Origin of the sequence: Streptomyces sp. NPDC026659 (assembly GCF_040638245.1) — a bacterium.
Lineage (GTDB): Bacteria > Actinomycetota > Actinomycetes > Streptomycetales > Streptomycetaceae > Streptomyces.
Map to the genome: position 1 here is coordinate 1 of NZ_JBEZXY010000017.1, position 52100 is coordinate 52100.

The following is a 52100-nucleotide window of genomic DNA, read 5'->3' on the forward strand; positions in this document are numbered from 1 at the left end:
ATTCCGAACCCGGAAGCTAAGCCTCACAGCGCCGATGGTACTGCAGGGGGGACCCTGTGGGAGAGTAGGACGCCGCCGAACAAATTTTAGGGAAAACCCCCGCACCGATTGGTGCGGGGGTTTTCTGCGTTCCGGACCCTTTTCAGCCCCCCCTTTTTTTCAGAAAGCGACGTCCGCCGTTTCCACGACGCCGGCCTCGCGGCCCGGCGCGCGGTGGAATTTCCAGTAGAGGTTGGTGTGGTCGACGACCTTGTCCGGGGTGGGTGCGCCGTACTGGCTGAGGTCCTCGGTGGTGTGGGCGTCGGCGACCAGGGTGGCGTCGTAGCCTCGGGTGATCGCGCCGTGCAGTGTCGAGCGGATGCAGATGTCCGTCTGGGCGCCGGCGACGACGATGCGGCCCACCTGGCGGTCCGCGAGGACGGATTCCAGGTCGGTGTCCTCGAAGGAGTCCGGGTAGTTCTTGTGGACCAGCGGTTCGTCGTCATGGCGCTTCAGCTCGGGGACGTACTGCCACGGGCCGCTGTCTCGCGGAAGGCCCTCGTCCGAGTGCTGGATCCAGATCACGGGCACGGCGGCTGTACGGGCCCTGTCGATCAGGGCGTTGATGTTCGCGATCACATGGTCGCGGTCGTGGGCGTCCGCCATCACGCCGTTCTGCACGTCGATGACGAGCAGCGCGGTGTGCGGCCGGTCGGAGAGTGTGGTCATGCGGGCACCCTAGAGCGGGGCACTGACAACACGGGGGCTCGTTACGGAAATCCGCTGGGAGCGGCCGGGGCGTCGGCACTAGCGTGAAGTGCATGAACTCTGTGGATGTTGCTGGATATGTGGTCCGGGGGATACGCGCCGACGAATGGGAGCGGGTGAAGGAGCTGCGGCTCGTCGCGCTGCGCGATCCGGCCGCCCCGCTCGCCTTTCTGGAGACGTACGAGAAGGCTGCCGCCGAGGAGGACGGCTTCTGGCGCAACCGGGCGGCGATGGCGGGTGAAGGGGCCACCACGGCACGGCAGTTCGTCGCCGAGGCGGCCGACGGGTCCTGGGTCGGGTCGGTGACCGTGCTCATGGAGCAGCCGGACAGTGTGGACTGGTCGGGGCAGCCGGTCGAGCGGCGGCAGGGGCATGTGGTCGGGGTGTTCGTGCAGGACGGGCACCGGGGCCACGGGCTGATCCAGGCGCTGCTGGCCGCCGCGGCGGCGTGGACGTGGGAGCAGAAGGCCGAGCGCGTGCGGCTGTGGGTCCACGAGGACAACGTGCGGGCCCAGGCGGCGTACAAGCGGGCGGGGTTCGTGCCCACCGGGCTGGTCGTGCCGTTCCCGACGGACGAGACCGCGAGCGAGCTGGAGTTCGCCCTAGACCGTTAGCTCCTCGTGCGGCCAGCGGGCCCTCGCCTGTTCGCGGGAGCGGAGCAGGGCCCGGGTGTCGAGACCCTGGGCGATGCCGGTGGCCAGGAGGGCGGGGAGCTGGGGGACGGGGGCGACGGCCGCCACGTCCTCGAGGACCAGGGTGAGTGGTGGGTCGAGCCGACCGGAGGATGACCGTTCGGCCATGCGCCGGCCGTGCTCGACCACGCTGGAGACGAGGGCCGTCAGCAGGGGCATCGCGCCCGGGCTGGTCCGGGGGTCCTCGATGGTTTCACCGACCACATAGAGCGTGCCCCCTTCGTGGACGAAGGAATCCAGGGCGAGCGTGTCGGTTCGGTGAGGGGTGCAGGACTCGCGGACGTTGACCGTGGTGAGCGCGGAGAGCGCACGGCCGGTCAGTTCCTGGGCGATGTCCCGGCGTTCGGGGTGCGCGGTGAGCGCGGCCTCCAGTTCGCCCGCGGCGCCGGGCGCGGCCCTGGGGTGGGTGCGCAGGACGCGTACCGCGTCCTGGATCTGGGTTCCCTGGGCCCACCGGTGGACGTGGCGGACCGTGCGGCCGTCCAGCGCGGCGGCGTGCAGGCAGCTGCGCAGCAGGGTGACGGCGGTGTCCGCGACGGCCTGGTCGATCTTCGCCGAGGGGCGTACGGGGGCCAGGAGGGCCGTCGCGCGTTCCAGTGCCGTCGCCTTGTCCTCGCAGCCCGCCGTGGGGGACCAGTGGAGGCGGGCCGGGGTGTCGCAGCGGTGGGTGGGGTCGTAGAGGAGCGTCGGGCCGAGCTTGGCGCGGGCGTCCTTGGTGTCCGCCCACAGCGCCGGGTCGGAGGTGACGACCACGGCGGCTCCGGGGGCGTCCTGGAGGGCCTGGAGGGCGGCTGTGTGGCGTTCCTGGGGGCTGCCGTAGAAGACGGGGCTCAGGGGTGGGAGTGGGGCCGTGGGAGGCGCCACGGGGGCTTCCGGGAGCGGCGGGGCGGGCTGCGGGGGCTCCGGGCGCGGTACGGGGACCGGGGCGGGCGCGGGGATCTCGTGGGCCGGGGTGGCCGTCTCGTATGTCCGGGCGGGGACCTCGTGTGTCGGCGGGGTGGGTGCGGTGGGTGTCTCGGTGGTCCTTCGTGTTCTTCCCGCGCGCCAGCGGGCGAAGGTGCCGAGTACGAAGACCGCGAGGACGAACAGGATCATCAGCTGGCCGATGAACAGGCCCCAGAACAGCCCCCAGCCGGGGAGCCGGTCCGGCGGGGTGCCGGGCCAGGCGCCCGCGATGTCGTGGGGGTCGCCGATGAGGTGGCGCATGGCGAGCGGGGTGCGGGTGAAGGCGAGCGGGTCGGGCCAGGCTCCCCTGGAGAAGAGGGCGCCGAGTCCCGTCGCCGTCCACACCAGCAGGGTCATGCCGAGGAGGAAGGCGAGCAGGCCCAGGAGCAGGCCGTCGGGGACGCCGCCCCGGGCCTGTGACCCCGCGTCCCGGCCGCCTCGGTCGTCCGCTCTCACGCGTGCTCCCTCGCCCTTTTCGCCGACGCCGTCGTCGGTGGTCTACGCGACCGTCGACTCGGAGTCTCCCAGGTGCTGTTCCACGAAGGCGGCCGCCCGTCGCTCGGCCTCCAGTTCGGCGGCGAACAGCGCGTCCTCGGGCGAGAGGTCGCTGGACGATTCGGTCATCGCGCGGTCGGTGAAGACCAGGGGGCGTTCGGTCTCGGTGATCAGGTGTTTGACCACCTGGACGTTGCCGTTGACGTCCCAGACGGCGATGCCGGGGGTGAGCGTCGGGATGATCTCGACGGCCCAGCGGGGCAGTCCGATGACCCGCCCGGTGGCCCGTGCCTCGTCGGCCTTCTGGGCGTAGATCGTCCGGGTGGAGGCCATCTTGAGGATCGCGGCGGCCTCCTTGGCGGCGGCGCCGTCGACCACGTCGGAGAGGTGGTGGACGACCGCGACGAAGGAGAGGCCGAGGCGGCGGCCGAACTTCAGCAGCCGCTGGAACAGCTGGGCCACGAACGGGCTGTTGATGATGTGCCAGGCCTCTTCGACCAGGAAGATGCGCTTCTTGCGGTCGGGCCTGATCCAGGTGTGCTCCAGCCACACGCCGACGATCGCCATGAGGATCGGCATGGCGATGGAGTTGCGGTCGATGTGGGAGAGGTCGAAGACGATCAGCGGGGCGTCCAGGTCGATGCCGACCGTGGTCGGGCCGTCGAACATGCCCCGCAGGTCGCCGTCCACCAGGCGGTCGATGACCAGGGCGACGTCCAGGCCCCAGGCGCGTACGTCGTCCAGGGCGACGTTCATCGCCTCGGCCGACTCCGGCTCGGGGTGCCGCAGCTGTTCGACGATGTCGGTGAGGACGGGCTGGCGGTCGACGATGGTCTCGTTGACGTAGGAGTGGGCGACCTTGAGGGCGAAGCCCGCGCGTTCGTCCAGGCCGTGGCCCATGGCGACCTCGATGATCGTGCGGAGCAGCGCGAGCTGGCCCGTGGTGGTGATCGCGGGGTCGAGCGGATTGAGGCGGATGCCGTGGTTGAGGGCGGCGGTCGGGTCGAGCCGGATGGGGGTTATCCCCAGCTCCTCCGCGATGAGGTTCCATTCGCCGACGCCGTCCTCGCCCTGGGCGTCCAGGACGACGACCTGGCGGTCCCTGAAGCGGAGCTGGCGCAGGACGTAGGTCTTCTCCAGCGCCGACTTGCCGTTGCCGGACTCGCCGAGGACGAGCCAGTGCGGGGCGGGGAGCTGCTGGCCGTAGAGCTGGAAGGGGTCGTAGATGTACCCCTTCCCGGAGTAGACCTCGCGGCCGATGATGACGCCCGAGTCACCGAGGCCGGGGGCCGCGGTGGGCAGGTAGACCGCCTGGGCCTGGCCGGTGGAGGTGCGCACCGGGAGGCGGGTGGTCTCGACCTTCCCGAACAGGAAGGACGTGAAGGCGTCGGTGACGGCGGACAGCGGATCTCGCATGGAGAGCCCCTACCTATCGGATGCCGGTGGCGAACGGGAGGGTGTTCACGAACGCGCGGTGGTGCTCGCGGTCGCACCACTCCAGCTTCAGGTACGACTTGCCCGCGGAGGCCCGGATGGTGCGCTTGTCGCGGTTGAGGGCCTCCGGGGAGCGGGCGGAGACGGTGATGTACCCGACGAGGTTGACGCCGGCCGCGCCGCTGGCGAGGTCCTCGCCGCGCTGGTCGAGGCGGTTGTGGGCGGCGATGTCGCGCGGGTCGACGGTGCGGTTCATCTTGGCGGCGCGGGATGCCTCGGCCTCGTCGTTGGTCTTCTCGGTGAGCATGCGCTCGATGGCGACCTCGGTGGGTTCGAGGTCCATGGTGACGGCGACGGTGCGGATGACGTCCGGGGTGTGGACGAGCAGCGGGGCGAGGAAGTTGACGCCGACGGGGGTCATCGGCCACTCCTTGACCCACGCGGTGGCGTGGCACCAGGGGGCGCGGGTGGAGGACTCGCGGGTCTTGGCCTGGAGGTAGGTGGGCTCCATGGCGTCGAGTTCGGCGGGCCAGGCGTTGCGCCGGGTCATGGCCTGGATGTGGTCGATGGGGTGGTCCGGGTCGTACATGGAGTGCACGAGGGAGGCCAGGCGGCTCTGGCCGAGCGGCTGGCGGACCCGGATGTCGGCCTCCTGGAGGCGCGAGCAGATGTCGGTCAGCTCGCGGGCCATGACGATGGCGAGCCCGGCGTCGCGGTCGAGCCTGCGGCCCGCCTGGGGGCGGGCGGCGCGGGCCATGGCGTGGGCCTCGGCGGCCAGTTCGCGGTTGTAGCTCATGCAGGCGACCAGATAGGCGCGGTGCTGCTCGCTGCTGGTGGAGACCATGGACTGGAGCTGGTCGTAGGACTGCTGGAGCCAGTCGGGGGAGCGGACGTCGCCGCGCAGCGCGACGTCCTTGGCGTGGGCGTCGGGGTCGGCGGGCAGCGTGCGGGCCAGCATCTGGATGCGGGTGACGAAGCCGTCGCCGTTGGCCACGTGCTTGAGGAGGGTGCCGAAGCGGTCGACGAGGGCTTCCTGGTCCTCGGAGTCGCGCAGGCCGACGCCGGGGCCCTCGATCTCGATGGCGGCGGTGACGGTCTTGCGGTCGGCGTGCAGCAGTACGGCGATCTCGTCGGGGCCGAAGGGGGCGGCGAGCCAGTTGATGCGGCCGATGCCCGGGGGCGGGCCGATCTCCACCTCGTGGCCGTCCAGGCGGGTGCCCGCCTCCATGACGGCGGAGCGGTAGACGGCGCCGCGCTTGACGGTGCGCTTGTAACTGCGGTTGATCTCGAACCACTTGTAGAAGGTGCGGCGCTTGTACGGCACGTAGACGGCGGCGAGCGCGAGCAGCGGGAAGCCGGTCAGCAGCGCGATCCGCAGGGGGAGCGCGGGGACGAGGAGGCCGCACATCATGCCGAGGAAGGCGCCCGTGACGATGAGCGCGATCTCGCCGGACTCGCGGTTGCGGCCGATGATCGCGTTCGGCCGGGCCCGGCCGATGAGATACGTACGGCGGGGCGTGACCGGATGGGACAGATGGGACTCGGTCGTCAACGCCCTTCACCTCCAGTGCGGTTGGTGCTGCTGTTGCGGGTGTCTGCGGCGTGCGGGGTGGCGGCCGGGCCGGGGGCGCGGGGCGCGGGGGTGGCCGCGCCGCCTTGTGGGGTACGGCCGCTGTGGGCGGCCACGCCGCCGCTGGCGGGGTTGGCGGGGCGGGGGGTGTTGGAGCCTGTGCCGCCCGCGTTGCTGTCGGCGCGAGTGCTGTGGGTCTTGATGCCCTGGGCGACGAGGGTGGCGGGGGAGCTGATGACGGCGGCGGCCTTGTTCTCGGCGCCCTGCATGATGCGGTTGTTGCGGGAGCCGGCGATCTCGTCGCCGAAGCCGGGGACGAAGCGGTAGATCATCGCGCTGGCGAAGATGGCGAGCAGGATGATGGCGAGGCCGGAGACGACGGCGCCGAAGGCGTCCGGGCCGTTGTCGCCGGAGAGGGCGCCGGCGAGGCCGAGCACGATGACGATGACCGGTTTGACCAGGATGACGGCGATCATGATCCCGGCCCAGCGGCGGACGTGGCCCCAGAGGTTCTTGTCGACGAGTCCGGCGTAGACGACGGTGCCGAGGAGGGCGCCGACGTAGAGCAGGGCGGCGCGGATGACGAGCTCCAGCCAGAGGACGCCTGCGGCGAGGATGCTGACCAGGGAGACGACGATCAGCATGATCGGGCCGCCGCCGATGTCGTCGCCCTTGTCGAGGGCGCCGGAGAAGGTGCCGAAGAAGGTGTCCGCCTGGTCGCCGGTGGCCTTGGCGAGGACGTCGGTGACGCCGTCGGTCGCCGAGACGACGGTGTAGAGGATCAGCGGGGTGAAGGCGGAGGCCAGCACCGTGAGCCACAGGAAGCCGACGGCCTCCGAGATGGCGGTGGTGAGGGGGACGCCGCGGACCGCCCGCTTGGCGACGGCGAGCAGCCAGAGGACCAGGGTCAGGATGGTCGACGCCGCGAACACGATCGCGTACTGCTGCAGGAACTTCTGGTTCGTGAAGTCGACGTTCGCCGTCGCCTTCACCGCGTGACTGAGCTTCTGGATGGTCCAGGAGGCGGCGTCGGCACAGCCTTTGGCGAGGGAGGAGAGGGGGTCGAGGGTGGAGGTCAGGGGGTTGTCGGGGGTGTCGGTGAGGCTCTTGTGCGGGTCGTCCAGAAGGCACCGGGACTTCGCGGGGCCCATGAGGAGATCACACTTGTGGGACGACGGCGTGGGCGACGGCTCGGCGACGGCTCGGGTCGCCAGCATGAGGAGGGCAGCCTGCACGGTGGTGACAGCGGCGGCGACCTTGAGGGCGCGGCGCGGGCTACCGGGCATAGGTGAAGCCTCCGTATTCCTGAACGGCCTTGGCCATCTGGTCGGCGCTGGACGCCTTGTCGTCGCCGGGGACGGGTGCGGGACCGTCCTCCTGTGAGAAGCTCTCGACCTTCCAGTCCCCGTCGGACCAGTTCAGACGGAGCGTCAGGGTGAACCAGTCGCTCGTGACCGGGCTGGTCGAGCGGTCGCCCGCGGTTCCGTACAGGCCCGTGCACCACACCTCGACGGTTGCCACGCTGTCGGCGTACTCGGTGGTCTTGGTGCCGATCGGCGCGGTGCGGGAGACGTAGGTCTGTCCCGCGGCCGGGTTGCCGTTGGCGTCCAGGCCGATGTCGCTCAGGAACTTCGGGTTGTACGCCTTGTCGAACTTCTGCGACAGGGAAGCCTGCTGACTCGGTACGAAGACCTGCTTGACGATCTCCGTGCGCCGCGCGGGTTTGAGGAAGTCGGCCGAGACGAGTGCCGTCGCGTAGTTCGCGCCCGCGCTCTCCGCCCCCTGTCGGCTGTGCGCGTAACCCGTGGGGATTCCCCCCGTTTTCGTGCCCACCGGATCCGTGCCGGTCGGGGACGTGGCGGAGGTGCTGGGGCGGTTGCCGGAAGGTGTGTTCTTGTCCGTCGTGGTGTTCCGGGGGGAGTCGCCACGGTTCGCGAAGGCGATCGCCGCGATCAGGAGGACGACCACGCCGACGACGGTGACCAGGCCGCGGGAGGAGTTGCGGGGGGTGCGGCGGGGGGAGTTGGTGTAGGGGTCCTCGGGCAGGCGGAGGCGGGTGCGGGCCGTGTCGGTGTAGCCGTGTTCGTCTCCGGGACTCATGCCGCGTACGCCCTCTCCGCCTCGTAGACATACGACGGTAGCCGTGCTGGTTCCCGCGCGGGCGCGGTGTGGTGACTCGACATCAGGGAAACGCAACCTCAGCCGGTGGGCACGACGGACGGATGGGACGAGGGAGGGGAGGGCGGGCGCGGGGGGAAGGGACGGGGCGTCAGACCGCCATGCCGTACACGATGGTGAACAGCGTGCCGAGGGAGCCGATGATGAAGACCCCGGTCAGGCCCGCGATGATGAGTCCCTTGCCCTGCTCCGCGCTGAAGGTGTCGCGCAGCGCGGTCGCGCCGATGCGCTGTTTCGCCGCGCCCCAGACCGCGATGCCGAGGCAGAGCAGGATGGCGACGGCCATCACCACCTCGATCATCACCTTCGCTTCGTTGCCCAGGGTGCCGAAGGGGCCCCAGTCCGGAGCGATCCCGCCGATGATGGTGTTGATGTCTCCCTTGTCGGCCGCGAAGAGCATGTAAGTCACCGCCCCTGATGGGTAGTTCCGAGAGGACCTCGCGGTGTGCAGAGGTCACGCCTCATTCTCGCCGACAACGTCGCCGTCGTATGTCGACTTGACGTCATTGACTGGCGGGTTTCGTACGAATACTTCGTACGGTCACTCTGTGTATCACGGCAGGTCACGCCGGGCAACGACGCAGGTGCGAAACCTGGGACGTGGTTTCGTCGTTGGGCTTTTCTATGGCCTGAAACGGTTTCTGACGGCCGGTCGGGTGAGACGTCGAGCCGATGTTCTCACGAGGGATCAGGTTCGGCGGGGCTTCAGGCCGTGCAGCAGCAGGTGGACGTGCTCGTCGAGGCCGGTCATCGCGTCGTCGGCGTCCAGGGCGCAGCCGGCGATGAGGGCGGCGAGGCCGTGCAGGCTCGCGGCGGCGACCAGGGTGATGCGCTCGGGGTCGCCCTGGACGATCTCGCCGCGCTCCTGGGCGTCGGTGAACAGCCGGGTCAGGGAACCGAGGGTCCGGTCGACGGCCGCCGCGAGACGGTCGGAGCCGGCGGGCTCGTGCTTGCGCGCGAACATCAGCTCCAGGAGTTCCGGGTTCTCGATCGCGAAGCCGAGGTAGGCGCGGGCGAGGGCGGTCATGCGCTGTTCGAGGGGCGCGCCGGGGTCGGCGGCGGTGGCGGCGGTCAGGGCCCGGTCCAGGCGCTCGTAGCCGTCGAGGGCGAGGGCGTCGAGGAGGGCCTGCTTGTCCTTGAAGTGGCGGCCGGGGGCCGCGTGGCTGACGCCGGTGGCGCGGGCCAGTTCGCGCAGGGAGAGGGCGGCCGCACCTTTTTCGCGCAGGGTGCGTTCGGCGTTCTCGAGCAGGGCGGCGCGCAGGTCTCCGTGGTGGTACGGGCGGGTTGTGGGGGTGCGCGGCATGGGCGCCATGGTATCCCGATGTTGACGGCGTCAGCTTTGTTGTCGGCGTCCAGTTTGTTGTCGACGCCACCATTGTTGTCGTTGACAGCATTGTTGTCGATGCCTACATTGAAGGCATGGCCGATACGAGCGAAACGGCGCGCGCGGCGCGCTCATGGAACGCGTCCCAGCTGCCCGACCAGAGCGGCCGTACGGCCGTGGTCACCGGCGCCAACAGCGGCATCGGCTTCGCCGCCGCCGACGCGCTGGCCCGGGCCGGGGCGCATGTGGTGTTCGCGGTCCGCGACCCCGCGCGGGGCGAGGCGGCCGCGGCCCGGGTGGCGGGCAGCACCGAGGTGCGCCGCCTGGACCTGGCCGACCTGGACTCGGTACGGGCCTTCGCCGACGCCTGGTCGGGTCCGCTGGACCTGCTGATCAACAACGCGGGCGTGATGATGCTCCCGGAGGGCCGGACGAAGCAGGGCTTCGAGACCCAGTTCGGCACCAACCACCTCGGGCACTTCGCCCTCACCAACCTGCTGCTCCCGCACGTCACCGACCGGGTCGTGACCGTCTCCTCCGAGCTGCACCGGGGCGGCGACGGCGTGATCGACTTCGGGAACCCGAACCTGCGCGGCCGCTACACCCCGACCCGCGCCTACGCCCAGTCCAAGCTGGCCAACCTCCTCTTCACCCTGGAACTCCAGCGCCGCCTGGCCGAGGCGGGCTCCCCGGTGCGCGCCCTCGCGGCCCACCCCGGGTACGCGGCCACCAACCTGCAGAGCCACGCCGCGAACCCGCTGATGCGGGCCTTCATGGCCATCGGCAACAAGGTCGTCGCCCAGGACGACCGGGGCGGCGCCCTGCCCACGCTCTACGCCGCCACCCAGGACCTGCCCGGCGCTTCGTACGTCGGCCCCGGCGGCCTCGGCGGGATGCGCGGCGCCCCCGCCCTGGCCGGCCGCAGCCACGCCGCCAGTGACCCGGCGGCCGCCCGCCGTCTGTGGACCCTGTCGGAGGAGCTGACGGGGGTGGGCCGGGAGCCGGTGGCCCCCGCACGGTGAGAGACGCGCTCCGCCATCCAGGCGGAGTGCAGGATTCCGGTGAGCGGTTCACAGAGAAATCTCAGAGAAGTCGCAGCGGGTTTCTCACCTCCCCGGGTAACAGTGACCTCTGATGAAGCGCAGCTCTCGCATCCCGGTCACGTCCCGGCCCGCGTTGCTCGGGGCGGTGGTGATGCTTGCCCTGACCTCGGCGTCCGTGGCCGTCGCCGACGAGGGGACGGGGCCCCTCGGGGTCACGGCCCTGGCCGGGGTGTCGGCGCGCGGGGCGCGGGTGGGGGCGTTGTTCAGGGCCGGGCGGGGCGGGCGGCTGACGGGCGGGCACTACTGCACCGCCTCCGTGGTGCACAGCGCGCACCGGGATCTGATCGTCACCGCCGCGCACTGTGTGGCCGGGGTTCCCGGAGACCTGGTGTTCGTGCCGGGGTACCGGAACGGGTGGGCGCCGTACGGGGTGTGGAAGGTCGCGGCGCGGGTGCTGCCCGAGCGGTGGGACGAGGACAGCGACGTGGCCTTCGCCCGGCTCGGTGAGCGGGGCGGGAAGCGGGTCGAGGACGTCGTCGGGGGCAACCGGTTCGTCACCGGGACGGCCACCGGGGCGACCGCCGTGACCGTGACCGGGTACCCCGACTCCCGCGAGGTGCCGATCAGCTGCACCAACAAGCCCGTCGCGCACAGCCGTACCCAACAGCGCATCGTTTGCCCGGACTTCACCAGCGGCACCAGCGGAAGCCCCTGGATCAACGGCAACGGACAGGTCGTCGGGGTGCTCGGCGGCCACGAGCGCGGGGGTTCCACCCCGGGCGTCTCCTACAGCGTCGTACTGGGGCGCGGGGCGGCCCGGCTGTACACGAGCGCGGCGACGGGCTGAGCGGAGCCGCCCGGCGCTGCGGCTCCTGCCGGGGGTTGTAAAAGCGTCATCCGCCCCGTACGCGGCATGAAATGACGCCACTTCGACAAGAAATGGCGATGAACCGCGCGTCCGTGGGGCAGGGTTGGGGCGTGCGGAAGGTATGGGTGATCGGCGGGGTTGCCGCAGGGCTCGGCATGGGCTTCGTCATGCTGCTCGTCGTCGGGGTGTACGTCATCGGCGGGAACCTCGCGAACGGGGTCGCCACCGGCGGCCGGGGGCTCGCCAAGGGGGCCGTGCCGGCCGCGTACCAGAACCTCGTGCAGCGGTGGGGCAATCTGTGCCCCGCGCTCACCCCGGCCCTGCTCGCCGCGCAGCTCTACCAGGAGAGCGGGTGGAACCCGACCGTCGTCAGCCCGGCCGACGCCCGGGGCATCGCGCAGTTCATCCCGAGCACCTGGGCGACGCACGGCATCGACGGCAACGGCGACGGCAGGCGGGACATCTGGAACCCGGACGACGCGATCCCCTCGGCCGCCTCCTACGACTGCGAACTGGCCAAGTACGTCAAGGACGTTCCGGGCAACACCACCGACAACATGCTCGCCGCCTACAACGCGGGCGCGTACCGGGTGATAAAGGCGGGCGGCATCCCCGCGATCTCCGAGACGCGGAACTACGTCAAGCGCATCCGCGCGCTGTCGGAGAGCTTCGCCGCCCCCGAGAGCCGGATCGACCCCTCCCGGCAGGCCGCCGGGGCCATCGGGTTCGCGCAGAGCAGGCTCGGCACGCCGTACCTGTGGGGCGGCAACGGCACCGCGGCCGAGGGCGGCCGGTTCGACTGCTCGGGGCTGACCAAGGCGTCGTACGCGAGCGTGGGGATCGAGCTGCCCCGGGTGGCCAACGACCAGTACAACGCGGGACCGCATCCGTCACGGGATCAACTGCTCCCGGGGGACCTGGTGTTCTTCTCGCACGACCTGACCGATTCACGGGCCATCCACCACGTGGGCATCTACGTCGGCGGCGGCTATATGATCGACGCCCCCCGTACCGGGGCCGTGATCCGGTTCGATCCCATCGACACCTCCGAGTACTTCGGTGCCACCCGTGTCACCGAGGACGGCGCGAAAGCGCTCCCCACGAAGGTGTGAGCAGAACGTGAACCAACCCCCTGAGCTGCGGCGATGAGTCTCTCTTCGATAACGTCTGCGTGATCATTCGGTGGAGGATGGAACGCATCGACGGGGGCTGTGCGTTCCTGTTGGCGTAGCCGAGCGGACGTCAGTGCGCCAGAGCAGCGGAAGCGGATCTACGAACCACGGGGGCCGGACGGCGCACACCAGGTGCGCCGGGAAGACGACGAAGGGGCCGCAGCACCATGGCTGTACTCGCCGCATCGGCTGTACTCGCCGAATCCGGATCGAACCCCGACGTCGAGCTGCTGTACGACATCAACGGCCTGGCGAAGGCCGCGCCGCACTGGTTCGACCGGGTCATGGAGTTCGTCGGCGAGTACGGGCTGCCCGTCGCCATGGTGCTCCTCATCCTCGGCTGCTGGCTGAGCGTGCGGCGCCGGGGCGGCCGGGAGGCCGCGCCCGCGGTGGCCGCGCTGGTGTGGGCGCCGCTCGCGGCCGCGCTCGCCGTCGTGGTGAACGCGCCGATCCGCAACTTCGTCGAGCGGCCCCGGCCGTTCGTCGACCACCAGGGGCTCGACGTACTGATCGCGGGCAAGAGCGACTTCTCCTTCTGCAGCGACCACGCGACGATCACCATGGCGATGGCCGTCGGCCTGTTCGTCGCCAACCGCCGCTTCGGGCTGGCGGGCATCGCGATCGCCCTGCTTGAGGGCTTCTGCCGGGTCTACATGGGCGTGCACTACCCGACCGACGTGGTCGGCGGCTTCGCGCTGGGCACGGCGGTCGCGCTGCTGCTGTCCCCGCTCGCCTCGGCCCTGCTGACCCCGTTGATGAAGGCGATCGAGCGCTCGCCGCGCGTGGGATGGCTGGTGCGGGCCCGCTCGGCCCCCGGCGACCGCGACGGCACCGTGCTCTCCGGCGGCCGCAGGGCCACCGGGGCGGGCGCGGGCGACAAGGACTTGGCCGCGTAAGGCCGCTGGCGTCCCGTCAGGGCCTGTACGGCCCGTCAGGGACCCTGCGTCCCGTCCCGGCGCCTGCGGCCGGTCAGAGCCCCTGCGGTGAGGTGAAGAAGCGCTTCGGGTCGTAGCTCTTCTTCACCTCGGCCAGCCGGGCGGAGGCGCTGCCGTAGTAGGCGGTGCGCCAGTTGCTGAGCGTGGGGTCCGTGTAGTTCTGGTACGCCGCTCCCGACGCGTACGGCCGCATCGCGCCGTGGGCCGCGTCCAGCCAGGAGCGGGCCGTGCCGCCGGAGGTGCCCTCGGTCCAGGCGACGATGTACTGGGCCAGCATCCGTGAGCGCCGGTGCACGAAGGCGGTCGCGGTGGGGGAGACCCGGTTGACGGCGCCGCCGAGCGCGGTGAGCGCGATGCTGCCCGCGCCGCCGCGCACCGCGCCGATCTGCCTCAGCAGGGTCTGGATGCCCGCCGCCGACAGGGAGCGATCGAAGAAGTCCGAGTGGGCCGCGTAGGTCTCGCGGCGCAGCGCACCGCGCGGGGAACGCCCTGGGGTGGTGCCCGGCAGATGGCACTGGGCGTCCGTGGCGAGCCCCGAGCAGCCCGCGTAGATCTCCATGGCCTCCTCGTAGCCCCGGCGGCGCAGGGTGACGGAGGAGGCGTTCGCGCCCGCGCTGTGGGCGAGGCGGTCCACTGCGTTCTGGAGACCGCCGTAGGTGCCCAGCGAGAAGCAGGAGACGGAGACGGTCGGGGTGCGGCCCGGGGAGCACTCCAGATGCAGCGCGGACCAGATCTCGTCCGGCTGGGAGGGGCCCCACTCCTGCCATGCCTTCACCACGGCCGCCGCCTTCGACCAGGGCCAGGAGAGGTACGCGGTCACGGCCTTCGGCGCCGGGTGGGTGCGGAAGCGCAGCTCCGTGACGACGCCGAAGTTGCCGTTGCCCGCGCCGCGCAGCGCCCAGAAGAGGTCTGCGTGGTGCCCCGCGTCGGCGGTGACCTCGGTGCCGTCGGCCGTGATCAGGGTGGCCCGGGTGAGGTTGTCGCAGGTCAGGCCGTAGGCGCGGGAGGCGACTCCATGGCCGCCGCCGAGGACCAGGCCGGAGACGCCGACGGTCGGGCACGAACCGGCGGGGATGGTCACGCTCTTGGCGGCCAGGCCCCGGTAGACGTCGATCAGCTTGGCGCCCGCGCCGACGACCGCCTGGCCGCCGCTCGCGCTCACCTTGTTCAGCGCGGAGACGTCCAGGATCAGGCGGCCGTCGCCGGAGGAGTAACCGCCGTAGGAGTGGCCGCCGTTGCGGATCGCGACCTTGATGTTGTGGGCGCGGGCGTAGGCGAGGACGGTGCGGATGTCGCCGGTGTGGGCCGGGTAGGCGACGGCGGCCGGACGCAGGCCGTCGAAGCGGGTGTTGTAGAGCCGGCGGGCCGGGGTCCAGTTCGCGTCGCCGGGGCGGACCAGGGTGCCGTCGAGGTCGTGGCCGAGCCCGCTCCAGTTCTTGGCGGCGGGGCGGGTGCCGCCGGGGCTGCCCTTGGCGGTCAGGGCGGTGGTGGCGGAGGGCAGCGTGGCCGACGAGGGGCCCGGGGCGGGGCGCGGGGCCGCGTCGCAGGCGCCGAGCGCGGTCGCGGCCAGCGCGGCGGCACCTCCCGAGATGAACGTACGCCGCTCCATGTCCCCGCCTCCCGGCCGCAGTTCGCCTTCCCGTGGAACGAGACGGCGCCCCACCCGGCGGGGTTCCACGGGAGGGTGACAAGGTGGGGGAAGAGTGCGTGGGCGGCGTGGGGCCGGAATCTCCACGTGTCCTTCTCGTGAGCGTTCCGTGACCTCACCGGGCCGACGGCAGGGGTTCACCCCTCGTTCACTTCGGGCCATCGGCGGCTTCACCTGTTCTGCCTAATTTCGGCCGTACCAGATGCGGAGTGCGGCCATAGATGCACTCACGTGTCCCCATGACTTCGCACGCCGCCCGCTGCGGCGGCTCCTGGAAGGAACTCCCGAAAGTGATGCTTCAGCGCAAGAACCGGCTGCGCGCCCTGTCTCTCGGTGCTCTCGCCGTCTCCGGCGCCCTGGCCCTGACGGCGTGCGGCAGCGACGACACGGGCAAGCAGGCGGGCGGCGGTTCCTCCTCCGCGGCGAGCGCCGGGTCGGTCAAGTGCGACGGGGCGAAGGGCCAGCTCCTCGCGGACGGCTCCTCCGCGCAGAAGAACGCGATCGACGCCTGGGTGAAGAACTTCTCGCAGGCCTGCGGCGTGCAGATCAACTACAAGGGTGCCGGTTCGGGCGCCGGTGTCACCTCCTTCAACCAGGGCCAGCTCGCGTTCGCCGGTTCGGACTCCGCGCTGAAGCCGGAGGAGGTCGCCGCCTCCAAGAAGGTCTGCAAGGGCGGCCAGGGCATCGACCTGCCGATGGTCGGCGGCCCGATCGCGGTCGGCTACAACGTTCCGGGCGTGAAGGACCTGGTCCTGGACGCGCCGACCCTGGCGAAGATCTTCGACAGCAAGATCGCCAAGTGGAACGACGCCGCGATCAAGAAGCTGAACCCGACGGCGAAGCTGCCCGACCTGAAGATCCAGCCGTTCCACCGCTCCGAGGACTCCGGCACCACGGACAACTTCACCAAGTACCTGATCGCCACCACCCCGGACAACTGGAAGTACTCCGGCGGCAAGGCCTGGCAGGCCCAGAAGGGCCAGGCGGCCACCGGCTCGGCCGGTGTGGCCCAGGGCGTCAAGCAGAACGCGGGCGCGATCGGCTACTTCGAGCTGTCCTTCGCCAAGGACATCGACACGGTCGCCATCAGCACCGGCGCCAAGACCCCGGTGAAGCCCTCCACCGACTCCGCCACCGCCGACATCGCGGCCGCCAAGGTCGTCGGCACCGGCAGCGACCTCGCCCTGAAGCTCGACTACCAGACCAAGGCCGAGGGCGCCTACCCGATCACCCTGGTCACGTACGAGATCGTCTGCGACAAGGGCAACAAGGCGGACACCCTGCCCGCCACCAAGGCATTCCTGGGCTACATCGCGAGCGAGGACGGCCAGAAGGTCCTCAGCGAGAACGGCTACGCCCCGATCCCCGACGAGATCATCACCAAGGTCCGCAGCACCGTCGCCGGCCTGAGCTGACCTGATCCGAGTGTGCGGCCCGGGCCCCGACGGGGTCCGGCCGCACCGTCCGGTGCACCGCCGCCCGGAGCCGGGCCATCCGTCCGGCTCCCGTGAGCCGCCCACCCACGCGGCTCAGCAGACCGGAGAATCCCGATGGACATATCGACGACCGACGTACCTCCCCCCGCAGGCCGGGCCGCCGCCCGCCGCGCGGACGCCGCCCGGGGCGCCGCCCAGACCGGTGACCGGGTGTTCCTCGCCCTCTCCCGGGGCTCGGGCATCCTGTTGCTGGTGATCATGGCCGCCATCGCGGTCTTCCTGACCTACCGCGCCTGTCTCGCGATCAGCGCGGACCACGGCAACTTCCTGACCACCTTCGAGTGGAACACCAACGCGAACCCGCCGGTCTTCGGCATCGCCGTGCTGGCCTTCGGCACGGTCGTCTCCTCGATCATCGCCATGGGCCTCGCGGTCCCGGTGGCGGTCGCGATCGCGCTGTTCCTCACCCACTACGCCCCGCGCCGGCTGAGCGGCCCGATCGCCTACGTGATCGACCTGCTCGCCGCCGTGCCCTCCATCGTCTACGGCCTGTGGGGCGCTCTGATCCTGGTCCCGCACATGCAGGGCCTGTACGGCTGGCTGGACGAGTTCTTCGGCTGGACCGGCATCCTCGCCTGGAACGGCGGCGCCCCGCGCGCGATGCTCACCGTCGGCATCCTGCTGGCGATCATGATCCTGCCGATCATCACCAACGTGAGCCGCGAGGTCTTCCGCCAGGCCCCCCGGATGCACGAGGAGGCCGCCCTCGCCCTCGGTGCCACGCGCTGGGAGGTCATCCGCATGGCGGTGCTGCCCTTCGGCCGCTCCGGCGTCATCTCCGCCTCCATGCTCGGCCTCGGCCGCGCGCTCGGCGAGACCATGGCCGTGGCCACCGTGCTCTCCCCGAGCTACGAGATCCAGGCCAGCCTGCTCGACCCGGGCGGCGGCACCTTCGCCCAGAACATCGCCTCCAAGTTCGGCGAGGCGACCGAGCAGGGCCGTGACGCGCTGATCGCCTCCGGTCTGGTCCTGTTCGTCATCACCCTGCTGGTCAACGGTGCGGCCCGCGCGATCATCGCCCGCCGCAAGGAGTACTCGGGGGCCAACGCATGAGCACCGCAGTCAACGGCAACGGCGTGAGCAACCTGCGCGCCGGGAGCCTGCCCAAGTGGACCCCGTGGGCCGTCGCCGCCGCGTCGGTGGCGACCGCCGTCGCGATCGGCCTCGGCGCCGGGCTCCACTCCAGGGTGCAGTGGGGCCTGATCGCCGCGCTTCTCTTCATCCTCGGCACCTATGTCGTCGCCGCCCGGGTGGAGGGCCGCCGGCAGGCCAAGGACCGGATCGCCACCTCGCTCGTCTGGGTGGCCTTCCTGCTCGCCGTGATCCCGCTGGTCTCCCTGGTGTGGGTGACCGTCTCGCGCGGTGTGAAGGTCCTCGACCCGTACTTCCTGAGCCACTCGATGGGCGTCGTCGCCGACTCCGAGCCGGGCGGCGGCATCTACCACGCCATCCTCGGCAGCCTGGAGCAGGTCGGCCTCGCCACCCTGATCGGCGCCCCGATCGGCGTGCTGACCGCGATCTACCTGGTGGAGTACGGCCGCGGCCGCCTCGCCCAGGCGGTGACCTTCTTCGTCGACGTGATGACGGGCATCCCGTCCATCGTCGCGGGCCTGTTCATCCTCAGCCTCATGCTGATCTTCCAGCTGCAGCCCTTCGGCTTCGCCGGGTCGCTCGCGCTGGCCATCCTCATGATGCCGGTGGTCGTGCGCTCGACCGAGGAGATGCTCAAGCTCGTACCGAACGAGCTGCGCGAGGCGTCCCTGGCGCTCGGCGTGCCCAAGTGGCGCACCATCCTCAAGGTGGTCCTGCCGACCTCGCTCGGCGGCATCGCGACCGGCGTCATGCTGGCCGTCGCCCGGATCGCGGGCGAGACCGCGCCGGTGCTGCTGCTGGTGTTCGGCAACTCCTTCATCAACGCCAACCCCTTCGAGGGGGCGCAGGCGTCGCTGCCGCTGTACATCTACCAGCAGTACGCGGCCGGTGCCGACCCGGCGTACGACCGCGCGTGGGCGGCCTCGCTGACCCTGATCGCGTTCGTGATGATCCTCAACCTGGCGGCCCGCGGCGTAGCCCGCTGGAAGGCCCCCAAGACCGGTCGCTGACGCGACCACTCAGCGACTGGAAGTGAAGCGGTAATGGCCAAGCGAATCGACGTCAGCGGACTCACCGCCTACTACGGCTCCCACAAGGCGATCGAGGACATCTCGATGACCGTCGAGCCGCGCTCGGTGACGGCGTTCATCGGCCCCTCCGGCTGCGGCAAGTCGACGTTCCTGCGCACCCTCAACCGGATGCACGAGGTCACCCCCGGCGGCCGGGTCGACGGCAAGGTGCTCCTGGACGACGAGGACCTCTACGGCACCGGCGTGGACCCGGTGGCGGTGCGGCGCGAGGTGGGCATGGTGTTCCAGCGGCCCAACCCGTTCCCCACCATGTCGATCTTCGAGAACGTGGCGGCGGGGCTGCGCCTGAACGGCGGCTTCCGCAAGAGCGAGCTGAACGACGTCGTGGAGCGCTCGCTGCGCGGCGCGAACCTGTGGAACGAGGTCAAGGACCGGCTGAACCGGCCCGGCGCCGGTCTCTCCGGCGGCCAGCAGCAGCGCCTGTGCATCGCGCGCGCCATCGCGGTCGAGCCCCGGGTGCTGCTCATGGACGAGCCCTGCTCCGCCCTGGACCCGATCTCCACCCTTGCGATCGAGGACCTGATCGGTGAGCTGAAGGAACGGTTCACGATCGTCATCGTGACCCACAACATGCAGCAGGCGGCGCGCGTCTCGGACCGTACGGCCTTCTTCAACCTGGCCGGGGTCGGCCAGCCCGGCCGGTTGATCGAGATCGACGACACCGAGCGGATCTTCTCCAACCCCTCGGTCCAGGCGACCGAGGACTACATCTCGGGCCGCTTCGGCTGAGCCGAGGAGCCGAGGACTCCCCGCGGTGCTGCATGGCGGTGCCACCGCGGGGATGCGAAAAGGGCCCGCCCCCGGAAGATCCCGGGGGCGGGCCCATCGCCGTGTCGGCGCCGTACCGTCGGTGCTACAGCACGGTCAGGTTGACCAGCTCGAAGACGGCGGCCGCGACCAGGGCGGCGGCGGGCATGGTGATGAACCAGCCGAGCACGATGTTCTTGGCGACGCCCCAGCGGACCGCGTTGACCCGCTTGGTGGCGCCGACACCCATGATCGCCGAGGTGATCACATGGGTCGTGGAGATCGGCGCCTTGAACAGGTACGCCGTGGTGAACATGATCGACGCGCCGGTCGCCTCGGCCGCGAAGCCCTGCGGCGGGTCCAGCTCGATGATCTTGCGGCCCAGGGTGCGCATGATGCGCCAGCCGCCCGCGTAGGTGCCGAGCGAGAGCATCAGGGCGCAGACGATCTTGACCCAGACCGGGATGGGGTCCTTGTAGGTCTCCTCGCCCGCGATCACCAGGGCCATCATCACGACACCCATCGTCTTCTGGGCGTCCTGGAGACCGTGGCCGAGCGCCATGCCCGCCGCCGATACCGTCTGCGCTATGCGGAAGCCGCGCTTGGCCTTGTGCGGGTTGGCGTTGCGGAACAGCCACAGGATCGCCGTCATGACCAGATAGCCGACGACCAGGCCGACGATCGGCGACAGGAACATCGGGAGGATGATTTTCTCGACGACGCCGCTCCAGATCACCGCCGTACCGCCCGCGAGCGCGGCGCCCACCAGGCCGCCGAACAGGGCGTGCGAGGAGGACGAGGGCAGGCCGAAGTACCAGGTGACCAGGTTCCAGACGATGGCGCCCGCGAGGGCGGCGAAGAGGATGGCCATCCCCTTCGACCCCGCCGGGGTCTCGATCAGACCCTCGCTGACGGTCTTGGCGACGCCGTTGCCGAGGAAGGCACCCGCGAGGTTCATCACGGCCGCCATCGCCAGCGCCGCGCGCGGCGTGAGCGCCCGCGTCGACACGGACGTGGCGATCGCGTTGGCGGAGTCGTGGAAGCCGTTCGTGTACGTGAAGAAGAGCGCGACCGCGACGGTCACGATCAGGGCGAAGGTGTCCATCGACGCCTCAGGACTCCTTGACGGCGATGGTCTCCACCGTGTTCGCCACGTGCTCGAACGCGTCCGCGGCCTCTTCGAGGACGTCCACGACCTGCTTGAGCTTCAGCACCTCGATCGCGTCGTACTTGCCGTTGAAGAGATGGGCGAGCAGCTTGCGGTGGATCTGGTCCGCCTGGTTCTCCAGCCGGTTGACCTCGATCCAGTACTCGGTGAGGTTGTCCATCGTGCGCAGGTGGGGCATCGCCTCGGCCGTCAGTTCGGCCGCCCGCGCCAGGACCTCGATCTGCTGCTCGACACCCTTCGGCAGCTCCTCGATGTTGTAGAGGACGACCAGGTCGACGGCCTCCTCCATGAAGTCCATGATGTCGTCGAGCGACGAGGCGAGGTTGTAGATGTCCTCGCGGTCGAACGGCGTGATGAAGGAGGAGTTCAGCTGGTGGAAGATCGCGTGTGTGGCGTCGTCACCGGCGTGTTCCGCGGCCCGCATACGCTCTGCGATCTCGGCCCGGGCGGAGGGGTCCGCCCCGAGCAGTTCCATCAGGAGCTTCGAGCCCGTGACGATGTTGTCCGCTGACGCGGCGAACATGTCGTAGAAGCTCGTCTCCCTGGGGGTCAGACGAAAGCGCACGTTGAGGTCCTCGGGGTGCTTCGGTTGGGTCAGGCTGATGCTAGGCGCATCATCCGGCCACGGCTATCGGGCCATTCCCCAGTGTCGCCCATCAGGAAGCATGCTCGGCACGGGGGCGTTGCGCCAAGGGCCCGATACCCCGTGAAGTTGGTTACCATATACCCACCAGGGGTATCTGTTCGGATGGCTTCCAGTCAGTCCGGCGTCCGTCCCCCGTCCGCCCGTCCCCCACGGAGGCCCGCGATGACGACGACCGAGGCCGGCGCCACGCACGGTTACCACCACCAGAAGGACGAGCACCTCAAGCGGCTGCGCCGTATCGAGGGCCAGATCCGGGGCCTGCAGCGCATGGTCGACGAGGACACGTACTGCATCGACATCCTCACCCAGGTCTCCGCCTCCACCAAGGCTCTTCAGTCCTTCGCGCTGCAGCTCCTCGAGGAGCACCTGCGGCACTGCGTCGCGGACGCGGCCGTCAAGGGCGGCGACGAGATCGACGCCAAGGTGGAGGAGGCCACGAAGGCCATCGGGCGCCTGCTGCGCACCTGAGCCCTCAGGCCAGGGCGGCGCCGCGCTCCTCGGTGACCCGCAGCACCTCGTCGATGCTGGCCAGGCTCAGCCGGTCCTCCGCCGCCGAGGCGGCGATGATCAGCTCGCCGCACAGCTCTATCTCGGCGAGGGCCACGTGGTCCTGCACCGCCGTACCGCCGACCGGAGCCACGCGCGTCACCTCTTCCTGCCGTCACCGATGCCCGGACCGGCTTCCTAGAGTAGGCAGCGGTTCACATGCCGCGCATGGCACGGAAGGGCTAGTTCGTGAGCGGCGGGGCGGACTATCCCGGCGGCCGGCCCGTCGCGCCCTCGTCGTCAGCGATCCTGCCCGCGTAGATGTCCTCCGGGCGCGGCAGCACGATTTCGGCGCGGGTGCCGAAGTCGTAGAGCAGGGTGGTCGAGGCGACCGCGACGGCCGCCGCCTGCCTGCTGTTGACGAAGCTGAAGTGCTGGCGGAGCTTGCGGATGCGGCCCTGGTCGTCCAGGTAGGCGTCGAACGGGACGGCGGCCGTGGCGAACCCTTTCGCCGCCGCCGCGAGCGAGGCCCGGTTGTCCGCGGAGGCCGCGCGCGCCGCCGCGCCCAGGTCGGCGGTGCCCCGGTAGTGCCGTACCGCCGTGCCGCCCACCTTCGTGCGGCCCACGTACGTCGCCGTGCGCGTCCCGCGCAGCACCTCGGCCGCCGCGTACGGATCGGTCGCGCCGCCGGTGACCAGGTTGCCGTCGGACACGCCTGCCGTCTCCACCCGGACCCACTTGTCGGCGGGCACGCCCGCGCCCCGGTTCTTCATGTACAGGGCGCCGGGGGCGAGCAGCTCGGTGATGGGCCGGTGCTCGGGGGCGCCCGTGGGGTCCTCCGGGAGGACGACGGTCAGGCTGCCGAGGCGGCGCCGGAAGTCGTACACCCCGTTGCCCCGGATGGTGACCCGGGTGCCGCCGGTGGCCATCTCCATGGAGGTCGTGGCCCGGGAGCCGCCCGCACCGCGCAGGGTGTCGGCGGCCTGCCGCAGGACGGCCACCGGATCGCCGCTCGCGCCGCTCACCCCCTCGGCGGCGGCCCCGCTGGAGGAACACCCGGCGGTGCCCGCTCCGAGTCCGACGGTTAGTCCCATCACGCCCGCCGCTACGACCGTCCTGCTCGCGCGCGTGTGCTGCCGCCGATCCATGGCCTGCCTTACCCCCAGCCGGTTGCGTCCGTTGGGCCCCCTGTCGTTCCCGTTAACGACGGGTAGGGGGTGCCGTCACGCGTGGCGTCAAGCACGTGAGAAGTCAGCGGGTCATACGCCCGTACAAACGCTTCAGATGCCCGAACGAACGTGTTGATCAGTGCGGGTACGGTGGGACCGTGGCGTGGCAGGACGGCCCGGTGGGGGCACGGCAGGAGCGGGAACACCGCACGACGACGAACGAACAGGGCCGGTTCTGCGTGGCCAGGTGCAGCTGCGGCTGGCGGGGTCCGGCGCGCCGGGCGCGCAGTCAGGCGCGCGCGGACGCGGAGGCGCACGCCAACACGCCGTGACGCCCGGCGTGCGCGCCGCTCAGCGCCCCGTCAGTGCCGCTCGAAGGCGCGGGCCAGCGCGTCCAGCAGCTCGCGGTCGCGGGGCTGGGTCAGCCGCTCGCGGGCGGCCCCGGGGGCGAGCCAGGTGATCGCGTCGACCTCGGAGCCCGGGGTGAAGTGCCCGTGCAGCGCCTCGGCCGCCCAGTAGCGCACCTCCTTGGGGCGCCCGGCCACCGGATAGCGCAGGGTCGCCAGCTCGGCGCCGGGCCCGGCCGCGTACCCGGTCTCCTCCGCGACCTCGCGCAGCGCGCCCGCGAGCGCGTCCTCGCCCCGCTTGAGCTTGCCCTTCGGATGCGACCAGTCGTCGTACTTCGGGCGGTGGACCAGGCAGACCTCCAGGGCGCCGGAGGGCGAGCGGCGCCAGAGCACGCAGCCTGCGGCGAGGACCGGCGGGAGGCCCGGGGTGTCCGGCGTGTCGCTCATGCCGTCTCCTCCCGCGTTCACCGGGCCGGGACCGTCCGCCGCTGCCAGGTCTGCTGGAAGGCGAAGCGGGCCGCCTCCACCTCGTGCCGCTGGTCGGCGTGGAGGACACCGAGCGCGTAGGCCGTCGCGGGCGCGATCCGGGCCGTACGCGCCGCCTGGGCGGCCGCGACCGCCGCCTCCGCCGCGTCCCGGTGCCGGTTCAGGGCGTGCCCGGCCGCGCGCAGCCGGGGGTCCTCGGCCGGGGCGGCGGCACCGCAGGGCACCTCGCGGGCGTAGCGGTGCAGCCGCAGCAGCAGCCGGACCTGGTGCCAGGGGCCGTCCTGGGGGCGCGGGGCAGGGTCCGGGGACAGGCCGTCGGCCAGGGCCTGCGCGTTGTAGGGGTGCCCGGCGGTGACCAGGGGCAGCGCGGCGACCGCGCTGCTGAGCCGGTCCTCGGCGGCCGCCGCGTACGGGCCGAGGTCCGCCCCGGCCGCGCCGGGCGCGAGGGGGACGTCGCCGGCGAGTACGGCGATGCGGTCGGCCAGCGCGTGGAAGCGGGCGGAGCTGAGCGCCTCCAGGGCGCCGGAGTGGGCGCGGGCGCGGGCCAGGGTGAGCCTGCGGTCGAGGAGGGCGGCGGCGCGGGCGGCGCCGATGGTGAGGGGGACGGCGGGGGGTGCCGTGGTGGGGGCTTTCGCGGGCGCGGGGACCGTGGGCGGTGCCGCTGTGGTCCCCGAGAGCCGGTGCAGGGCGAGCAGCAGCCGGTCCAGGCGGGCCGCGCAGGCGTGTTCCAGGCCGAGGGTGCCCGAGACCCAGGCCAGTTCGGCCCGGGTCTCGTCCGCCCAGTCGGGGTCCAGCAGTCCGCGGAAGGTGTACAGGCCCGCGCTGACGCGGCGGGCCGAGCGGCGCAGCGCGCGCGCCGCCTTGGCCGGCCCGTCCGCGCCCGAGGCGCCGTTCCCGGTCTCCCGGTGCAGGCGCAGGGCGCGGAGGAACTCCGTTGCCCGGGCGCTCAGATGGGCCGCGAGGGCCGCTCCGGTCGCCTCCCCGGGCTCGGAGTCCGCCGGGTCAGGGTGTCGCGGTGCCACGCCGGCGCCTCCGGGCGTCTATGAGCATCTCCTGGACGTTGCGCAGCGGCTGGCCCTCGGCGTCGGTCGCGTGCCGGGTCCATTCGCCGTCGGGGCCGAGGTGCCAGGAGGCGGTGGTGTCGGACATGCCGGTGTCGAGCATGCGGTTCAGGGTCGCCCGGTGGCCGGGGTCGGTGACCCGGACCAGGGCCTCGATCCGGCGGTCGAGGTTGCGGTGCATCATGTCGGCGCTGCCGAACCACACCTCGGGCTCGCCGCCGTTGCCGAAGGCGAAGACGCGGGAGTGCTCCAGGAAGCGGCCGAGGATCGAGCGGACCCGGACGTTCTCGGACAGGCCGGGGATGCCAGGGCGGATCGCGCAGATGCCGCGGACCCAGATGTCGACCGGCACGCCCGCCTGGGAGGCCCGGTAGCAGGCGTCGATGATCGCCTCGTCGACCATGGAGTTGACCTTGATCTTGACGAAGGCCGGGCGGCCCGCGCGGTGGTGCTGGATCTCCTTGTCGATGCGCGATATCAGGCCGTCCCGCAGCGACTTGGGGGCGACGAGCAGACGGCGGTAGGTCTCGCGGCGGGAGTAGCCGGAGAGCCGGTTGAACAGGTCGGAGAGGTCCGCACCGACCTGCGGGTCGGCGGTGAGCAGCCCGAGGTCCTCGTAGAGGCGGGCGGTCTTCGGGTGGTAGTTGCCGGTGCCGACGTGGCTGTAGCGGCGCAGGGTCTCGCCCTCCTGGCGGACCACGAGCGACAGCTTGCAGTGGGTCTTCAGCCCGACCAGGCCGTAGACCACGTGGCAGCCGGCCTCCTCCAGCTTGCGCGCCCACTTGATGTTGGCGTGCTCGTCGAAGCGGGCCTTGATCTCGACCAGGACGAGGACCTGCTTGCCGGACTCGGCCGCGTCGATCAGGGCGTCGACTATCGGGGAGTCGCCGGAGGTGCGGTACAGCGTCTGCTTGATTGCCAGTACGTCCGGGTCCTGCGCGGCCTGCTCCAGGAACGCCTGCACGGAGGTGGAGAAGGAGTCGTACGGGTGGTGCAGCAGCACGTCCCGCTGGCGCAGCGCGGCGAAGATGTCGGGCGCGGAGGCGGACTCCACCTCGGAGAGGTCGCGGTTGGTGCCCGCGACGAACTTGCGGTACTTCAGCTCCGGCCGGTCGAGGCTGTGGATGCGGAAGAGGCCGGTGAGGTCGAGCGGGCCGGGCAGCGGGTAGACCTCGGCCTCGGAGATCTTCAGCTCGCGCACCAGCAGGTCGAGCACCTCGCGGTCGATGTCCTCCTCGACCTCCAGACGCACCGGCGGCCCGAAGCGGCGCCGCATGAGCTCCTTCTCCAGGGCCTGGAGCAGGTTCTCCGCGTCGTCCTCCTCGACCTCCAGGTCCTCGTTGCGGGTGAGCCGGAAGGCGTGGTGCTCCAGCACCTCCATGCCCGGGAACAGCTCCTCCAGGTGCGCGGCGATCACGTCCTCGATGGGGACGTACCGGCCGGGGCTGCTCTCCAGGAAGCGGGACAGCAGCGGGGGCACCTTCACGCGGGCGAAGTGCTTGTGGCCGCTGACCGGGTTGCGTACGACGACGGCCAGGTTCAGCGAGAGGCCGGAGATGTACGGGAAGGGGTGCGCGGGGTCCACGGCGAGCGGGGTCAGCACCGGGAAGATCTGGTGCCGGAACAGCGTGAAGAGGCGGGCCTGCTCCTTGTCGGTCAGCTCGCTCCAGCGGACCAGGTGGATGCCCTCCTCCGCGAGCGCGGGGGCGACGTCCTCGTGATAGCAGGCGGCGTGCCGGGCCATCAGCTCGCGCGAGCGGGCCCAGATCATCTCCAGCACCTCGCGGGGCTGGAGCCCGGAGGCGGAGCGGGTGGCCACACCGGTGGCGATACGGCGCTTCAGGCCGGCCACCCGGACCATGAAGAACTCGTCCAGGTTGCTCGCGAAGATCGCGAGGAAGTTGGCGCGCTCCAGGAGCGGGGTGTTCGGGTCCTCGGCCAGTTCGAGGACGCGCTCGTTGAACGCGAGCCAGCTGCGCTCCCGGTCCAGGAAGCGGCCCTGCGGCAGCGGGGCGCCGTCGCCCTGGGTCTCCTCGTAGGCGTCGAGATCGGCGTCGAGATCCGGCTCCAGGTCGGAGACGGCCGCCGCGACCGTGTGCGGGCGGTGCGCGGCGATGGAGCCCACGGGGGGCTGCGTCCGGCCGGGGACCTCGGACCCGAGGCCCGCGGTATCCGCGCCGAACGCCGCGGTGGAGGAGGACTGGGCCGGTGCCTGGGCTTCTCGCTGACTCATGAACCCATTCTTCCGTGTCAGGGGCGTCACGGCAGCGTCGAATTTCGCGGAGGGAAGTCTGATGACGTTCCGCCCCGCGTCCCCCTCGGACTCCGGCCCGGACTCCGGCGAAGCCCCACCGCCGACGTGCTCCATTCCCCGAGCCTCGCAAGCGCTGCTGAATGGCCGGTTACGGGGACATGACGTGGGGGACAGCGGAGGGCGGCTCCCAGGGGAACCGCCCTCCGCCATCCATGAGCAGGTCAGCCGGTGCGGCGGCGCAGCACCGTGAAGGAGGCGACGGTGAGCAGCGCGGTCACGGCCAGCAGCAGGGCGCTGGTGGTGAGCTGGAGGGGCCAGTAGTGGGACTCGGGGTGGTACTCAGAGAACAGCCCGGTGCCGCCGTGCTGGGCGTACAGCCGCTTGCACGCTGCGAGCGAGTCCGCCGTGCAGTCGGGCGTGGGGACGTGCGCCCCGCTCCGGGTCACCATGCCGTGCGCCACCTCCACACCGGCGAACTCGCCCGCGTAGCCGCCCTCGAAGCCGTTCACCTTGGTCACCGGCGGCCACAGGTACGGCATGAGCCAGTGGGCGCCGGCGTACAGCAGGATGGTGGCGGCGACGGTGATGCCGATGGAGGCCAGGGTGCGGCGCACCAGCAGCCCGGTCAGGGCGCCCGCCGCGAGTGCGGCCAGGCAGACGGCGACGGTCGTGGGGCCGTTGGCGTGGAAGGTGCGGGGCAGCCACCAGGCGGGGCGGAGGCCGACCTGGTTCGCGGTCGCCTGCCAGGCGTACCGGTGCAGGGCCACCAGCAGGCTCGCCCCGGCGGTGACCGCCACGGCCGGGAGCGCCAGCCGCACCGCCAGCCAGCGCACCGGGGTGATGCCCTGGGTCCAGGCCAGCGCCGCGGTGCCGGACTCGGTCTCCCGCGCGGTCAGCGCGGCGCCCGCCCAGACGGCGACCAGGACCGGCAGCAGGATCATGGCCTCGGTCAGCAGCTCGTACAGCGTGGCGTAGTTGCCCGTGTAGATGGTGCACGCCACCTGGCAGGCCTGCAGCTTCTGCCAGGCGCGCGCCGCCGTTTCCGCGAGCGGTCCCCCGAGCCACAGCAGCAGTCCGGACCCCGTCAGCACCAGGGCCGCCCAGACGAAGAGCGCCCACCGGTGCAGCCGGAACGTCCAGCGGGCCGGGCGCGGCCGGGCGGAAACGGTGAGAGTGCTCATGCGGCGCGCTCCTCGGACAGGGCGGTGGTGGCGGTGAGGGCGGGGGCCTCGGGGTTGCGCAGATGGGCGAGGACCAGGTCCTCCAGGGTGGGCGTCCGGGTCTGCCAGTCGTCCGTGAGCGGGGCCGCCGGGCGGAGCAGGGCGGTGACGCTGCGGCCGGTGGTGCGGGACTCGATCACCGTGTGGGGGGTCAGGGCCGCGTCGGCGGGTCCGGTGACCCGGAGGTGGGCATCGAGGAGGTCGTCGATGTCGCCGGAGAGGCGGACGCGGCCCGAGCCGACCAGGAGCAGGTGGTCGCAGGACTCCTCCAGCTCCGCGACCACGTGGGAGGACATCGCGATCGTGGTGCCGTGCTCGGCGGACACCCCCATCAGGACGCCCATCAGCTCGTGCCGCGCGAGCGGGTCGAGGTCGGCCATCGGCTCGTCCATGAGCACCAGTTCGGGCCGCTTGCCGAGTGCGAGGGCGAGCGCGACGCGGGTGCGCTGGCCGCCGGACAGGGACCGGATGCGGGCACCGGGGTCGAGGTCGCCGCCCGCGGCGATCCGGTCGGCGAGGGCGGTGTCCCAGCGGCCGGGGTTGAGGTCGGCGCCCATGCGCAGCGTCTCGGCGACGGTGAGCTGCGGGTACAGCGGCTTCTCCTGCGCGACGTACGCGACGCGGGGGCGGGCCTCGGCGGGCCGTACGCCCAGCACCCGTATTTCGCCCTCGGTCGGCCGGAGCAGACCCGCCGTCAGGGCGAGCAGGGTGCTCTTCCCGGCGCCGTTGGGGCCGACGACGGCGCACACCCGGCCCGCGGGCAGCCGGAACGCGCAGTCGCGCAGCGCCCACCCGCCCCGCCGTCCGAAGCGCTTGCCGAGGCCGTCCGCCTCGATCGCGGTGTCGCTCATGAACGTTCTCCCTGGAAGCTCTTGTCGAGTACGGAGGTGAAGAGCGCCGCCATGTCGTCCCGGTCCCAGCCCTTCCGGACCGCCCGTGCCGCCCACTCCTCCAGCTCGGCCCGCAGCGGGGAGTCGGCCGGGGCGGCGCCGAGGGTGCGGCGGACGAAGGTGCCGAGGCCGCGCCGGGCCTCCACCAGTCCCTCCCGCTCCAGCTCGCGGTACGCCTTGAGGACGGTGTTGGGGTTGATGGCGGTGGCCTCGACCACCTCGCGGGCGGTGGGCAGCCGGTCGCCGGGGCGCAGTTGGCCCAGGCGCAGGGCCTGCTTCGTCTGCTGGACGATCTGGACGTAGGTGGCGACCCCGCTGTGCCGGTCGATGCGGTATTCGACCACGCGCTGAACCACCCTTTCACTAATTGAGTAGTGGAATGATGATCGAGAAGAGGGGCGCCCGTCAAGCGTGGACGCCCCTCAACTCATCGCCAATACAGCTCGGTTCACGTCTCCGTGCGGTACATCAGGTCCGTCTCGTGGGTCGTGAAGCCCAGCCGTTCGTAGACCGAGACCGCCGCCTTGTTGTCCGCGTCGACGTAGAGCATGGCGGTGGGCAGGCCCCGGCCCGCGAGGTGGCGCAGGCCGGTCGTGGTGAGGGACTTGCCGAGGCCGCCGCCCTGGCTGCCGGGGCGGACACCGAGGACGTAGACCTCACCGAGGCCCTCCTCGGGGTGGGTCTTGGTCCAGTGGAAGCCGATCAGCTCGCCGCCCCGCTCGGCGAGGAAGAAGCCGGCCGGGTCGAACCAGGGCTCGGCCTCGCGGTCGGCCAGGTCGCGTTCGGTCAGCGAGCCCTGCTCGGGGTGGTGGGCGAAGGCGGCCGCGTTGACCGCGAGCCACGCCGTCTCGTCCTGTCCGGGGACGAAGGCGCGGACCGTCACGCCCTCCGGCAGCACCGGGTCGGGCAGTTCGAGACCGGTCAACGGGCGCCGCATCTGGCGCAGTTCACGGAACAGGGTCAGGCCGAGCACCTGGGCGAGATGACGGGCGGCGGGGTGGCCGCCGTGTGCCCAGACCCGCAGCCGCTTGCCGGAGGCGGCGAGCAGCGCGGTACCCAGCGCGCGGCCGTGGCCGTGGCCCCGGTGGGCCGGGTGGACGACCAGTTCGGCGGCCGGTGCCTCGACCGGGTCGGTGTCCTCCAGTTGCGCGTAGCCCACGAGTTCGTCGCCGTAGCTCAGCAGCAGATGGGAGACGCCCTCCCGCGCCCCGCCGCGCAACTGGAGCCGCCCCTGCTCGGACACCGGCTGCTGCCCGTCCACGGCGGCGGCCGCCGCGAGCAGATCGAGCACGGCCCGGGTCTGCTCCGGGGTGAGTTCGGCCTGGGTCTCGAGGGAGCGGGCGGGCACGGCCCGCTCGGAGTCGTCGCTGCTCATGCGTATGAGGGTACGGGGGCGCTCCGCTGGGTACGGCCGGGCGGGACGATGACACCTGGCGGCGCGGCGCGACGGCGTCCGGGCTGCGTGGTGTTCTGGTGGCCCGGCGCGACGGCGGCCCGGTGCCCTGGCTCGATGGCGACCCGGTGCCATGGTGGTCCGTTGGCCCCGCGCGGAAGGGCGATGGCGGACCGGCCATGCGGTGTACGGCGACCTGGTGGTCCGGTGCGACAGGACGATGGCGGCCTGGCCGCGCGGTGTCCTGGAGGCCGGGCGCGACGGCGGCTCGGCCGTGCGGTGTCCCGGTCGCCGGCGCCCCGACCCGGTGGCCCGGCTCCGCGGCGCCCCGGGCCGCGCGTCGTCATGGCCGGCAGGCGGCACAGCGGCACGGCGCCCTGAAGCAACAGCCTCCCGCGTACCGCCCCCCGAGCCACAGCGGCAGCGCAGCGTCACGCGGTGTCCGGCGGCGGCACCGGCGCCCCCGGCAGCCGTACCGTCACCAGGGTGCCGCCGCCCGGGGCGCGGGAGAGGGTGACCTCGCCGCCCGCCTGGCGGATCGTGCGGGCGACGATGGAGAGGCCGAGGCCGGAGCCGGGGAGGGCGCGGGCGCTGGGGGAGCGCCAGAAGCGGTCGAAGACGTGCGGGAGTTCGTCGGCCGGGATGCCGGGGCCGTGGTCGCGCACGGTCAGCGTGCCGTCGGTCAGCCGCACCTCGACCGTGTCGCCCTCGGGGCTGAACTTCACCGCGTTGTCGAGGATGTTGACCAGGGCCCGCTCCAGCGCGGACGGCTCCGCGCGGACGTACCAGGGCTCCAGGTCCGCCGTGATCGTCAGCTCGGGGCCGCGCAGCCGGGCCCGGCGCAGCGCGGCCTCGGCCGTCTCCTGGAGGGAGACCACCTGGACGCGCTCGCCGTGCTGCCCCTCCGAGCGGGACAGCTCCTGCAAGTCGCCGATCAGCGCGCCGAGTTCGGTCATCTGCGCCTTGACGGAGGCGAGCAGCGCCTTGCGGTCCTCGGCGGGCAGCGGACGCCCGGTCTCCTCGCTGCGGCTGAGCAGTTCGATGTTGGTACGCAGGGAGGTGAGCGGGGTGCGCAGCTCGTGCCCGGCGTCCGCGATCAGCTGTTGCTGGAGGTCGCGGGAGCTGGCCAGAGCGGTGGTCATGGAGTTGAAGGAGCGGGAGAGCCGGGCCACCTCGTCGTCGCTCTCGTCGACCACGGGGATGCGGACGGCGAGGTCCTCGGTGCGGGCCACGTGCTCGACCGCCTCGGTCAGCTTGTCGACCGGGCGCAGCCCCGCCCGGGCCACCGCGAGACCGGCCGCGCCCGCCCCGACCACGCCGATGCCGGAGACCAGCAGCAGGATCAGCGCGAGGTCGTCCAGGGTCCGCTCGGTGTCCTTCAGCGAGAAGCCCACCATGACGGCCACGTCGGGATACGGCTGCACGTCGGGCCCGCCGCCCACCAGCACGGCGCCGGTCATCACCCGTACGTCGCCGCCCTTGGAGTCGGTGCCGTCGCGCACCCACCGGGTGCGGTTGGTGGGGTTGCGGGCGACGGCGATGTCCGAGGCGGTCACCTTCACCGTGCCCTCGGAGTACGGCGGGACGCAGACCTTGCCGTCGGAGGTGACGATCTGGAGGTAGAGGTAGCTGGGCGGTCCGTCGCCGTAACTGTCGTTGGGGGACTGGGGGCAGGTCAGCAGCAGCGTGGTGACCTGGTCGGCGCTGAGCGGGCGGCCGAGGCTCGTGAGCCGGTGGTTCAGCTCGTCCTCCAGCTTGCGCTGGACGATGAACCAGCAGGTCACCGACACCGCCGCCACCGCGAACGCCACCGCCGCCGCGACCAGCATCGCAAGGCGCGCCCGGATCGGCAGCGCCTGGTAGCGGCGCACCAGCCTCCTCACTCGCCGCCGCCCTGCCGCAGTACGTACCCGACGCCCCGGACGGTGTGCACGAGCCGGGGCTCGCCGCCCGCCTCGGTCTTGCGGCGCAGATACATCACGTAGACGTCGAGGGAGTTGGAGGAGGGCTCGAAGTCGAAGCCCCAGACGGCCTTGAGAATCTGCTCCCGGGTGAGGACCTGGCGCGGGTGGGCCATGAACATCTCCAGGAGCGTGAACTCCGTACGGGTCAGTTCCACCGGCCGGCCGCCCCGGGTGACCTCCCGGGTCGCGAGGTCCATCCGCAGGTCCCCGAAGGTCAGCGCCTCGTCCTCCTGGGCCTCGGCGGACACGGACGCCGCGTAGGTGCTGCGTCGCAACAGGGCCCTGATGCGGGCGAACAGCTCGTCCAGCTCGAACGGCTTGACCAGGTAGTCGTCGGCCCCGGCGTCGAGGCCGGTCACCCGGTCGCCGACCGTGTCGCGGGCGGTGAGCATCAGTATCGGGGTGGTGTCCCCGGTGCCCCGGATGCGCCGGGCCGCCGTCAGACCGTCCATGCGGGGCATCTGGATGTCCAGCACGAGCAGGTCCGGGCGGCAGGCGGCGGCCTTCTCCAGCGCGTCGGCGCCGTCCACCGCGACCTCCGTGTCGTACCCCTCGAAGGCGAGGCTGCGCTGGAGGGCCTCGCGTACGGCCGGTTCGTCGTCGACGATCAGGATGCGCTGGGGGTCACGGTCGCCTTCGGCGCTCATCGCTCGCGTTCCTCGGGATGGTGTGGTCGGATCGGGGCGCTTCTCAGCCTCGCACGTTTCGGGCTTCCGGCGTGGTTGCCGGGGTCAGACGCCGGCCGGGGTCAGCCGGTTGAGGGCGGTGAGACGGTTCAGCGGCACCTTGCGGCGGTGCGGGCGGTCGGCGGAGGTGCGCAGGCCCATCAGCTGGGGCGCGGGGGAGGGCAGCTCGGGGAGGCGGGGAGCCGGGGCGGGGGCGTGCAGCTCGTGCGCCACCTCCAGGGCCAGGGTGACGTCGGCGGGGCCGGTGACACGGGTCTGGTGCATGGTGTACGTGATCATGACGTGCTCCCTGCTGTTCGGTGGTGCGCTTGCCCAGGGCCGTACCGGAGGTCTTCCGGAAGACAGGCCCCTAGTCCGTCGAGCCCGCCCGCAGCTTGGCGAGGTCGGACTTGACGGTGTTCACCGGGATCGCGAAGCCGAGGCCGATGCTGCCCGCGTCCGAGGACGAGGAAGCCTGCGAACTCGACGAGTACATCGCGGAGTTGATGCCGATGACGCGGCCGGAGGCGTCGAAGAGGGCGCCGCCGGAGTTGCCGGGGTTGAGCGAGGCGTCGGTCTGGATCGCCTTGTAGGTGGTCGTGGACGAGCCGGTGTCGCCGTTGAACTCACGGCCGCCGAACCGGAACGGCCAGTCGCCGTCCCCGCCCTGCAGCCCGCCCTGGCCCTGGCCCTGTCCCTGGCCCTCGTCGGTCGACACGGTCACGTCGCGGTCGAGGGCCGAGACGATGCCGCTGGTCACGGTGCCGCTCAGCCCCTCGGGGGAGCCGATGGCGACGACCGTGTCGCCGACCCGGACGCCGGAGGAGTCGCCCAGCGTCGCGGCCTTGAGGCCGGAGGCGCCGGAGACCTTCAGCAGTGCCAGGTCCTTGGAGCTGTCGGTGCCGGTCACCTCGGCGGCGTAGCTCTTGCCGTCGCTGGTGCGGACCGTGACCGAGGAGGCGCCGGAGATCACGTGGTTGTTGGTGATGATCTCGCCGCCGCTGGTGACGACGACGCCGGAGCCGGTGGAGGAGCCGTCCTGGAGGGTGGCGTCCACCTGGACCACGCTGGGGCTGACGGCCGCCGCCACGGCGGCCACCGTGCCCTTCTTGCCCGCGGCCACCACGGGGGTGCCCGTGTCCGCCGAGGCGGAGTCGGAGTGGCCCGCCAGCTCCTGGAAGGCGTAGGCGGTGCCGCCGCCGACCGCGGCCGCGACCAGCGCGACCGCCGCGAGGAGTGCGATCGGGCCCCGCGCCCGCTTCCCCTCCGGAGCCGGACCCGGCGCGTACGGCGGCGGGGACTGCCACGGGGCGGGAGCGGCGTGGGCGGCGGCCGGCGGGGTGTCGGACCCGTAGGGGTGGTTCCCGTACCCGTGAGGGTGCTCGTACCCCTCGGGGTCTCCGTACCCGTCGGCGCCGCTGCGGCGCGTGCTCTCGTCGGTCATGTGAAGAGCATGTCCCGCGACCATGAGAGCTTCCTGAGCCCTCCCTGAGAACCCGGGCAGAAGCTGGGTCCTCCTTCATGAGAGGCCCGCTCAGCTGCCGATGAGAGCCGGATGAGAGTGCTGGTGGGACCGGTCGGAACGTGGGGGAGCGGTCAGCCGTCCCGGCGCGCGCAGCCGCAGCTCTGGCGGATCTGGAGGCGCGAGGGGAAGGTCTTCAGGCGCTCGCGGCGCGAACCGGCGAGGCGCAGCCCGTCGTCCAGGACCAGGTCGACGGCCATGCGGGCCATCGCGGGCCGGTCGGAGGCGACGGTGGTCAGGGGCGGGTCGGCGAGCGCCGCCTCCTTGATGTCGTCGAACCCGGCCACCGCCAGCTCGCCGGGCACGTCGAGCCGCAGCTCGCGCGCGGCGCGCAGCACGCCGATGGCCTGGTCGTCGGTGGAGCAGAAGATCGCGGGCGGCCGCTTCGGCCCGGAGAGGATGCCGAGGGCCACGCGGTAGGCGTCGTAGCGGTTGTACGGCGCCTCGAAGAGGCGGCCCTCGGTGGGCAGGCCCGCCTCGTCCATGGCGCGCTTCCAGCCCTCTACGTGGTCGGAGACCGGGTCGCCGACCGCCGGGGTGTCGGCGGTGCCGCCCATGCAGGCCACGTACTCGTACCCGTGCTCCAGGAGGTGGCGCACGGCGAGCTGGGCGCCGCCGAGGTCGTCCGTCACCACGGCCACGTCGTCGATGGCCTCGGGGCGCTCGTGCAGCAGCACCACGCGGGCGTCCCAGGCGTCGATCTCGGCCGCCGCCTGGTCGTTCAGCGCGTGGGAGACCAGGATCAGGCCGGAGACCCGCATGCCGAGGAAGGCCCGCAGATAGTGGACCTCGCGCTCGGCGATGTAGTCGGTGTTGCCGACCAGGACCATCTTTCCGCGCTCGGAGGCGGCCTGTTCGACCGCGTGCGCCATCTCCCCGAAGAAGGGCTGGCGGGCGTCCGGGATGATCAGCCCTATGAGGTCGGTACGGCGCGAGGCCATCGCCTGGGCGACCCGGTCGGGGCGGTACCCCAGCTCCTTGATCGCCGCGAGGACACGCTCGCGCGTGGCCGGGGCGACCGGCCGGGGTCCGTTGTTGATGACATAACTGACGACGGCCGTCGAGGTCCCCGCCAGCCGTGCCACATCATCCCGAGTCACCTTCGCCACGCGCGGAGTCTACGCGGATTGACCCGCTCTGGGCAGGGCGAAAACGCGCTGGATACGCGGCGTCCGGGGGCGGCCGGGGGCCGGGCGGTGCGAGGTCGGACGTGCGGGGGGTCTACCCGGTGGGGGGCGGCTTCATGCATGGGCATGCGGGGGCGTGCATGGGGGATCGCATGGTGCCGGTCCGCGGGGTCACGGGGTGCCGGCCCACCGGGGGCACGGGTGCGGGTCCGCGGGGACCAATGGGCCCGTCTCGCACGGGGCCGTGCGGCGGGGCGCGGACGTGGCCCCGGCTCGGCTCGCGCTCCGGCTCACGCCGCCGCCGGGATCGGGGATCACGGACCTGGACCGGCTGGACCGGCTGGGCCGCGCGGCGACGGCGAGGCGGCGCGCGCGTGGCGCACGGCTCCGTTCGCGGCCCCCTGCGGGTCGGCCCGTAAGGGATCCCGGGCCGGCATGCAGGGGACCGCGCCCCGCTCACCGTGCCGCTCACGCGCGCCGTACAGCGCGGCTCGCGGCCGGGACGACGTGCGCCGCGCGCCGCCGCTCAGGCGTCCGCCGGGATCTCCGCCGGGCTCTCCGAGTCGGCCGCCGCGCTCCGCTCCCGCTTGGCCTTGGCCTCCTCGCCGCCCCGCTCGCCCTTCTCCGGGGTGACGAAGCGGTAGCCCACGTTGCGCACGGTGCCGATCAGCGACTCGTGCTCGACGCCGAGCTTGGCCCGCAGCCGCCGTACGTGCACGTCCACGGTGCGGGTGCCGCCGAAGTAGTCGTAGCCCCAGACCTCCTGGAGCAGCTGGGCGCGGGTGAAGACGCGGCCCGGGTGCTGCGCGAGGTACTTGAGCAGCTCGAACTCCTTGAAGGTCAGGTCCAGGACCCGGCCCTTGAGCTTGGCGGAGTAGGTGGCCTCGTCCACGGAGAGGTCGCCGTTGCGGATCTCCATGGGGGAGTCGTCGTGGACGAGCTGCTGGCGGCCCTGGGCGAGCCGGATGCGCGCCTCGACCTCGGCGGGGCCCGCCGTGTCGAGCAGGACGTCGTCGATGCCCCAGTCGGCGGTGACGGCCGCGAGGCCGCCCTCGGTGACGACCAGGACGAGCGGACAGCCGGGCCCGGTGGAGCGCAGCAGCTGACACAGGCTGCGCACCTGGGGGAGGTCGCGGCGGCCGTCGACGAGGATGACGTCGGCGCCCGGGGTGTCGACCAGGGCCGGTCCCTCCGCCGGGGCCACGCGCACGTTGTGCAGCAGCAGGCCGAGGGCGGGGAGCACCTCCGTCGACGGCTGGAGGGCGTTGGTCAGGAGCAGCAGAGAACTCATACGTCTGGTTCCTCCTCGGTCCCTGCGAGGACGTGTGCGATGCGGAACTGCTCTGCGATCCCGGGGCCCCGTACACCCGGCGGTCTCCCGCTTCGTATACAACGCTACCGAAAGCACAAAAGGACCCGGGGGCTGCGCTGCCCGAGTCCTCTGCCCAGCAGAATAGCCCACATGAGCAACCGTCCGGCAGGTCATGCGGCACGTTCCACCGTTCGTCCGAATTCCGAGACAGGCAGACGTGCCCCTATCCGGACGTTTCTGCGCACGGACGACGGAATTCCGATCGATTCCGTATACGAACCGGGCGCGACCGTATACGAAATGCTTCCGGGCAGCGGATCGGCAACGGAATCCACCGATCACGACACGCCTCACGACACGGCGGGCACCTCCGACGTCGTCTTCGTCGTCGCCCACGGCTTCACCGGCGACGCCGACCGTCCGCACGTGCGGCGGATCGCGTCGGCCCTCGCCGCGTACGGCGCCGTCGTCACCTTCTCCTTCCGCGGTCACGGCGCCTCCGGGGGCTGTTCCACCGTCGGCGACAAGGAGGTCCTGGACCTCGCGGCGGCCGTGGCGTGGGCGCGCGGCTTCGGGCACGCGCGCGTGGTGACCGTCGGCTTCTCCATGGGCGGCTCGGTGGTGCTGCGTCACGCGGCGCTGCACCCCGGCGCGGTGGACGCGGTGGTCTCGGTCAGCGCGCCCGCCCGCTGGTACTACCGGGGAACCGCCCCCATGCGCCGTCTGCACTGGCTGGTCACCCGGCCGACCGGCCGCCTGGTCGGCCGCTACGGCTTCCACACCCGTATCCACCACCGCGACTGGAGCCCCGTCCCGCTCTCCCCGGTCGAGGCCGCCGCCCGGATCGCCCCCGTCCCGCTGCTGGTCGTGCACGGCGACAGCGACGCCTACTTCCCGCTGGACCACCCCCGGATGCTCGCCGAGGCGGCCGGTGACCACGGCGAACTCTGGCTGGAGCCGGGCATGGGCCACGCCGAGCACGCTGCGGACGACGCCCTGCTGGCCCGGATCGGGGAGTGGGTCCGCGCCCGGACGCACTAGCCTGAGCATCACCGTCTTGATTTTTTCTTTCCTGACCGTCGATTGAGGAACGAGATGCCCCAGGTCACGGTGCGCTACTGGGCGGCGGCCAAGGCCGCGGCAGGCGTCGCCGACGAGCCGTACGACGCGGCCACACTCGCCGAGGCGCTGGCCGCCGTGCGCGAGCGCCACCCCGGCGAGCTGGCGACCGTACTGCGCCGGTGCGCCTTCCTCGTCGACGGCGATCCCGTCGGGACACGCGCGCATGAGACGGTACGGCTGGCCGAGGGCGGCACGGTCGAGGTGCTCCCGCCGTTCGCAGGAGGATGAGGCGTTGAGCAGCGATCAGTACGACCCCTACACCGGGTACGACCCCGAGCGGACCCAGCAGTGGGAGGGGCCCACCTGGGACACCCGGAACCACGCGCAGCTCCCCGAGACCGGGACGGCCGGGGCGGGGTACCCGCAGCAGCCGCAGCAGGCCCAGCAGCCGTACCAGGCGTACGACCCCGCGCAGGCGCAGCCGCAGCCGTACCCGCAGCAGGCGGCGTACCAGCCGTACCAGCAGGCCCAGGCGCCCCAGCAGCCGTACCAGCCGATGGCGACCGGGACGCGCCCGCAGCCGGTGCCCGAGCCGCAGCAGGCCCCGGAGGCCCCGCAGGCCGTCGCCCCGGAGGCCGGCGCCGGTTACGGTCCCGCCACCGTCGCCGGGAACGCCCGCGTCACCGACGCGCAGCGGGCCCGCCTGGAGGGCCGCTCCCCGATCATCGAGCCCGGGATGCAGCCCGCGCTGCTCACCGCCGTGCTCGGGGCGCTGCTCGCGGTCGCGGCGCCGCTCGGCTCGTACGCCCTGGTCGTGCCGCTGGTGGTGCTCCAGGCGGTGACGGCGGCGGGCTGGTTCCGGCTCAACGGCATGTGGCCCGCCCGGCAGGGCATCGCGCTGGCGTTCCTCGGCGGGCTCGTCGCGGACGTGGCGGTGCTGGCCGCGGGCCGCGACCACGCGCCCGCCGCGATCATCGGCCCGCTCGCCGTCTGGGTGATCCTCTCCCTCGTCCTCCAGCTCCGCTCGCACGCCTCGCCGGACGAGCGGATGTACGGCCTGATGGCGACCGTCGCCTCCTCGGCCCTCACGATCCTCGCCACCGGCTACCTGGGCGCCACCGCCGACGCGGTCTCGGTCGGCGCTGCGGCCGTCGCGGTCGCCGCCGTGGTCCGCGCGCTGCCGCTGCCGATCCCGGTCTCCGTGGTGATCTCCCTGCTCGCCGCCGCGGGCGCGGGCTACGCCGTCGGCGGCATGAACGGTCTCGGCGCCAACGGCGCCGCCCTGGGCGCCGCGGCCGCCGTCTGCGCGCTGATCGGCCACCGCGCCGCCAGTTACGACTACCCCTCCCGCTTCGTCCACTTCACCGCGGGCGTCGCCCTCCCGCTGGCGGCCGCCGGGCCAGTGGTCTGGGTCCTCGGACGGGCGCTGGGTTAATCCCCCACGGCACGCCCTCCACGGCACGCTCCTACGGCGATTTCCGGCCCGTGTTTCCGAAAAGGGAGGGCGGGAACCACGCGAAAAGCCGCAGTCCCGCGCGGCCCTGTCACAGGTGATCGACAATGCGCCGGGGACAGGGCCGCGCGGGCTACGGTGACGGCGCCGAAGCGTCTGCCGACTCCTGGGGAAAACATGCGTGCCCTGCGAATACTCATCGTTCTCGTCGTGATTCTGGGCGGGCTGTTCGTCATCGCGGACCGGGTGGCGGTGCACTTCGCCCAGGGCGAGGTCGCGGACAAGGTGAAGGCGCGGGAGAACCTGTCGCAGACACCGGACGTGGACATCAAGGGATTCCCGTTCCTGACCCAGGTGGCCGGGGGTTCCCTGGACGACGTGGAGATCGGGATCAAGGGCTTCACCACGCCCGCCGCGGGCAACGGTGCCTCGATCCGCATCGACGACCTCCGCGCCGACATGCAGGACGTCCGCTTCTCCGGCGACTACAGCTCCGCCACCGCCGCCCGGGCGACCGGCACCGCGACGATCTCCTACGACGAGCTGATGAAGGCCGCGAAGACCGAGCCGACCGATCTCGGTGTCTTCACCGCCCAGGTGGCGGGCCTGTCCTACGGCGGCGACGGCAAGCTGAAGGTGGCCTTCAAGGTCTCCGTGCTGCCCAAGCCGGTCTATCTGAAGAGCTCCCTCGCGGTGGAGGGCGACCAGCTGAAGATCACGGCGGACGGGCTGCCGCAGCTCGGTGCCCTCAGCATCGCGGAGAGCAAGATCCGCTCCGTCACCGACTTCCGCCAGGCCATCGACCGGCTGCCCGGCGGGGTGAAGCTGGACCAGGTGCGGGCCACCCCGGACGGGCTGCGGATCACGGTGAAGGGAACCGACGTCAAGCTGGGCGGATGAGAGCGGGGCGGGCGGGGTAGGTGGCAGGCGGTGCGCGCCGCCCGCCACCCCGGCCGTCCGACTGGCGAGACGCCGGTGTCCGTACCGTAGATATGACGAACGCTCGCGAGCGCCCGTGTGCCCGGAACCGGGCGCCGGGCGCTTCTGTATTTCCCCTTCCTTCCGGCATGCGGACGATCGCGTCTCAATATCCGACATGGCGGTGACATGCCCGCCCGGACCTCCTTACGATCGACGGCATGAAGCGACAGGCGGATCTCACCAAGCGGCGGGCAGTTGACCTGTGCCGCGTTGCCGCCATGCTCTGTCGCCCCTTCTGAGCGGAAGTCCGCGCGCTTCCGCATTTCCCGGCCGCCCTGCTGGTAGGGCATCCGTGCGCCGTCGTACCCCCGTGCGCGCGCACCCCTCTCACCGCACGCCACCGTGACTGCCCCGGAGGAGAAAGAGCATGAGCCGCAGCGACGTACTGGTCGAGGCCGACTGGGTGCAGGAGCACCTGGACGACCCGTCCATCGCCATCGTCGAGGTGGACGAGGACACGTCCGCGTACGACAAGAACCACATCAAGAACGCGATCCGCATCGACTGGACCAAGGACCTCCAGGACCCGGTCCGCCGCGACTTCATCGACCAGGAGGGCTTCGAGAAGCTCCTGTCGGACAAGGGCATCGCCAACGACACGACGGTGATCCTCTACGGCGGCAACAACAACTGGTTCGCCTCGTACGCCTACTGGTACTTCAAGCTCTACGGCCACGAGAACGTCAGGCTCCTCGACGGCGGCCGCAAGAAGTGGGAGCTGGACGCCCGCGAGCTGGTCGCCGGGGACGAGGTGCCCGAGCGCGCCAAGACGGAGTACCGGGCCAAGCCGCAGAACCTCGCGCTGCGCGCCTTCCGTGACGACGTGGTGGCGGCCATCGGCACGCAGAACCTGGTCGACGTGCGCTCGCCCGACGAGTTCTCCGGCAAGCTGCTCGCCCCGGCCCACCTGCCGCAGGAGCAGTCGCAGCGCCCGGGCCACGTGCCCAGCGCGCGCAACATCCCGTGGTCCAAGAACGCCAACGACGACGGCACCTTCAAGTCCGACGAGGAGCTGAAGGCGCTGTACGCGGCCGAGGCCGTGGACCTCGCCAAGGACACCATCGCCTACTGCCGCATCGGCGAGCGCTCGGCCCTGACCTGGTTCGTGCTGCACGAGCTGCTCGGCGTCGAGAACGTCAGGAACTACGACGGCTCCTGGACCGAGTACGGCTCGCTGGTCGGCGTGCCGATCGAGCTGGGCGCGAACAAGTAAGTCCCCCTGCAAGTCCGACCCGACCGGCCTTCCGGTCAGACCCCTTACGGAGAAAGACATGTGCGGAGCGAAGGCCGGCGGCCCGGACGCCTCGACGATCAAGCCCGGTGAGACCACGATCCAGGGGCAGGTGACACGTGACGGCGAGCCGGTGACGGGCTACGTCCGCCTGCTGGACTCGACGGGCGAGTTCACCGCGGAGGTCCCCACCTCCGCCACGGGTCAGTTCCGCTTCTACGCGGCCGAGGGCACCTGGACCGTCCGCGCCCTGGTGCCCGGCGGCACCGCCGACCGCACGGTCGTCGCCCAGCGGGGCGGCCTCGCGGAGGTCGCGATCGCGGTCTGAGCGGAACGAGGGCTCACTGTGACGGCTCCGAAGGGCCGCGCTCCACGGGTTGGACACCCGGAGCGCGGCCCTTCGGGCGTTCCGGTCCTACCCTGGACTCATGTACGCACGGCGGCGGCGCTGGTACTTCGTGATGATGGGGGTCTGCGTCGTCATCTTCGTCCTGGCCTGGGCGGTCGTCCGCATCTGGTCCGTCCCGGCGGCCGTCGGCATGTGCCTGTTCGCCATGGTGATCCCCCCGGTGGCCGCGATGGTCGCCAACCGGCGCGGCCCCGAGGACCGCTGGTGGGACTCGCCCTCCGGCGACCCCCAGTCCGACGAGTGGTGGGACGAACTGGACGGCAAGAAGAAGGGGCCGAAGCCCTAGGTCGCCTGCGGGTTGGCGTCCTGCGGGTTCTGGCCGTGGGCCGCGTCGATGACGCAGAAGCGGTTGCCTTCGGGGTCGGCGAGGACGACGAAGTCGGGGTCCTCGGGGTAGCTGTCCCAGTCGACGCGTACGGCGCCCAGGGAGAGCAGGCGGGCGATCTCCGCCTCCTGCTCGGCGGCGTCGGCGGCGTAGAGGTCGAGGTGGACCCTCGGGTGGGGCTGTACGGGGGTGGTGCTGCGGTCCAGGGCGATGCCGGGGCCGGAGCCGTCGGCGGGGACCAGTACCGTCCAGTCGTCGGACACTTCTCCGTCACGCGGGACGTATCCCAGCGCGCTGCCCCAGAACTCCGCGGCCCGCCGCACGTCGGCGGCCCCCATCACGATCGTCCCCAGCCTCAGCATCCGCCGATTCTGGCAGGCACGTGATCAGTAGACGAGGGCCTGCGTGTCCTCGGCCATGACCTCCTGCACGAAGACCTGCGCGCCCGCGATGCGTACGCCCTCCAGCACGTCCTTCTCCGTGATGTCCCGGCGGGCGGCGCACTGCGTGCACAGCGTGACGCGGCCCCCCGCGAGAATCCCGTCCAGCAGCTCCGGCAGCGGCGCGGCATGCGGCAGTTCGAACTCGGCGGCCCGCCCCGGCAGCGCGAACCACGCCGACTCCCCGGTGAGCCACAACGACACCTCGACCCCACTGGCGACGGCCACGGCCGCCACGGTGAAAGCCTGGGAGCAGCGTTCGGGGGCGTCGGCCCCCGCGGTCACCTTGATCACGAGCTTCTTCGCCATGACTGAAGCGTAATCCGGTTGCCTGCAACTCCATGGACATGTCATGAGTCTCCTGTGAGGCGTGGGTGACGGAATCCGCGCTTCCCGTTCTGGGAGGGGACGCGTTGGACGTATCCGAAAGACCGGTCTGTGGACCCGAGGGGGCCGTGGAGCCTCGTCCTCGGCGCCGTACCGCCCGGCTTCTGACCTGTGCCGTCGCGCTCGGGCTGATCGCCGGGACGTGTGCGGGCTATCTGGTCCAGGCCGCCCGTGAGCCCGGTGAGCTGCCCTCTCTGTCGCAGCCGAAGCTCGCGCAGTCCCGGGGTGAGGCCCCCGAGCCGCTGTCCGCCGCGCGGGACCGCCAGGTCAAGGTGAACGGCGACCTGCGCCGACTGCTGCTGCCCAAGCCGGCGGGCGCCCGCGACGATGCGGAGGTGGTGAGCGCGGACGGCTGGCTGAGCCTGACCGCCTACGCGGGCGAGTTCGGTGAGCCGAAGGCGGCCTTCGAGACGCTGGTCCAGGACCAGTTCCGCCGCGCCGCCACCACCGGCTGGCTGCAGGGACAGCGCTCGGTGGAGATCCGTCTGGTCCAGTACCGCCAGGAGGAGGCCAAGAGCGCCGCCGCCTCGGCCGAAGAGGGACGCTACTGGGCCGAGCGGGAAGCCCACACCCGTAGTTGGCCCGTCCCCGGCACGGGCGACGGCATCTCCTACGTCCACGACCGCCCCGCGACCGAGTACGGCGTCTCGGTCTACGAGGCAGAGGCCCACGCCTGGCGCGGCGACATCGCCATGGAGATCTGGGTCTACGACACGAAGCCGGTCCCCGCGACCCTGATCCAGGACCTGGCCAAGCGGCAGATGGAGCGGCTGTGAACGAGGAGAAGGAGACGATGTCCGGCTCGGAGAGCGCGGAGCTCCGGGAGACGCCCGACGCGGGCGTACCAAGCACCAGGGAGGCCCCGGCGACCCCGGAGCCGAGCGGCCTGGAGGTGCCCGGGGTGGGCGCGGGGGGTGCCGGGCAAGCGTCGGAAGCCCCCGAGGACTCCGAGGCGACCCCTCGGCCGCCGGAGGGCGACACGCCCACCTCTTCCGCCACCCCGGAGGGAACCCGGCCCCGCCGTCTCGGGCGCGTCCTCGGTGCCACCGCCCTCGCCCTCGTCACCCTTGCGGGCGTGACCGTCACGGCTGTCGTCGTCGGCGGAGCGGACCGTGAGGCCGGGGAGCCCGTGTGGCGGTTCCCCGGGGCCGTCGAGGAGAAGGCCGCGGCGGAGCCGGGCGGACTGCGGGGGATGCTGCTGCCGTACGGGGAGACGTACGGGCGCGGGCCGGACACGGACGAGTTCGGGGCGGACGTGGCGCTGTCCGGGCGGCAGGCGGAGGAGCTGCGGAAGCGGTCGTACCAGGACCTGCCCCGCTCGGAGCGGCGGCTGATGGAGGAGCGGTACGAGAAGGACCCGCTCAAGGGCATGGCGATGCGCACCTACGTGAGCGGTGCGGACCCGGACGGCGGTGACCCCGTCTTCACCCTGCAGGTCGTGCTCACCCAGCGGGCGCATCCCTCCCGCTCGGCCGCCGCCCTCGGTGACGCCCTGAAGATCTTCCGGAAGGGCCCCGCGATCAAGGGCCACGAGCGCGACGCCGCGTGCTTCCTGCCCCCGGGCGGGCTCCACGGCGGCATCGAGTCGATGCTGTGCACCGGCCACGTCGGTGACGTGGACGTCTTCGCCTGGGTTCACGGCGCCGCCCCGCTCGACCGCAAGGCGGCCGCGGAGATGATCCGCGCCCAGTTCGACCGCATCAAGGACCCGGGTGAGGCCGTATGACCGACCAGCAGACCCTGCCGACCACCGACGAGCGGGCCGAGCGGCAGCAGGCGCCGGGCCGCCCCGCCAGGACCGTCACCCCCCGCCCCCGCCTGCGTGCGGCCCTCCGCTGGGTGGCCGCCGTCGTCGTGTTCGCGGCGGTCGGGACCGGCACGGCGTACGGGATCACCCTCATGGACCGTACCGACGTACCCGGACTCGCCACCCGCTCCGACGGCCGCTGGGACTACCCGGAGCTGGTCAGGCCCCCGCTGCCGTCGGGCAGCCCCGGCCCGCTCGCCGCCTCGAACAAGGCGGGCGCGCACTACGCCGATCTGCGCGCCCTGGTGCTGCCCGCGCCGCGCGGTGCCACTTCGGACCCCGCGCTGAAGGGCGACGACGGCTGGGTGACGATGAAGGACCTCCTGGCGCCGTACACCGAGGAGAGCCGTCCGGACGTGCGCCAGATGCTCGTCGACAACGGCCTGCGGCACATCGCGGCCCGTGGCTGGACCACCCCGGACGGCACGCACACCCGGATCTACCTGTTCCAGTTCGGCACGGCCGCCGTCGCCGAGGACGTGCTGGGCCGGCAGTTCACCGGATATGCGGAGCCCCGGTACCAAGTCGCCGATGCCGATGCCTACGCCCTGGAAGAGCCCTTCCCGGCGGCCCGGGTGAAGGGTGTCTCGCGCGTCGACTTCACCGAGGCCAAGCCCTACGGCAAGGAACAGCTGAGGATGGCGTACCTCGGTGCGGGGGACACCGTCGCGATGATCACGCAGACCCGCAGGGGCGGCGCTGCGGCCATCCCGTTCTGGCAGACCCTGACGCTCCAGAGCGAGCTGCTCGCCTGAGAACCCACCTCGCCAGGAGAGCCGGGGCCCGGCCGCGTAAGCTGGCCCCGGCTCTGTCGTACGCCCACTTCCGCTTCAAGGAGCACATTCCGTGGAGATCTTCTTCGAACTGCTGCTGGTCCTGGTCTGCGTCGGCGTTCTCGCCTTCGCCGGACTGACCGTGAAGAAGCTGTACCAGGGCCAGCGCTGACCCGCCGCAAGGAACCGACCAGGAACGGCCGCTCATGATCGAGATCCCGTCTGACCTGCACAAGGACCTCGTCCCCCTCGCCTTTCTGCTGGGCAACTGGGTGGGCGCCGGTGTCCACGACTTCCCCGGTTCGGAGAAGTGCAACTTCGGCCAGGAGGTGAGCTTCACCCACGACGGCCGGGACTTCCTCGAGTACCAGTCCCGCACCTGGGTCCTCGACAAGGAGGGCAACAAGGTCCGCCCGCTGGAGTCCGAGGCCGGCTTCTGGCGCATCGACGCCGACCGCAAGGTCACCGTCACGCTGACCCGCGACGACGGCGTGGTCGAGATCTGGTACGGCGAGATGGCCGACAAGAAGCCCCAGATCGAGCTGGCCACCGACGCCGTGGCCCGTACCCCCGAGGCCCCGCCCTACACCGGCGGCAAGCGCCTCTACGGCTACGTCAAGAGCGACCTCATGTGGGTCGGCGAGAAGCAGACCCCCGAGGTCGAGCTGCGCCCCTACATGTCCGCCCAGCTGAAGAAGGCCGTCACCCCGGAAGAGGTCGAGCGCTGGGCGAAGGCCCTGCCGGACGACATGCCGGACGACGGCATCGCGTTCTTCAAGTAGGCCCATCCGGTTCTACGCGGGCCCGCACGGCCGCAGGGCGCCCTGTTCAACCCGGGGCGCCCCGGCCCGCAGGCCCTAGACTTCCAGTGTGGTGAGCACCGACTGGAAGAGCGACCTCAGGCAGCGCGGCTACCGGCTGACGCCGCAGCGGCAACTCGTGCTCGAAGCCGTGGACACCCTGGAGCACGCGACCCCGGACGACATCCTCGTCGAGGTCCGCAAGACCGCCTCCGGGGTCAACATCTCCACCGTGTACCGCACGCTGGAGCTGCTGGAGGAGCTGGGCCTGGTCAGCCACGCCCATCTCGGCCACGGCGCGCCCACGTACCACCTCGCCGACCGTCACCACCATCTCCATCTGGTGTGCCGGGACTGCGAGAACGTGATCGAGGCCGACGTGGACGTGGCCGCCGACTTCACCGCCAAGCTGCGGCAGCAGTTCGGGTTCGACACCGACATGAAGCACTTCGCGATCTTCGGCCGCTGCCGGGACTGTGCCATGAAGAGTTCAACCACCCCGTCGTAGGCTGGCCCGTATGAAGAGCCCCCTGCTGTCCCTGCCCGGCGCCGTTCCCGCCGAGGGTGTGGACGAAGGCGTCGCCGCCCACTACGGCGACCTGTTCCGCGAGCAGCGCGCCCTCGCCGACGGCACCGGTTTCGTCGACCTCTCCCACCGGGGCGTCGTCACCGTCACCGGCGACGACCGGCTGAGCTGGCTGCATCTGCTGCTCACCCAGCACGTCAGCGACCTCCCCGTCGGCGAGGCCACCGAGGCGCTGATCCTCTCCGCCAACGGGCACATCGAGCACGCGCTGTACCTGGTGGACGACGGCACCACCGTCTGGGCGCACGTCGAGCCGGGCACCCAGGAGGCGCTGATCGCCTACCTGGAGTCGATGAAGTTCTTCTACCGCGTCGAGGTCGCCGACCGCACCGCCGACTACGCGGTGGTCCACCTCCCCGCCGGTTCCATCGCCGAGATCCCCGAGGGCGCCGTCGTCCGCGAGACCCCCTACGGCCGCGACCTCTTCCTCCCGCGCGCCGGCCTGGAGGACTTCGCCGCCCGCTCCGGCCCCGCCGCCGGCCTCCTCGCGCACGAGGCCCTCCGCGTCGAACAGCACCGCCCCCGCCTCGGCTTCGAGACCGACCACCGCACCATCCCCCACGAACTGGGCTGGATCGGCACCGCCGTCCACCTCCAGAAGGGCTGCTACCGCGGCCAGGAAACCGTCGCCCGAGTCCAGAACCTGGGCAAGCCCCCCCGCCGCCTCGTCTTCCTCCACCTCGACGGCAGCGACGTCCACCTTCCCCCGCCCGGCACCGAACTCCGCCTGGCCGCCGACGGCCCCGAGGGCCGCAAACTCGGCACCGTGACCACCTCGGCCCGCCACCACGAACTGGGCCCGGTGGCCCTGGCGTTGGTGAAGCGCAACACCCCCGTCGACGCCCCCCTCCTGGCCGGGGACACGGCAGCCTCCCAGGAAACGATCGTCGAGCCGTAAGGCTGCGCCGCGTAGCTGCGGGCAGTCGCGCCGCCGTGCCCCCCCACCCCAGCTGCGGGCAGTCGTGCCGCTGGGGCGGCACGGGTGGGCGCAGCGGCACCCGCAGGCGCGGCAAGCGTCACATCTCGAGCAGCACCGTGAACGGCCCATCGTTGGTCAAGGACACCCGCATCTGGGCGCCAAACCGCCCCGTAGCCACAGTCGCCCCCAACCCCCGCAGCTGCGAAACCACCTCATCCACCAACGGCTCCGCCACAGCCCCCGGCGCCGCCGCGTTCCACGTAGGCCGCCGCCCCTTCCGCGCATCCCCGTACAACGTGAACTGACTGATCACCAGCAACGGCGCGTCCACATCACTGCACGACTTCTCGTCGGACAGCATCCGAAGGGACCACAGCTTGCGGGCAAGCTGAGCCGCCTTCTCCTTGGTGTCCTCGTGGGTGACCCCGACGAGGACACACAACCCCTCCCCGTCGAGAGAACCCACCGTCTCGCCGTCCACGACGACACTCGCCCCGTCCACCCGCTGCACCACCGCTCGCATGCCCCCATCATGCCCGGTGGGGAAAAATGCGCTGCTCGGGTGCCCAGGACCCGTCATTACCGCCCATCCAGGGCCGTTCGGGGGCAGTCGGTCACATAGCGGCCACGTGGGGTGGCACGATGCTCCCACACGCCGGTCGAGGGGACGGTCACCACCACATGAGCACACCGAGCACCAGCGACAGGCTGGAGACGCGCCGGCCGCCCGCGCAGCGCGCCGACAGTCCGCCCGGCCCGTCGCTGCCCGTGGAGCCGCCGGAGCACGACCTGACCCGGCTCAGCCTGCCGGAGCTGCGCGCCCTGTGGCGCGACGCCCAGCGCGACGAGGCGGACCTCAGCTATGTACGGCGCCTGCTGCAGGGCCGAATCGACATCCTGCGGGCGGAGTTGGCCCGGCGCGGCGGGTCGTCCGTGCCCGCGCCGGCGGACGCCTCCGTGGTCGAGCGGCTGTCGGAGATCCTGACCGACGGCCCGGCCCGGCACCGCTCCTCCGCCCGCCACGTCACGCTGGGCACCCCGCACAACGAGGAGTACGGGCGGCTGGCCGCCGAGATGCTGGGAGAGGTCGAACTGTCCGACCTCACGGCCCGCACGGACGCCGAACTCGCCGCCGCCATGGCCCGGTTGACGGGGTACGAGCAGGAGATCTCGCGCCGCCGCCAGCACCTCCAGCGCACCGCCGACGGCTGCAGCGCGGAGATCGCCCGCCGTTACCGGGTGGGCGAGGCGCAGGTGGACGACCTGCTGACCTGAACCGGGACGGACGGGCCGCGCGCGGAAAATGCGGGCGACACGCCACCGTTCCCGCGCCTACCGTGACCTCCATGATCGACATCCGACCCGTCGAAGAGGACGAGTTCGAGGAATGGCAGCGCGCCATGCACACCGGCTTCCTGATGGGGCCGGACCCGACTGCTGAGCAACTGGAGGCGAACAGAAGGCAGTTCGTGAACAGCCGCGCGCTCGGCGCCTTCGACGGCGGCCGCTGTGTGGGCACCTTCCGTTCCTTCTCCCAGGAGGTCACGGCGGTCGGCGGCGCGCCGGTCCGGTCGAACGCCGTCACCAATGTGACCGTCAGCCCGACCCATCGCCGCCGCGGCCTGCTCACCGAGATGATGCGCCGCGACCTCGCGGCGGCCGAGGAGCGGGGGGACGCCGTGGCGACCCTGATCGCCGCTGAGTACCCGATCTACGGCCGCTACGGCTTCGGTGCCGCGACCCACGCCACCGCCTGGACCGTGGACGTCACCCGCTCCGGGCTCGACTCGCGCCCGCCGGTCCTGCCCGACGGCGCCCGGATCGACCTGGTGGACGGCACCGAGGTGCGCAAGCTGGGCCCCGCCTTCTACGAGCGGCTGCGCCCCGCCCTGCCCGGCTCGCTGAACCGGAGCGAGGTGTGGTGGGAGGCCCGTACCGGCGTCCTCCGCTTCGCCCGCGACTGGACGGAGCCGTACCACGCGGTGCTGCGCTCCGCCTCCGGCGAGGTCGAGGGCCTGGCGACGTACCGCTGTGAGGTCGACTCGGGCCTCGGTGAGCAGCCCGAGTACGTCGTCGTCGTGGACGGGCTGCTCGGTGCCACCCCGGCGGCCGAGGCGGCCCTGTGGCGGTTCCTCTGCTCGATCGACTGGGTGACCAAGGTGAAGTCCGGCCGCCGCTCCCCGGACGACGTGCTGCCCCACCTCCTGCCCGACCAGCGCGCGGCGCAGATCGAGCGGCACTCCGACTGGCTGTGGGTACGGTTCCTGGACGTGGCGGCGGCCCTGGAGGCGCGGACGTACGAGCGGACCGGAACGGTCGTCCTGGACGTGCTGGACGAGGGCGGTCCGGCCGGGGGCCGTTACCGCCTCGATGTGTCTCCCGAGGGCGCCTCCTGCACCCCGGCGCCGGGCGCGGGCGCCGATCTCACGCTGTCCGCCTCGGAGTTGGCCACCGTGTGGCTCGGCGACGGCTCGCTGGCGCGGCTCGCCGGGATCGGCCGGGTCCGGGAAGAGCGAACGGGCGCCGCCCGGGAGGCCGACGCCCTGTTCCGTACGTCCGGGCGGCCGTGGTGCCCGGACGTCTTCTGAGGCGGTCCCTTCTCCCGGTGGCGTTTCCTGGACATCCGTAGCGAGCAGTGCGCGTGGGCGCGGTCGGGACCTGATCCCGACCCGCCACACGTTCTTCGGTTGTGACTGTGCGGTGCCGTGTTCTGTTGTGGCTGTGCCGATTCAGTTGTGGCTGTGCGCTTCGGTGGCCGTCCCCAGTCCGGACTCCCGGCTCCCCTCCGGAAGGGAGCCCGGCGGCCAACCACTCGAAACCTGGGCCATGTTGGCCGAGTTGGCTACCAACTCTCTCTTCTTATAGCCGCCTGGAAGCCGCCCATAACCACCTTTCGGTGAACTGCCGCAAGATGGCGGGAAGTTGTACCGTTTTCCTGTGGACCCGGAACACACCTCGACCACTGGCCGGAAGAGGTCACGGCGGTCACCGCACGACGTGGCCACCGGGCCCGGCGCACCCGCGCCTCCGCAGCCCACCATGGCGGCCCTCGTGCCGCGCGTCGCGGCAGCCTTCGCCGCCCCGCACGTCGAGATCGACGCGCTCTGTCTCACCTCCGTCTCCCTCACGCTCGCCGTCGGTGAACCGCTGCGGCAGATCCACGCCGGGCGGCTCGAACCGGCCAAGATCGACGTACGGGTGCTGCTGCCCTCCCGGGACATCGACCTCGCCTTCCCCGCCCCGGCCGACGGCCGCGCCGCCGGTCACGGCGCCCCGGTGCTGCGTCGGCGCTGGCTGGCGCTGCGCAACGCCCAGGCGCAGGTGCTGCGCGAGAACCTGCTGGCCCTGCGCACCACGCATGGCGTGGACGTCCATGTCCGCTTCCGCGCCCTGCCGTTCACTCCGCCCGTCCAGCTCTATCTGCTCGGCGGCTCCGAGGCGCTGTTCGCCTACTACACGCTCGCCCGGCTGGAGCGCGAGGTCGGCGACGAGCGTCTGGTGGTGTACGACGCGGAGGGCACCCGGGCGATGCTGTTCGCCTTCGAGCGGGGGGCCGGGCCACGCGACACCGCGTTCGTGGACCAGTCCCGGAAGTGGTTCGAGGCGCTGTGGGAGACGATCAGCTCGGAGCTGGTGCTGACGCCGTAGGGGGTGTCTCGTCGATCAAGCCGGGCTCGCGGCGTCTGGCACCGCACCTCGCCGCGTTGTCGTCGGTCGCCGATGCTCCGCATCGACTCCCT

Annotated in this window: 57 protein-coding genes and 1 rRNA gene; 29 read left to right on the forward strand and 29 right to left on the reverse strand. The window is 71.8% G+C overall.

Features of this window, described 5'->3' with window-relative positions; translation table 11 throughout:
- Positions 1 to 81 (forward strand): 5S ribosomal RNA (gene rrf / locus AB0E91_RS30425); the annotation flags it as partial.
- A gap of 78 nt (positions 82 to 159) precedes the next feature.
- On the opposite strand, the gene AB0E91_RS30430 is transcribed toward rrf, so the two are convergent.
- Positions 160 to 708 carry an isochorismatase family protein gene (locus AB0E91_RS30430; RefSeq protein ID WP_361788468.1) on the reverse strand — a complete coding sequence of 183 codons (549 nt, stop codon included), beginning with the start codon at positions 706 to 708 and terminating at the stop codon, positions 160 to 162.
- A 92-nt stretch (positions 709 to 800) separates the two neighbouring features.
- Here AB0E91_RS30430 and AB0E91_RS30435 point away from each other — a divergent pair, with 92 nt between their 5' ends.
- Positions 801 to 1361, forward strand: a complete 561-nt coding sequence (locus AB0E91_RS30435; protein ID WP_361788470.1) for a GNAT family N-acetyltransferase — start codon at positions 801 to 803, stop codon at positions 1359 to 1361.
- On the opposite strand, the gene AB0E91_RS30440 is transcribed toward AB0E91_RS30435, so the two are convergent.
- The 7 genes from AB0E91_RS30440 to AB0E91_RS30470 form a co-directional block, all read right to left on the reverse strand.
- Positions 1350 to 2840: a type VI secretion protein gene (locus AB0E91_RS30440; RefSeq protein WP_361788471.1), complete on the reverse strand. Its 1491-nt coding sequence runs from the start codon at positions 2838 to 2840 to the stop codon at positions 1350 to 1352. The two genes, AB0E91_RS30435 and AB0E91_RS30440, sit on opposite strands and share 12 nt — an antisense overlap.
- Before the next feature lie 42 nt (positions 2841 to 2882).
- Positions 2883 to 4295: an ATP-binding protein gene (locus AB0E91_RS30445; RefSeq protein ID WP_361788473.1), complete on the reverse strand. Its 1413-nt coding sequence runs from the start codon at positions 4293 to 4295 to the stop codon at positions 2883 to 2885.
- A gap of 13 nt (positions 4296 to 4308) precedes the next feature.
- Positions 4309 to 5865, reverse strand: coding sequence for an SCO6880 family protein (locus AB0E91_RS30450; RefSeq protein ID WP_361788475.1), 1557 nt, complete (start codon positions 5863 to 5865; stop codon positions 4309 to 4311).
- A complete protein-coding gene (locus AB0E91_RS30455; RefSeq protein ID WP_361788477.1) occupies positions 5862 to 7169 on the reverse strand; it encodes a hypothetical protein in 1308 nt (435 codons plus the stop codon). The genes AB0E91_RS30450 and AB0E91_RS30455 overlap by 4 nt, the downstream gene beginning before the upstream one ends.
- Positions 7159 to 7983, reverse strand: coding sequence for a hypothetical protein (locus AB0E91_RS30460; RefSeq protein WP_361788479.1), 825 nt, complete (start codon positions 7981 to 7983; stop codon positions 7159 to 7161). Before AB0E91_RS30460 ends, AB0E91_RS30455 begins: the two co-directional genes overlap by 11 nt.
- A gap of 169 nt (positions 7984 to 8152) precedes the next feature.
- Positions 8153 to 8461, reverse strand: a complete 309-nt coding sequence (locus tag AB0E91_RS30465) for a hypothetical protein (RefSeq protein WP_018548503.1) — start codon at positions 8459 to 8461, stop codon at positions 8153 to 8155.
- 288 nt (positions 8462 to 8749) lie between these two features.
- Entirely contained in the window at positions 8750 to 9364 is a 615-nt protein-coding gene (locus tag AB0E91_RS30470; RefSeq protein WP_361788481.1) for a TetR/AcrR family transcriptional regulator, read from the reverse strand.
- A gap of 116 nt (positions 9365 to 9480) precedes the next feature.
- Here AB0E91_RS30470 and AB0E91_RS30475 point away from each other — a divergent pair, with 116 nt between their 5' ends.
- The 4 genes from AB0E91_RS30475 (at position 9481) to AB0E91_RS30490 (ending at position 13364) form a co-directional block, all read left to right on the forward strand.
- Positions 9481 to 10407, forward strand: coding sequence for an oxidoreductase (locus AB0E91_RS30475; protein ID WP_361788483.1), 927 nt, complete (start codon positions 9481 to 9483; stop codon positions 10405 to 10407).
- Between the two features lie 112 nt (positions 10408 to 10519).
- Positions 10520 to 11275: a serine protease gene (locus tag AB0E91_RS30480; RefSeq protein ID WP_361788485.1), complete on the forward strand. Its 756-nt coding sequence runs from the start codon at positions 10520 to 10522 to the stop codon at positions 11273 to 11275.
- A 98-nt stretch (positions 11276 to 11373) separates the two neighbouring features.
- Positions 11374 to 12408 (forward strand): bifunctional lytic transglycosylase/C40 family peptidase, encoded by a 1035-nt coding sequence (locus AB0E91_RS30485; protein WP_361788487.1) that lies wholly within the window; start codon positions 11374 to 11376, stop codon positions 12406 to 12408.
- A gap of 227 nt (positions 12409 to 12635) precedes the next feature.
- Entirely contained in the window at positions 12636 to 13364 is a 729-nt protein-coding gene (locus AB0E91_RS30490; RefSeq protein WP_361788489.1) for a phosphatase PAP2 family protein, read from the forward strand.
- 73 nt (positions 13365 to 13437) lie between these two features.
- On the opposite strand, the gene AB0E91_RS30495 is transcribed toward AB0E91_RS30490, so the two are convergent.
- Positions 13438 to 15012 (reverse strand): FAD-binding oxidoreductase, encoded by a 1575-nt coding sequence (locus AB0E91_RS30495; RefSeq protein ID WP_361788491.1) that lies wholly within the window; start codon positions 15010 to 15012, stop codon positions 13438 to 13440.
- Between the two features lie 329 nt (positions 15013 to 15341).
- Between AB0E91_RS30495 and pstS the strand changes: the two genes are divergently transcribed.
- The 4 genes from pstS (at position 15342) to pstB (ending at position 19459) form a co-directional block, all read left to right on the forward strand.
- On the forward strand, positions 15342 to 16466 hold the full coding sequence (gene pstS / locus AB0E91_RS30500; protein WP_361788566.1) for a phosphate ABC transporter substrate-binding protein PstS: 1125 nt from the start codon (positions 15342 to 15344) through the stop codon (positions 16464 to 16466).
- A gap of 135 nt (positions 16467 to 16601) precedes the next feature.
- Entirely contained in the window at positions 16602 to 17600 is a 999-nt protein-coding gene (gene pstC, locus AB0E91_RS30505) for a phosphate ABC transporter permease subunit PstC (RefSeq protein ID WP_361788493.1), read from the forward strand.
- Complete coding sequence (pstA, locus tag AB0E91_RS30510; protein WP_361788495.1) at positions 17597 to 18649, forward strand: phosphate ABC transporter permease PstA; 1053 nt, start codon at positions 17597 to 17599, stop codon at positions 18647 to 18649. Before pstC ends, pstA begins: the two co-directional genes overlap by 4 nt.
- 33 nt (positions 18650 to 18682) lie before the next feature.
- Positions 18683 to 19459 carry a phosphate ABC transporter ATP-binding protein PstB gene (gene pstB, locus AB0E91_RS30515; protein WP_361111134.1) on the forward strand — a complete coding sequence of 259 codons (777 nt, stop codon included), beginning with the start codon at positions 18683 to 18685 and terminating at the stop codon, positions 19457 to 19459.
- 124 nt (positions 19460 to 19583) lie between these two features.
- Here the strand turns inward: pstB and AB0E91_RS30520 are convergent, their stop codons facing one another.
- Both AB0E91_RS30520 and AB0E91_RS30525 read right to left on the reverse strand, forming a co-directional pair.
- Positions 19584 to 20582, reverse strand: a complete 999-nt coding sequence (locus AB0E91_RS30520) for an inorganic phosphate transporter (RefSeq protein ID WP_361788497.1) — start codon at positions 20580 to 20582, stop codon at positions 19584 to 19586.
- A 7-nt stretch (positions 20583 to 20589) separates the two neighbouring features.
- Entirely contained in the window at positions 20590 to 21210 is a 621-nt protein-coding gene (locus tag AB0E91_RS30525; protein WP_361111138.1) for a DUF47 family protein, read from the reverse strand.
- A gap of 243 nt (positions 21211 to 21453) precedes the next feature.
- On the opposite strand from AB0E91_RS30525, the gene AB0E91_RS30530 reads away from it, so the two are divergent.
- The gene (locus AB0E91_RS30530) at positions 21454 to 21759 is read left to right on the forward strand and encodes a metal-sensitive transcriptional regulator (protein WP_161181244.1); all 306 of its coding nucleotides are present in this window, start codon (positions 21454 to 21456) and stop codon (positions 21757 to 21759) included.
- Positions 21760 to 21763: 4 nt separating this feature from the next.
- Here AB0E91_RS30530 and AB0E91_RS30535 read toward each other — a convergent pair whose 3' ends face one another.
- Together AB0E91_RS30535 and AB0E91_RS30540 are read right to left on the reverse strand one after the other, a co-directional pair.
- Positions 21764 to 21931 (reverse strand): hypothetical protein, encoded by a 168-nt coding sequence (locus tag AB0E91_RS30535; protein WP_199586844.1) that lies wholly within the window; start codon positions 21929 to 21931, stop codon positions 21764 to 21766.
- A gap of 112 nt (positions 21932 to 22043) precedes the next feature.
- The gene (locus tag AB0E91_RS30540) at positions 22044 to 22871 is read right to left on the reverse strand and encodes a hypothetical protein (protein ID WP_361788500.1); all 828 of its coding nucleotides are present in this window, start codon (positions 22869 to 22871) and stop codon (positions 22044 to 22046) included.
- Positions 22872 to 23104: 233 nt separating this feature from the next.
- On the opposite strand from AB0E91_RS30540, the gene AB0E91_RS30545 reads away from it, so the two are divergent.
- Complete coding sequence (locus AB0E91_RS30545) at positions 23105 to 23278, forward strand: hypothetical protein (RefSeq protein ID WP_361788502.1); 174 nt, start codon at positions 23105 to 23107, stop codon at positions 23276 to 23278.
- A gap of 30 nt (positions 23279 to 23308) precedes the next feature.
- Here AB0E91_RS30545 and AB0E91_RS30550 read toward each other — a convergent pair whose 3' ends face one another.
- The 13 genes from AB0E91_RS30550 to AB0E91_RS30610 all read right to left on the reverse strand — a co-directional run bounded on the left by AB0E91_RS30550 (position 23309) and on the right by AB0E91_RS30610 (position 37166).
- Positions 23309 to 23740, reverse strand: coding sequence for an NUDIX hydrolase (locus AB0E91_RS30550; protein WP_361788504.1), 432 nt, complete (start codon positions 23738 to 23740; stop codon positions 23309 to 23311).
- Positions 23741 to 23757: 17 nt separating this feature from the next.
- Entirely contained in the window at positions 23758 to 24801 is a 1044-nt protein-coding gene (locus tag AB0E91_RS30555; RefSeq protein ID WP_361788506.1) for a CHAD domain-containing protein, read from the reverse strand.
- Complete coding sequence (locus tag AB0E91_RS30560; protein WP_361788508.1) at positions 24782 to 27073, reverse strand: RNA degradosome polyphosphate kinase; 2292 nt, start codon at positions 27071 to 27073, stop codon at positions 24782 to 24784. Before AB0E91_RS30560 ends, AB0E91_RS30555 begins: the two co-directional genes overlap by 20 nt.
- Before the next feature lie 242 nt (positions 27074 to 27315).
- On the reverse strand, positions 27316 to 28275 hold the full coding sequence (locus tag AB0E91_RS30565) for an ABC transporter permease (RefSeq protein WP_361788510.1): 960 nt from the start codon (positions 28273 to 28275) through the stop codon (positions 27316 to 27318).
- Positions 28272 to 29165: an ABC transporter ATP-binding protein gene (locus AB0E91_RS30570; protein ID WP_361788512.1), complete on the reverse strand. Its 894-nt coding sequence runs from the start codon at positions 29163 to 29165 to the stop codon at positions 28272 to 28274. Before AB0E91_RS30570 ends, AB0E91_RS30565 begins: the two co-directional genes overlap by 4 nt.
- Positions 29162 to 29548 carry a GntR family transcriptional regulator gene (locus tag AB0E91_RS30575; protein WP_361788514.1) on the reverse strand — a complete coding sequence of 129 codons (387 nt, stop codon included), beginning with the start codon at positions 29546 to 29548 and terminating at the stop codon, positions 29162 to 29164. The genes AB0E91_RS30570 and AB0E91_RS30575 overlap by 4 nt, the downstream gene beginning before the upstream one ends.
- A gap of 104 nt (positions 29549 to 29652) precedes the next feature.
- A complete protein-coding gene (gene mshD, locus AB0E91_RS30580) occupies positions 29653 to 30579 on the reverse strand; it encodes a mycothiol synthase (RefSeq protein ID WP_361788516.1) in 927 nt (308 codons plus the stop codon).
- Positions 30580 to 31028: 449 nt separating this feature from the next.
- Positions 31029 to 32480, reverse strand: coding sequence for a HAMP domain-containing sensor histidine kinase (locus AB0E91_RS30585; RefSeq protein WP_361788518.1), 1452 nt, complete (start codon positions 32478 to 32480; stop codon positions 31029 to 31031).
- Positions 32477 to 33208, reverse strand: a complete 732-nt coding sequence (locus AB0E91_RS30590) for a response regulator transcription factor (protein ID WP_361788520.1) — start codon at positions 33206 to 33208, stop codon at positions 32477 to 32479. The genes AB0E91_RS30585 and AB0E91_RS30590 overlap by 4 nt, the downstream gene beginning before the upstream one ends.
- A gap of 84 nt (positions 33209 to 33292) precedes the next feature.
- Positions 33293 to 33526, reverse strand: a complete 234-nt coding sequence (locus tag AB0E91_RS30595; RefSeq protein ID WP_161179381.1) for a hypothetical protein — start codon at positions 33524 to 33526, stop codon at positions 33293 to 33295.
- 70 nt (positions 33527 to 33596) lie between these two features.
- Positions 33597 to 34670, reverse strand: coding sequence for a trypsin-like peptidase domain-containing protein (locus tag AB0E91_RS30600; protein WP_361788522.1), 1074 nt, complete (start codon positions 34668 to 34670; stop codon positions 33597 to 33599).
- A 152-nt stretch (positions 34671 to 34822) separates the two neighbouring features.
- Positions 34823 to 35857, reverse strand: coding sequence for a LacI family DNA-binding transcriptional regulator (locus tag AB0E91_RS30605; protein ID WP_361788524.1), 1035 nt, complete (start codon positions 35855 to 35857; stop codon positions 34823 to 34825).
- A 544-nt stretch (positions 35858 to 36401) separates the two neighbouring features.
- Positions 36402 to 37166 carry a response regulator transcription factor gene (locus AB0E91_RS30610; protein ID WP_361788526.1) on the reverse strand — a complete coding sequence of 255 codons (765 nt, stop codon included), beginning with the start codon at positions 37164 to 37166 and terminating at the stop codon, positions 36402 to 36404.
- A gap of 171 nt (positions 37167 to 37337) precedes the next feature.
- On the opposite strand from AB0E91_RS30610, the gene AB0E91_RS30615 reads away from it, so the two are divergent.
- The 8 genes from AB0E91_RS30615 to AB0E91_RS30650 all read left to right on the forward strand — a co-directional run bounded on the left by AB0E91_RS30615 (position 37338) and on the right by AB0E91_RS30650 (position 42609).
- Complete coding sequence (locus AB0E91_RS30615; protein WP_361788528.1) at positions 37338 to 38228, forward strand: alpha/beta fold hydrolase; 891 nt, start codon at positions 37338 to 37340, stop codon at positions 38226 to 38228.
- 54 nt (positions 38229 to 38282) lie between these two features.
- Positions 38283 to 38537, forward strand: a complete 255-nt coding sequence (locus AB0E91_RS30620; protein WP_361788530.1) for a MoaD/ThiS family protein — start codon at positions 38283 to 38285, stop codon at positions 38535 to 38537.
- 4 nt (positions 38538 to 38541) lie between these two features.
- The gene (locus AB0E91_RS30625; protein WP_361788532.1) at positions 38542 to 39684 is read left to right on the forward strand and encodes a hypothetical protein; all 1143 of its coding nucleotides are present in this window, start codon (positions 38542 to 38544) and stop codon (positions 39682 to 39684) included.
- 195 nt (positions 39685 to 39879) lie between these two features.
- Positions 39880 to 40602, forward strand: coding sequence for a DUF2993 domain-containing protein (locus tag AB0E91_RS30630; protein WP_361788534.1), 723 nt, complete (start codon positions 39880 to 39882; stop codon positions 40600 to 40602).
- Positions 40603 to 40841: 239 nt separating this feature from the next.
- Positions 40842 to 40922, forward strand: coding sequence for an Ms5788A family Cys-rich leader peptide (locus AB0E91_RS30635; RefSeq protein WP_350751515.1), 81 nt, complete (start codon positions 40842 to 40844; stop codon positions 40920 to 40922).
- Positions 40923 to 41050: 128 nt separating this feature from the next.
- Positions 41051 to 41896: a sulfurtransferase gene (locus AB0E91_RS30640; protein ID WP_361788536.1), complete on the forward strand. Its 846-nt coding sequence runs from the start codon at positions 41051 to 41053 to the stop codon at positions 41894 to 41896.
- Between the two features lie 58 nt (positions 41897 to 41954).
- The gene (locus AB0E91_RS30645) at positions 41955 to 42242 is read left to right on the forward strand and encodes a DUF1416 domain-containing protein (RefSeq protein ID WP_361788538.1); all 288 of its coding nucleotides are present in this window, start codon (positions 41955 to 41957) and stop codon (positions 42240 to 42242) included.
- 100 nt (positions 42243 to 42342) lie between these two features.
- Complete coding sequence (locus tag AB0E91_RS30650) at positions 42343 to 42609, forward strand: DUF3099 domain-containing protein (protein WP_361788540.1); 267 nt, start codon at positions 42343 to 42345, stop codon at positions 42607 to 42609.
- On the opposite strand, the gene AB0E91_RS30655 is transcribed toward AB0E91_RS30650, so the two are convergent.
- Positions 42606 to 43010 (reverse strand): VOC family protein, encoded by a 405-nt coding sequence (locus AB0E91_RS30655; RefSeq protein WP_361788542.1) that lies wholly within the window; start codon positions 43008 to 43010, stop codon positions 42606 to 42608. The genes AB0E91_RS30650 and AB0E91_RS30655 overlap by 4 nt on opposite strands.
- Positions 43011 to 43034: 24 nt before the next feature.
- The gene (locus tag AB0E91_RS30660) at positions 43035 to 43397 is read right to left on the reverse strand and encodes a DsrE family protein (protein WP_361788544.1); all 363 of its coding nucleotides are present in this window, start codon (positions 43395 to 43397) and stop codon (positions 43035 to 43037) included.
- 146 nt (positions 43398 to 43543) lie between these two features.
- Between AB0E91_RS30660 and AB0E91_RS30665 the strand changes: the two genes are divergently transcribed.
- The 6 genes from AB0E91_RS30665 to AB0E91_RS30690 all read left to right on the forward strand — a co-directional run bounded on the left by AB0E91_RS30665 (position 43544) and on the right by AB0E91_RS30690 (position 48339).
- Complete coding sequence (locus tag AB0E91_RS30665) at positions 43544 to 44251, forward strand: hypothetical protein (protein ID WP_361788546.1); 708 nt, start codon at positions 43544 to 43546, stop codon at positions 44249 to 44251.
- Positions 44248 to 45201 carry a hypothetical protein gene (locus tag AB0E91_RS30670; protein WP_361788548.1) on the forward strand — a complete coding sequence of 318 codons (954 nt, stop codon included), beginning with the start codon at positions 44248 to 44250 and terminating at the stop codon, positions 45199 to 45201. The genes AB0E91_RS30665 and AB0E91_RS30670 overlap by 4 nt, the downstream gene beginning before the upstream one ends.
- Positions 45198 to 46037, forward strand: a complete 840-nt coding sequence (locus tag AB0E91_RS30675) for a hypothetical protein (RefSeq protein WP_361788550.1) — start codon at positions 45198 to 45200, stop codon at positions 46035 to 46037. Before AB0E91_RS30670 ends, AB0E91_RS30675 begins: the two co-directional genes overlap by 4 nt.
- A 224-nt stretch (positions 46038 to 46261) precedes the next feature.
- The gene (locus tag AB0E91_RS30680) at positions 46262 to 46837 is read left to right on the forward strand and encodes an FABP family protein (protein WP_361788552.1); all 576 of its coding nucleotides are present in this window, start codon (positions 46262 to 46264) and stop codon (positions 46835 to 46837) included.
- A gap of 88 nt (positions 46838 to 46925) precedes the next feature.
- On the forward strand, positions 46926 to 47363 hold the full coding sequence (locus tag AB0E91_RS30685) for a Fur family transcriptional regulator (protein WP_361788554.1): 438 nt from the start codon (positions 46926 to 46928) through the stop codon (positions 47361 to 47363).
- Positions 47364 to 47373: 10 nt separating this feature from the next.
- Complete coding sequence (locus AB0E91_RS30690) at positions 47374 to 48339, forward strand: folate-binding protein (RefSeq protein ID WP_361788556.1); 966 nt, start codon at positions 47374 to 47376, stop codon at positions 48337 to 48339.
- 118 nt (positions 48340 to 48457) lie between these two features.
- On the opposite strand, the gene dtd is transcribed toward AB0E91_RS30690, so the two are convergent.
- Complete coding sequence (gene dtd, locus AB0E91_RS30695; RefSeq protein WP_361788558.1) at positions 48458 to 48883, reverse strand: D-aminoacyl-tRNA deacylase; 426 nt, start codon at positions 48881 to 48883, stop codon at positions 48458 to 48460.
- 158 nt (positions 48884 to 49041) lie between these two features.
- On the opposite strand from dtd, the gene AB0E91_RS30700 reads away from it, so the two are divergent.
- The 3 genes from AB0E91_RS30700 to AB0E91_RS30710 all read left to right on the forward strand — a co-directional run bounded on the left by AB0E91_RS30700 (position 49042) and on the right by AB0E91_RS30710 (position 52008).
- Positions 49042 to 49635: an aerial mycelium formation protein gene (locus tag AB0E91_RS30700; protein WP_361788560.1), complete on the forward strand. Its 594-nt coding sequence runs from the start codon at positions 49042 to 49044 to the stop codon at positions 49633 to 49635.
- Positions 49636 to 49706: 71 nt separating this feature from the next.
- Positions 49707 to 50948, forward strand: a complete 1242-nt coding sequence (locus tag AB0E91_RS30705; protein ID WP_361788562.1) for a GNAT family N-acetyltransferase — start codon at positions 49707 to 49709, stop codon at positions 50946 to 50948.
- A 334-nt stretch (positions 50949 to 51282) separates the two neighbouring features.
- Positions 51283 to 52008 carry a hypothetical protein gene (locus tag AB0E91_RS30710; RefSeq protein ID WP_361788564.1) on the forward strand — a complete coding sequence of 242 codons (726 nt, stop codon included), beginning with the start codon at positions 51283 to 51285 and terminating at the stop codon, positions 52006 to 52008.
- Positions 52009 to 52100 lie beyond the last annotated feature (92 nt).

What these genes read in the sequence shown, in the direction of transcription:
- AB0E91_RS30430 (WP_361788468.1), bottom strand. Translation starts at nt 708, where the DNA reads ATGACCACACTCTCCGACCGGCCGCACACCGCGCTGCTCGTCATCGAC.
- AB0E91_RS30435 (WP_361788470.1), top strand. Translation starts at nt 801, where the DNA reads ATGAACTCTGTGGATGTTGCTGGATATGTGGTCCGGGGGATACGCGCC.
- AB0E91_RS30445 (WP_361788473.1), bottom strand. Translation starts at nt 4,295, where the DNA reads ATGCGAGATCCGCTGTCCGCCGTCACCGACGCCTTCACGTCCTTCCTG.
- AB0E91_RS30455 (WP_361788477.1), bottom strand. Translation starts at nt 7,169, where the DNA reads ATGCCCGGTAGCCCGCGCCGCGCCCTCAAGGTCGCCGCCGCTGTCACC.
- AB0E91_RS30460 (WP_361788479.1), bottom strand. Translation starts at nt 7,983, where the DNA reads ATGAGTCCCGGAGACGAACACGGCTACACCGACACGGCCCGCACCCGC.
- AB0E91_RS30465 (WP_018548503.1), bottom strand. Translation starts at nt 8,461, where the DNA reads ATGCTCTTCGCGGCCGACAAGGGAGACATCAACACCATCATCGGCGGG.
- AB0E91_RS30470 (WP_361788481.1), bottom strand. Translation starts at nt 9,364, where the DNA reads ATGCCGCGCACCCCCACAACCCGCCCGTACCACCACGGAGACCTGCGC.
- AB0E91_RS30475 (WP_361788483.1), top strand. Translation starts at nt 9,481, where the DNA reads ATGGCCGATACGAGCGAAACGGCGCGCGCGGCGCGCTCATGGAACGCG.
- AB0E91_RS30480 (WP_361788485.1), top strand. Translation starts at nt 10,520, where the DNA reads ATGAAGCGCAGCTCTCGCATCCCGGTCACGTCCCGGCCCGCGTTGCTC.
- AB0E91_RS30485 (WP_361788487.1), top strand. Translation starts at nt 11,374, where the DNA reads ATGAACCGCGCGTCCGTGGGGCAGGGTTGGGGCGTGCGGAAGGTATGG.
- AB0E91_RS30490 (WP_361788489.1), top strand. Translation starts at nt 12,636, where the DNA reads ATGGCTGTACTCGCCGCATCGGCTGTACTCGCCGAATCCGGATCGAAC.
- AB0E91_RS30495 (WP_361788491.1), bottom strand. Translation starts at nt 15,012, where the DNA reads ATGGAGCGGCGTACGTTCATCTCGGGAGGTGCCGCCGCGCTGGCCGCG.
- pstC (WP_361788493.1), top strand. Translation starts at nt 16,602, where the DNA reads ATGGACATATCGACGACCGACGTACCTCCCCCCGCAGGCCGGGCCGCC.
- pstA (WP_361788495.1), top strand. Translation starts at nt 17,597, where the DNA reads ATGAGCACCGCAGTCAACGGCAACGGCGTGAGCAACCTGCGCGCCGGG.
- pstB (WP_361111134.1), top strand. Translation starts at nt 18,683, where the DNA reads ATGGCCAAGCGAATCGACGTCAGCGGACTCACCGCCTACTACGGCTCC.
- AB0E91_RS30520 (WP_361788497.1), bottom strand. Translation starts at nt 20,582, where the DNA reads ATGGACACCTTCGCCCTGATCGTGACCGTCGCGGTCGCGCTCTTCTTC.
- AB0E91_RS30530 (WP_161181244.1), top strand. Translation starts at nt 21,454, where the DNA reads ATGACGACGACCGAGGCCGGCGCCACGCACGGTTACCACCACCAGAAG.
- AB0E91_RS30540 (WP_361788500.1), bottom strand. Translation starts at nt 22,871, where the DNA reads ATGGGACTAACCGTCGGACTCGGAGCGGGCACCGCCGGGTGTTCCTCC.
- AB0E91_RS30550 (WP_361788504.1), bottom strand. Translation starts at nt 23,740, where the DNA reads ATGAGCGACACGCCGGACACCCCGGGCCTCCCGCCGGTCCTCGCCGCA.
- AB0E91_RS30560 (WP_361788508.1), bottom strand. Translation starts at nt 27,073, where the DNA reads ATGAGTCAGCGAGAAGCCCAGGCACCGGCCCAGTCCTCCTCCACCGCG.
- AB0E91_RS30565 (WP_361788510.1), bottom strand. Translation starts at nt 28,275, where the DNA reads ATGAGCACTCTCACCGTTTCCGCCCGGCCGCGCCCGGCCCGCTGGACG.
- AB0E91_RS30570 (WP_361788512.1), bottom strand. Translation starts at nt 29,165, where the DNA reads ATGAGCGACACCGCGATCGAGGCGGACGGCCTCGGCAAGCGCTTCGGA.
- mshD (WP_361788516.1), bottom strand. Translation starts at nt 30,579, where the DNA reads ATGAGCAGCGACGACTCCGAGCGGGCCGTGCCCGCCCGCTCCCTCGAG.
- AB0E91_RS30590 (WP_361788520.1), bottom strand. Translation starts at nt 33,208, where the DNA reads ATGAGCGCCGAAGGCGACCGTGACCCCCAGCGCATCCTGATCGTCGAC.
- AB0E91_RS30595 (WP_161179381.1), bottom strand. Translation starts at nt 33,526, where the DNA reads ATGATCACGTACACCATGCACCAGACCCGTGTCACCGGCCCCGCCGAC.
- AB0E91_RS30600 (WP_361788522.1), bottom strand. Translation starts at nt 34,670, where the DNA reads ATGACCGACGAGAGCACGCGCCGCAGCGGCGCCGACGGGTACGGAGAC.
- AB0E91_RS30610 (WP_361788526.1), bottom strand. Translation starts at nt 37,166, where the DNA reads ATGAGTTCTCTGCTGCTCCTGACCAACGCCCTCCAGCCGTCGACGGAG.
- AB0E91_RS30615 (WP_361788528.1), top strand. Translation starts at nt 37,338, where the DNA reads ATGAGCAACCGTCCGGCAGGTCATGCGGCACGTTCCACCGTTCGTCCG.
- AB0E91_RS30620 (WP_361788530.1), top strand. Translation starts at nt 38,283, where the DNA reads ATGCCCCAGGTCACGGTGCGCTACTGGGCGGCGGCCAAGGCCGCGGCA.
- AB0E91_RS30630 (WP_361788534.1), top strand. Translation starts at nt 39,880, where the DNA reads ATGCGTGCCCTGCGAATACTCATCGTTCTCGTCGTGATTCTGGGCGGG.
- AB0E91_RS30635 (WP_350751515.1), top strand. Translation starts at nt 40,842, where the DNA reads ATGAAGCGACAGGCGGATCTCACCAAGCGGCGGGCAGTTGACCTGTGC.
- AB0E91_RS30640 (WP_361788536.1), top strand. Translation starts at nt 41,051, where the DNA reads ATGAGCCGCAGCGACGTACTGGTCGAGGCCGACTGGGTGCAGGAGCAC.
- AB0E91_RS30645 (WP_361788538.1), top strand. Translation starts at nt 41,955, where the DNA reads ATGTGCGGAGCGAAGGCCGGCGGCCCGGACGCCTCGACGATCAAGCCC.
- AB0E91_RS30650 (WP_361788540.1), top strand. Translation starts at nt 42,343, where the DNA reads ATGTACGCACGGCGGCGGCGCTGGTACTTCGTGATGATGGGGGTCTGC.
- AB0E91_RS30655 (WP_361788542.1), bottom strand. Translation starts at nt 43,010, where the DNA reads ATGCTGAGGCTGGGGACGATCGTGATGGGGGCCGCCGACGTGCGGCGG.
- AB0E91_RS30660 (WP_361788544.1), bottom strand. Translation starts at nt 43,397, where the DNA reads ATGGCGAAGAAGCTCGTGATCAAGGTGACCGCGGGGGCCGACGCCCCC.
- AB0E91_RS30675 (WP_361788550.1), top strand. Translation starts at nt 45,198, where the DNA reads ATGACCGACCAGCAGACCCTGCCGACCACCGACGAGCGGGCCGAGCGG.
- AB0E91_RS30680 (WP_361788552.1), top strand. Translation starts at nt 46,262, where the DNA reads ATGATCGAGATCCCGTCTGACCTGCACAAGGACCTCGTCCCCCTCGCC.
- AB0E91_RS30690 (WP_361788556.1), top strand. Translation starts at nt 47,374, where the DNA reads ATGAAGAGCCCCCTGCTGTCCCTGCCCGGCGCCGTTCCCGCCGAGGGT.
- dtd (WP_361788558.1), bottom strand. Translation starts at nt 48,883, where the DNA reads ATGCGAGCGGTGGTGCAGCGGGTGGACGGGGCGAGTGTCGTCGTGGAC.
- AB0E91_RS30700 (WP_361788560.1), top strand. Translation starts at nt 49,042, where the DNA reads ATGAGCACACCGAGCACCAGCGACAGGCTGGAGACGCGCCGGCCGCCC.
- AB0E91_RS30705 (WP_361788562.1), top strand. Translation starts at nt 49,707, where the DNA reads ATGATCGACATCCGACCCGTCGAAGAGGACGAGTTCGAGGAATGGCAG.